Annotated in this window: 50 protein-coding genes and 3 pseudogenes (1 of these 53 only partly in view); 30 read left to right on the forward strand and 23 right to left on the reverse strand. The window is 69.4% G+C overall.

Going from position 1 to position 56,346, the window contains the following annotated elements; genetic code table 11:
- Both ABVB68_RS03130 and ABVB68_RS03135 read left to right on the forward strand, forming a co-directional pair.
- On the forward strand, window positions 1-915 hold the 3' portion of the coding sequence (locus ABVB68_RS03130; protein WP_353599287.1) for a transglycosylase domain-containing protein. 1,782 nt of this gene lie to the left of the window's left edge; only the last 915 of its 2,697 coding nucleotides appear in the window; its start codon lies off the left edge, out of view; the stop codon is at window positions 913-915.
- A 418-nt stretch (window positions 916-1,333) separates the two neighbouring features.
- Window positions 1,334-2,875 carry a glycosyltransferase family 87 protein gene (locus tag ABVB68_RS03135; protein ID WP_353599288.1) on the forward strand — a complete coding sequence of 514 codons (1,542 nt, stop codon included), beginning with the start codon at window positions 1,334-1,336 and terminating at the stop codon, window positions 2,873-2,875.
- A gap of 101 nt (window positions 2,876-2,976) precedes the next feature.
- Here the strand turns inward: ABVB68_RS03135 and ABVB68_RS03140 are convergent, their stop codons facing one another.
- From ABVB68_RS03140 to ABVB68_RS03150, 3 genes are all read right to left on the reverse strand, one after another.
- Complete coding sequence (locus ABVB68_RS03140; RefSeq protein ID WP_353599289.1) at window positions 2,977-4,008, reverse strand: alanine racemase; 1,032 nt, start codon at window positions 4,006-4,008, stop codon at window positions 2,977-2,979.
- An 83-nt stretch (window positions 4,009-4,091) separates the two neighbouring features.
- On the reverse strand, window positions 4,092-5,213 hold the full coding sequence (locus ABVB68_RS03145) for a lipid II:glycine glycyltransferase FemX (protein ID WP_353599290.1): 1,122 nt from the start codon (window positions 5,211-5,213) through the stop codon (window positions 4,092-4,094).
- 105 nt (window positions 5,214-5,318) lie between these two features.
- The gene (locus ABVB68_RS03150; protein WP_353599291.1) at window positions 5,319-5,636 is read right to left on the reverse strand and encodes a hypothetical protein; all 318 of its coding nucleotides are present in this window, start codon (window positions 5,634-5,636) and stop codon (window positions 5,319-5,321) included.
- A 284-nt stretch (window positions 5,637-5,920) separates the two neighbouring features.
- Between ABVB68_RS03150 and rpsF the strand changes: the two genes are divergently transcribed.
- The 4 genes from rpsF (at window position 5,921) to rplI (ending at window position 7,645) form a co-directional block, all read left to right on the forward strand.
- Window positions 5,921-6,211 (forward strand): 30S ribosomal protein S6, encoded by a 291-nt coding sequence (gene rpsF / locus ABVB68_RS03155; protein ID WP_037650441.1) that lies wholly within the window; start codon window positions 5,921-5,923, stop codon window positions 6,209-6,211.
- A gap of 78 nt (window positions 6,212-6,289) precedes the next feature.
- A complete protein-coding gene (locus ABVB68_RS03160; protein ID WP_353599292.1) occupies window positions 6,290-6,886 on the forward strand; it encodes a single-stranded DNA-binding protein in 597 nt (198 codons plus the stop codon).
- Window positions 6,887-6,943: 57 nt separating this feature from the next.
- On the forward strand, window positions 6,944-7,180 hold the full coding sequence (rpsR, locus tag ABVB68_RS03165) for a 30S ribosomal protein S18 (protein WP_003949403.1): 237 nt from the start codon (window positions 6,944-6,946) through the stop codon (window positions 7,178-7,180).
- An 18-nt stretch (window positions 7,181-7,198) separates the two neighbouring features.
- Complete coding sequence (gene rplI, locus ABVB68_RS03170) at window positions 7,199-7,645, forward strand: 50S ribosomal protein L9 (RefSeq protein WP_353599293.1); 447 nt, start codon at window positions 7,199-7,201, stop codon at window positions 7,643-7,645.
- A gap of 134 nt (window positions 7,646-7,779) precedes the next feature.
- Here the strand turns inward: rplI and ABVB68_RS03175 are convergent, their stop codons facing one another.
- Complete coding sequence (locus ABVB68_RS03175) at window positions 7,780-9,117, reverse strand: MATE family efflux transporter (RefSeq protein WP_353599294.1); 1,338 nt, start codon at window positions 9,115-9,117, stop codon at window positions 7,780-7,782.
- A gap of 480 nt (window positions 9,118-9,597) precedes the next feature.
- Here ABVB68_RS03175 and dnaB point away from each other — a divergent pair, with 480 nt between their 5' ends.
- Both dnaB and ABVB68_RS03185 read left to right on the forward strand, forming a co-directional pair.
- Window positions 9,598-11,076, forward strand: coding sequence for a replicative DNA helicase (dnaB, locus tag ABVB68_RS03180; protein ID WP_353599295.1), 1,479 nt, complete (start codon window positions 9,598-9,600; stop codon window positions 11,074-11,076).
- A gap of 164 nt (window positions 11,077-11,240) precedes the next feature.
- Window positions 11,241-12,629 carry a serine hydrolase domain-containing protein gene (locus ABVB68_RS03185; protein WP_353599296.1) on the forward strand — a complete coding sequence of 463 codons (1,389 nt, stop codon included), beginning with the start codon at window positions 11,241-11,243 and terminating at the stop codon, window positions 12,627-12,629.
- 68 nt (window positions 12,630-12,697) lie between these two features.
- Here the strand turns inward: ABVB68_RS03185 and ABVB68_RS03190 are convergent, their stop codons facing one another.
- Both ABVB68_RS03190 and ABVB68_RS03195 read right to left on the reverse strand, forming a co-directional pair.
- Complete coding sequence (locus tag ABVB68_RS03190) at window positions 12,698-13,150, reverse strand: GNAT family N-acetyltransferase (protein ID WP_353599297.1); 453 nt, start codon at window positions 13,148-13,150, stop codon at window positions 12,698-12,700.
- A gap of 9 nt (window positions 13,151-13,159) precedes the next feature.
- Window positions 13,160-13,618, reverse strand: a complete 459-nt coding sequence (locus ABVB68_RS03195) for a MarR family winged helix-turn-helix transcriptional regulator (RefSeq protein ID WP_353599298.1) — start codon at window positions 13,616-13,618, stop codon at window positions 13,160-13,162.
- 141 nt (window positions 13,619-13,759) lie between these two features.
- On the opposite strand from ABVB68_RS03195, the gene ABVB68_RS03200 reads away from it, so the two are divergent.
- Window positions 13,760-14,968, forward strand: coding sequence for an MFS transporter (locus ABVB68_RS03200; RefSeq protein ID WP_353599299.1), 1,209 nt, complete (start codon window positions 13,760-13,762; stop codon window positions 14,966-14,968).
- Between the two features lie 86 nt (window positions 14,969-15,054).
- Window positions 15,055-15,474 carry a GlcG/HbpS family heme-binding protein gene (locus ABVB68_RS03205; protein WP_353599300.1) on the forward strand — a complete coding sequence of 140 codons (420 nt, stop codon included), beginning with the start codon at window positions 15,055-15,057 and terminating at the stop codon, window positions 15,472-15,474.
- A gap of 73 nt (window positions 15,475-15,547) precedes the next feature.
- Here the strand turns inward: ABVB68_RS03205 and ABVB68_RS03210 are convergent, their stop codons facing one another.
- A complete protein-coding gene (locus ABVB68_RS03210) occupies window positions 15,548-16,414 on the reverse strand; it encodes a GNAT family N-acetyltransferase (RefSeq protein WP_353599301.1) in 867 nt (288 codons plus the stop codon).
- Between the two features lie 151 nt (window positions 16,415-16,565).
- Between ABVB68_RS03210 and ABVB68_RS03215 the strand changes: the two are divergent.
- Window positions 16,566-17,197 (forward strand): annotated as a pseudogene (locus ABVB68_RS03215) (HAD family hydrolase).
- Window positions 17,198-17,415: 218 nt separating this feature from the next.
- Window positions 17,416-18,702 (forward strand): globin domain-containing protein, encoded by a 1,287-nt coding sequence (locus ABVB68_RS03220; protein WP_353599302.1) that lies wholly within the window; start codon window positions 17,416-17,418, stop codon window positions 18,700-18,702.
- Window positions 18,703-18,707: 5 nt separating this feature from the next.
- Here the strand turns inward: ABVB68_RS03220 and ABVB68_RS03225 are convergent, their stop codons facing one another.
- The 5 genes from ABVB68_RS03225 to ABVB68_RS03245 form a co-directional block, all read right to left on the reverse strand.
- Window positions 18,708-19,190, reverse strand: coding sequence for an NUDIX domain-containing protein (locus ABVB68_RS03225; RefSeq protein ID WP_353599303.1), 483 nt, complete (start codon window positions 19,188-19,190; stop codon window positions 18,708-18,710).
- Between the two features lie 87 nt (window positions 19,191-19,277).
- On the reverse strand, window positions 19,278-20,183 hold the full coding sequence (locus ABVB68_RS03230) for a LysR family transcriptional regulator (RefSeq protein ID WP_353599304.1): 906 nt from the start codon (window positions 20,181-20,183) through the stop codon (window positions 19,278-19,280).
- 219 nt (window positions 20,184-20,402) lie between these two features.
- Window positions 20,403-21,551, reverse strand: a complete 1,149-nt coding sequence (locus tag ABVB68_RS03235) for a cystathionine gamma-lyase (RefSeq protein WP_353599305.1) — start codon at window positions 21,549-21,551, stop codon at window positions 20,403-20,405.
- On the reverse strand, window positions 21,548-22,039 hold the full coding sequence (locus tag ABVB68_RS03240; protein WP_353599306.1) for a low molecular weight protein-tyrosine-phosphatase: 492 nt from the start codon (window positions 22,037-22,039) through the stop codon (window positions 21,548-21,550). Before ABVB68_RS03240 ends, ABVB68_RS03235 begins: the two co-directional genes overlap by 4 nt.
- 7 nt (window positions 22,040-22,046) lie before the next feature.
- Window positions 22,047-22,424: a phage holin family protein gene (locus tag ABVB68_RS03245; protein ID WP_353599307.1), complete on the reverse strand. Its 378-nt coding sequence runs from the start codon at window positions 22,422-22,424 to the stop codon at window positions 22,047-22,049.
- 59 nt (window positions 22,425-22,483) lie between these two features.
- Here ABVB68_RS03245 and ABVB68_RS03250 point away from each other — a divergent pair, with 59 nt between their 5' ends.
- From ABVB68_RS03250 to ABVB68_RS03265, 4 genes are all read left to right on the forward strand, one after another.
- Window positions 22,484-22,801 carry a cupin domain-containing protein gene (locus ABVB68_RS03250; RefSeq protein WP_353599308.1) on the forward strand — a complete coding sequence of 106 codons (318 nt, stop codon included), beginning with the start codon at window positions 22,484-22,486 and terminating at the stop codon, window positions 22,799-22,801.
- 135 nt (window positions 22,802-22,936) lie between these two features.
- Window positions 22,937-23,149 carry a DUF5326 family protein gene (locus tag ABVB68_RS03255; protein ID WP_353599309.1) on the forward strand — a complete coding sequence of 71 codons (213 nt, stop codon included), beginning with the start codon at window positions 22,937-22,939 and terminating at the stop codon, window positions 23,147-23,149.
- Window positions 23,150-23,342: 193 nt separating this feature from the next.
- Window positions 23,343-24,275, forward strand: a complete 933-nt coding sequence (locus ABVB68_RS03260; protein ID WP_503006009.1) for an IclR family transcriptional regulator — start codon at window positions 23,343-23,345, stop codon at window positions 24,273-24,275.
- A gap of 100 nt (window positions 24,276-24,375) precedes the next feature.
- The gene (locus ABVB68_RS03265; RefSeq protein ID WP_353599310.1) at window positions 24,376-24,813 is read left to right on the forward strand and encodes an SsgA family sporulation/cell division regulator; all 438 of its coding nucleotides are present in this window, start codon (window positions 24,376-24,378) and stop codon (window positions 24,811-24,813) included.
- A 184-nt stretch (window positions 24,814-24,997) separates the two neighbouring features.
- On the opposite strand, the gene ABVB68_RS03270 is transcribed toward ABVB68_RS03265, so the two are convergent.
- Window positions 24,998-26,602, reverse strand: a complete 1,605-nt coding sequence (locus ABVB68_RS03270; RefSeq protein WP_353599465.1) for a YibE/F family protein — start codon at window positions 26,600-26,602, stop codon at window positions 24,998-25,000.
- 249 nt (window positions 26,603-26,851) lie between these two features.
- Between ABVB68_RS03270 and thiC the strand changes: the two genes are divergently transcribed.
- Window positions 26,852-28,636, forward strand: coding sequence for a phosphomethylpyrimidine synthase ThiC (thiC, locus tag ABVB68_RS03275; RefSeq protein ID WP_353599311.1), 1,785 nt, complete (start codon window positions 26,852-26,854; stop codon window positions 28,634-28,636).
- A gap of 147 nt (window positions 28,637-28,783) precedes the next feature.
- On the opposite strand, the gene ABVB68_RS03280 is transcribed toward thiC, so the two are convergent.
- The 3 genes from ABVB68_RS03280 to ABVB68_RS03290 all read right to left on the reverse strand — a co-directional run bounded on the left by ABVB68_RS03280 (window position 28,784) and on the right by ABVB68_RS03290 (window position 32,330).
- Window positions 28,784-29,656 carry an ABC transporter permease gene (locus ABVB68_RS03280; RefSeq protein WP_353599312.1) on the reverse strand — a complete coding sequence of 291 codons (873 nt, stop codon included), beginning with the start codon at window positions 29,654-29,656 and terminating at the stop codon, window positions 28,784-28,786.
- Between the two features lie 183 nt (window positions 29,657-29,839).
- Window positions 29,840-30,919 (reverse strand): metallophosphoesterase, encoded by a 1,080-nt coding sequence (locus tag ABVB68_RS03285; RefSeq protein ID WP_353599313.1) that lies wholly within the window; start codon window positions 30,917-30,919, stop codon window positions 29,840-29,842.
- Between the two features lie 298 nt (window positions 30,920-31,217).
- Window positions 31,218-32,330 carry a LacI family DNA-binding transcriptional regulator gene (locus ABVB68_RS03290; RefSeq protein ID WP_353599314.1) on the reverse strand — a complete coding sequence of 371 codons (1,113 nt, stop codon included), beginning with the start codon at window positions 32,328-32,330 and terminating at the stop codon, window positions 31,218-31,220.
- A gap of 429 nt (window positions 32,331-32,759) precedes the next feature.
- Here ABVB68_RS03290 and hisC point away from each other — a divergent pair, with 429 nt between their 5' ends.
- The gene (hisC, locus tag ABVB68_RS03295; protein ID WP_353599315.1) at window positions 32,760-33,839 is read left to right on the forward strand and encodes a histidinol-phosphate transaminase; all 1,080 of its coding nucleotides are present in this window, start codon (window positions 32,760-32,762) and stop codon (window positions 33,837-33,839) included.
- A 15-nt stretch (window positions 33,840-33,854) separates the two neighbouring features.
- Here hisC and ABVB68_RS03300 read toward each other — a convergent pair.
- Window positions 33,855-34,258, reverse strand: a pseudogene (locus ABVB68_RS03300) (cyclophilin-like fold protein).
- A 209-nt stretch (window positions 34,259-34,467) separates the two neighbouring features.
- On the opposite strand from ABVB68_RS03300, the gene ABVB68_RS03305 reads away from it, so the two are divergent.
- The 3 genes from ABVB68_RS03305 to cydD are packed head-to-tail and all read left to right on the forward strand — an operon-like array spanning window position 34,468 to window position 40,940.
- On the forward strand, window positions 34,468-35,976 hold the full coding sequence (locus tag ABVB68_RS03305) for a cytochrome ubiquinol oxidase subunit I (RefSeq protein WP_353599316.1): 1,509 nt from the start codon (window positions 34,468-34,470) through the stop codon (window positions 35,974-35,976).
- A 15-nt stretch (window positions 35,977-35,991) separates the two neighbouring features.
- Window positions 35,992-37,011 (forward strand): cytochrome d ubiquinol oxidase subunit II, encoded by a 1,020-nt coding sequence (gene cydB, locus ABVB68_RS03310; RefSeq protein WP_353599317.1) that lies wholly within the window; start codon window positions 35,992-35,994, stop codon window positions 37,009-37,011.
- Between the two features lie 59 nt (window positions 37,012-37,070).
- Window positions 37,071-40,940, forward strand: coding sequence for a thiol reductant ABC exporter subunit CydD (gene cydD, locus ABVB68_RS03315; RefSeq protein ID WP_353599318.1), 3,870 nt, complete (start codon window positions 37,071-37,073; stop codon window positions 40,938-40,940).
- 293 nt (window positions 40,941-41,233) lie between these two features.
- Here cydD and ABVB68_RS03320 read toward each other — a convergent pair whose 3' ends face one another.
- Complete coding sequence (locus ABVB68_RS03320) at window positions 41,234-42,124, reverse strand: Cof-type HAD-IIB family hydrolase (RefSeq protein ID WP_353599466.1); 891 nt, start codon at window positions 42,122-42,124, stop codon at window positions 41,234-41,236.
- 528 nt (window positions 42,125-42,652) lie between these two features.
- On the opposite strand from ABVB68_RS03320, the gene ABVB68_RS03325 reads away from it, so the two are divergent.
- Complete coding sequence (locus tag ABVB68_RS03325; protein ID WP_353599319.1) at window positions 42,653-43,258, forward strand: helix-turn-helix transcriptional regulator; 606 nt, start codon at window positions 42,653-42,655, stop codon at window positions 43,256-43,258.
- 24 nt (window positions 43,259-43,282) lie between these two features.
- On the opposite strand, the gene ABVB68_RS03330 is transcribed toward ABVB68_RS03325, so the two are convergent.
- Window positions 43,283-44,149: a UbiA family prenyltransferase gene (locus ABVB68_RS03330; protein ID WP_353599320.1), complete on the reverse strand. Its 867-nt coding sequence runs from the start codon at window positions 44,147-44,149 to the stop codon at window positions 43,283-43,285.
- 241 nt (window positions 44,150-44,390) lie between these two features.
- Window positions 44,391-45,434 carry a tryptophan--tRNA ligase gene (trpS, locus tag ABVB68_RS03335; protein ID WP_353599467.1) on the reverse strand — a complete coding sequence of 348 codons (1,044 nt, stop codon included), beginning with the start codon at window positions 45,432-45,434 and terminating at the stop codon, window positions 44,391-44,393.
- Window positions 45,435-45,825: 391 nt separating this feature from the next.
- On the opposite strand from trpS, the gene ABVB68_RS03340 reads away from it, so the two are divergent.
- The 8 genes from ABVB68_RS03340 (at window position 45,826) to ABVB68_RS03375 (ending at window position 53,970) form a co-directional block, all read left to right on the forward strand.
- The gene (locus ABVB68_RS03340; RefSeq protein WP_353599321.1) at window positions 45,826-46,467 is read left to right on the forward strand and encodes an MPN domain-containing protein; all 642 of its coding nucleotides are present in this window, start codon (window positions 45,826-45,828) and stop codon (window positions 46,465-46,467) included.
- A 45-nt stretch (window positions 46,468-46,512) separates the two neighbouring features.
- A complete protein-coding gene (locus ABVB68_RS03345) occupies window positions 46,513-46,860 on the forward strand; it encodes a ubiquitin-like small modifier protein 1 (protein WP_353599322.1) in 348 nt (115 codons plus the stop codon).
- Window positions 46,860-48,074: a cytochrome P450 family protein gene (locus ABVB68_RS03350; RefSeq protein WP_353599323.1), complete on the forward strand. Its 1,215-nt coding sequence runs from the start codon at window positions 46,860-46,862 to the stop codon at window positions 48,072-48,074. Before ABVB68_RS03345 ends, ABVB68_RS03350 begins: the two co-directional genes overlap by 1 nt.
- Entirely contained in the window at window positions 48,071-49,027 is a 957-nt protein-coding gene (locus ABVB68_RS03355; RefSeq protein ID WP_353599324.1) for a 2-dehydropantoate 2-reductase, read from the forward strand. The genes ABVB68_RS03350 and ABVB68_RS03355 overlap by 4 nt, the downstream gene beginning before the upstream one ends.
- Window positions 49,028-49,067: 40 nt before the next feature.
- The gene (locus ABVB68_RS03360) at window positions 49,068-50,156 is read left to right on the forward strand and encodes a histidinol-phosphate transaminase (protein ID WP_353599325.1); all 1,089 of its coding nucleotides are present in this window, start codon (window positions 49,068-49,070) and stop codon (window positions 50,154-50,156) included.
- A gap of 138 nt (window positions 50,157-50,294) precedes the next feature.
- Entirely contained in the window at window positions 50,295-52,166 is a 1,872-nt protein-coding gene (locus ABVB68_RS03365; RefSeq protein WP_353599326.1) for a RiPP maturation radical SAM C-methyltransferase, read from the forward strand.
- Window positions 52,160-52,900 carry a DUF5825 family protein gene (locus tag ABVB68_RS03370; RefSeq protein WP_353599327.1) on the forward strand — a complete coding sequence of 247 codons (741 nt, stop codon included), beginning with the start codon at window positions 52,160-52,162 and terminating at the stop codon, window positions 52,898-52,900. The genes ABVB68_RS03365 and ABVB68_RS03370 overlap by 7 nt, the downstream gene beginning before the upstream one ends.
- 167 nt (window positions 52,901-53,067) lie before the next feature.
- Window positions 53,068-53,970, forward strand: coding sequence for an LLM class flavin-dependent oxidoreductase (locus ABVB68_RS03375; protein WP_353599328.1), 903 nt, complete (start codon window positions 53,068-53,070; stop codon window positions 53,968-53,970).
- Window positions 53,971-54,168: 198 nt separating this feature from the next.
- On the opposite strand, the pseudogene ABVB68_RS03380 reads toward ABVB68_RS03375, so the two are convergent.
- The 3 genes and pseudogenes from ABVB68_RS03380 to ABVB68_RS03390 all read right to left on the reverse strand — a co-directional run.
- Window positions 54,169-54,392: pseudogene (locus ABVB68_RS03380) on the reverse strand (LLM class flavin-dependent oxidoreductase); the annotation flags it as partial.
- Window positions 54,393-54,604: 212 nt separating this feature from the next.
- Complete coding sequence (locus ABVB68_RS03385; protein ID WP_353599329.1) at window positions 54,605-55,153, reverse strand: RNA 2'-phosphotransferase; 549 nt, start codon at window positions 55,151-55,153, stop codon at window positions 54,605-54,607.
- 121 nt (window positions 55,154-55,274) lie between these two features.
- A complete protein-coding gene (locus tag ABVB68_RS03390) occupies window positions 55,275-56,222 on the reverse strand; it encodes a MerR family transcriptional regulator (protein ID WP_353599330.1) in 948 nt (315 codons plus the stop codon).
- Window positions 56,223-56,346 lie beyond the last annotated feature (124 nt).

Consider the following 56,346-nt stretch of genomic DNA (forward strand, 5'->3'; position numbering starts at 1 on the left):
CTGGACAAGGTCAAGGAGAGCGCCATGGACGCGGGCATCCTCAAGGGGAGCCTGGCCAGCGCCGACTATCCGTCCTTCTCGATCGGCACCTCCGACCCGAGCGCGATCCGCATGGCCGGCGCGTACGGCACGTTCGCGGCCAGCGGCCGGCAGAACGACCCGTTCTCCGTGAGCGAGGTCAAGGGCAGGGACGGCACGATCTACACCCACAAGTCGGATGCCAAGGAGGTCTTCACGCCGGAGGTGGCCGACAACGTCACCGACGTCCTGAAGACCGTGGTGGACAAGGGCACGGGCACCGCCGCCCAGCTGCCGGGACGTGAGGTGGCCGGCAAGACCGGTACGACCGACGGCAACAAGTCGGCCTGGTTCGTCGGGTACACCCCGCAGCTGTCCACCGCGATCAGCATGTTCCGGATGGACGACAACGCGAGCAACAAGAACCGCAAGTTCCTGGAGATGTACGGGACGGGTGGTCAGGAGAAGATCCACGGCGCCTCGTTCCCGGCCGAGATCTGGCACGACTACATGGCGCAGGCGCTGCAGGGCACGCCCGCGGTGCCGTTCCCGCCCGCGGTGCCCATCGGCAAGGTCCTGAACGCCGAGCCGAGCCCGTCGCCCACCCCGTCGGTCACGCCGAGCGAGACCACGAGTCCCTCGCCGAGTCCTTCGCCGAGCGTGTCCGACATCACCCCGTCGCCTTCGGCCAGCAACACCTGTGGCTTCTTCGGGTGCGACAACGGCGGCAACGGGAACGGCGGCAACGGGAACGGCGGCAACGGGAACGGCGGCAACGGGAACGGCGGCACGGACGGAGGTCCTTCCCCGTCCCCGTCCCTCTCGGACCCGACCGGGCCCGGTTCCACGCGCGGAAACGGCAACGGCGGCGGCTTCTTCGGCGGCCAGACCGGATAGCGCCCTGACCGCGGCAGTACGGGTACGGCACCAAGGACGGGCCCCGGATCGATCCGGGGCCCGTCCTTCTTCCGTGCGCTGCGGACACGGCTGCCGACGCCGGCGAACGGCTGAGGACGGCCCAGGGCGGCCGAGGACCGCGCAGGGACGGCTGCCGACTGCCCGGGGACGGCCGAGGACCGCCCAGGAAGGGCTGCCGACTGCCCGGGAACGGCCGCCGGGCCCCCAGAGCGCTGCCGACTGCCCGGGAACGACCGCGGCCACCGAGGGACGGCTGCCGCGCAGCACCGGGCCCCCCGCGCAGCACCGGGACCCGTCGCGGGCACCGGGGGCCGTCGCGGGCCTTTCGCGTCCGGCGATATCCGGCATCGAGGAGTGCGGGCGGCGGTGCTCGGGCGCGTACGGCAGGATGTGCGCCATGTCCAGTGCAGAGACGACGCCCGCGCGCGTAGACGAGCCGGACCCGGTGCAGCCGACCAGGGAGGACGAGATCGCCGCGGCCGGCAGTGAGCTGATCGGCGGTCCCCTCGGCCGGCGCGCCCTGCCCACGGCCTCCTGGTGGACCCCCGTGCGGGTCGTCGCACTCGTGGCGATCGGCATGTTCGCGCTCGGGCTGGTCCAGAAGGCGCCCTGCTACGACGGCGCCTGGTTCTTCGGCGCGAGCAGCCAGTACACGCACGCCTGCTATTCGGACATCCCGCACCTCTACCAGGGCCGCGGGTTCGCCGACCATCTCGTGCCGTACTTCGACAAGCTCCCCAACGACCTCTCCGGCGGCATGGGCTACCTGGAATACCCGGTCCTGACCGGCGTGTTCATGGAGGTCGCCTCCTGGCTGACCCCGCACAGCGGCAGCATCCAGCACCAGGAGCAGTGGTACTGGTTCGTCAACGCCGGAATGCTGATGGTGTGCGCTGCCGTCATCGCCGTCTGCGTGGCCCGCACCCACCGCCGGCGGCCCTGGGACGGCCTGCTGGTCGCCCTCGCGCCCGCCTTCGCGCTGACGGCCACCATCAACTGGGACCTCTTCGCGGTCGCTCTCACGGCCGCAGCGATGCTGATGTGGTCACGGGGCCGGGCGCTCGCCTTCGGCATCCTGCTGGGGCTGGCCACGGCCGCCAAGCTCTACCCGGCCCTGCTGCTCGGTCCGCTGCTCCTGCTGTGCTGGCGGGCGGGCAAGTGGCGCGCGTTCTTCCAGGCCGCGGCCGGCGCGGTGGTCGCCTGGCTCGTGGTGAACCTGCCGGTGATGATCGCGCATGACGCGACGGGCTTCCACATCCGCGAGGGCTGGGCGAAGTTCTACACCTTCAGCAAGGAGCGCGGCGTCGACTTCGGCTCCTTCTGGCTGATCTGGGCGCAGAACTCCGGCAATCCGCCCTCCATCGACTTCGTGAACACCGCGGCCTCGGTGCTGGTGGTGCTGTGCTTCCTCGGCATCGGCGCGCTGACGTTCACCGCCCCACGCCGGCCGCGCTTCGCCCAGCTGGCCTTCCTGATGGTGGCGGCCTTCGTCCTCACGAACAAGGTCTACTCCCCGCAGTACGTCCTGTGGCTGGTGCCGCTGGCGGTCCTCGCCCGGCCCAAGTGGCGGGACTTCCTGATCTGGCAGGCCTGCGAGGTGGGCTACTTCCTGGGCATCTGGCTGTACCTCGCCTACACGACCAGCGGAGACGCCCACAAGGGCCTGCCGACGCACGGCTACCAGTGGGCGATCGTGCTGCACCTGGCGGGCACGCTGTACCTGTGCGCCGTCGTCGTACGGGACATCCTCATGCCGGAGCGCGACGTGGTGCGCCGGTCGGGCGACGACGACCCCTCGGGCGGGGTGCTCGACGGCGCGGAGGACGCCTTCGTGCTCGGCGCCGCGGCCCATCCGCCACGGCACGCCGCCCAGTTCGACGGGCCTCAGGTGGACTGGGGCAAGCCCGCTCAGCTGCCCCTCGAGGGCCGTTCGCTCTGAGCGAACAGTCCCGGGACGGACCGGCGGGCAAGGAAGAAGGCCGTACACGAGCGATGCGTGTACGGCCTTTTCATCGTCCCGGCGGTGTGCTCCGGGCCGGTCTAGCGGTCCATGATCCGGTCGAACTGCGTGGTGGTGTGCCGCAGATGGGCGACCAGCTCGTCACCGACCTTCGGCTCCGGGGCGTCCGACGGCACGAACAGGATCGACACCTGCATGTGCGGCGGCTCGGCGAACCAGCGCTGCTTGCCGCCCCAGACGAACGGAGAAAGGTTCCGGTTGACCGTGGCGAGGCCGGCCCGTGCGACGCCCTTGGCGCGCGGCATGACGCCGTGCAGGGCCTTCGGAGCCTCCAGGCCCACCCCGTGCGACGTGCCGCCCGCCACGACCACCAGGTAGCCGTCCGAGGCGGCCTTCTGCTGGCGGTAGCCGAAGCGGTCGCCCTTGGTCACGCGTGTCACGTCCAGGACGGCGCCGCGGTACTCGGTCGCGTCGTGGTCCCCCAGCCACAGCCGCGTGCCGATGCGGGCGCGGAACCGGGTCTGCGGGAACTGCTGCTGGAGCCGGACGAGTTCGTCGGCCTTCAGGTGGCTGACGAACATGGTGTGCAGCGGCAGCCGGGCCGCGCGCAGGCGGTCCATCCAGCCGATGACCTCCTCGACGGCGTCCGAGCCGTCGGTGCGGTCCAGCGGCAGATGGATCGCGAAGCCCTCCAGGCGGACGTTCTCGATGGCCTGGTGCAGCTGTGGCAGGTCCTGCTCGCTGATGCCGTGCCGCTTCATCGAGGACATCACCTCGATGACGACGCGGGCGCCGACGAGGCCGTACACGCCGTCGATCGACGACACGGAGCGGACCACCCGGTCGGGCAGCGGCACGGGCTCCTCCCCACGCCGGTACGGCGTCAGCACCAGCAGGTCACCGCCGAAGAAGTCCTTGATGCGCGCGGCCTCGTACGTGGTGCCGACGGCGAGCAGCTCCGCACCGAGCCGGGTGGCCTCCTCGGCCAGCCGCTCGTGTCCGAAGCCGTAGCCGTTGCCCTTGCAGACCGGGACGAGGCCCGGGAACTGCTCCTGCACGTGCTTGTGGTGCGCACGCCAGCGCGCGGTGTCGACGTAGAGCGTGAGCGCCATGGCCGGACCTGGGACCTTTCTCGTGGCTGCGGTGTATCGGAGCTGTGGAAGCTGTGAACGCTATGGAATCAAACGCCCGCGGCTCAGCGGCGCGACATGTAGATGTCGAGCGCCTTGTGGAGCAGCTTGTTCAGCGGGAAGTCCCACTCACCGAGGTACTCGGCGGCCTGCCCGCCGGTGCCGACCTTGAACTGGATCAGGCCGAACAGGTGGTCCGTCTCGTCCAGCGAGTCGGAGATGCCGCGCAGGTCGTAGACGGTCGCGCCGAGCGCGTAGGCGTCGCACAGCATCCGCCACTGCATCGCGTTCGAGGGGCGGACCTCACGGCCGATGTTGTCGGAGGCGCCGTAGGAGTACCAGACGTGCCCGCCGACGATCAGCATCGTCGCCGCGGAGAGGTTCACCCCGTTGTGGCGGGCGAAGTACAGCCGCATGCGGTTGGGGTCCTCGCTGTTGAGGGCCGTCCACATGCGCTGGAAGTACGACAGCGGGCGCGGCCGGAAGTGGTCGCGCACGGCCGTGATCTCGTACAGCCGCTGCCACTCGGCGAGGTCCTGGTAGCCGCCCTGGACGACCTCGACGCCGGCCTTCTCGGCCTTCTTGATGTTGCGGCGCCACAGCTGGTTGAAGTTCTTGTGGACCTCTTCCAGGGAGCGGTTGGCGAGCGGCACCTGGTAGACGTAGCGGGGCTGGACGTCACCGAAGCCGGCGCCGCCGTCCTCCCCCTGCTGCCAGCCCATACGGCGCAGCTTGTCGGCCACCTCGAAGGCACGCGGCTCGATGAAGTCGGCCTCCAGGTCGCGCAGGCGCTTGACGTCCGGGTCCTGGATGCCCTTCTTGATGGTCTCGGCGTTCCAGCGCCGGATGATCACCGGCGGGCCCATCTTCACGGAGAAGGCGCCCTGCTGCTTGAGGTGGGCCAGCATCGGCTGGATCCAGTCGTCCAGGTTCGGCGCGTACCAGTTGATGACCGGGCCCTCGGGCAGATAGGCGAGGTACCGCTTGATCTTGGGCAGCTGCCGGTAGAGGACCATGCCCGCGCCGACCATCTGGCCGGTGCGGTCGTCGAACCAGCCGAGGTTCTCCGAGCGCCACTCCGCCTTCACATCGGCCCATGCCGGGACCTGCATGTGGCTGGCCGAGGGCAGGCTCTGGATGTAGGCCAGATGTTGCTCGCGGCTGATGGTCCTCAGGGTCAGGCTCATGTCGGGGCGCTCCTCGGGCTGGTGTGTCCCCATGGGTACAGGGGCTCCGGCTCTCGCGCCGAAGCCTACTGCGCCCTGCGGGCGCCCCGACTGGGCGTACGGCTCTTAGCTGCCGATGAGACCGCCGAAGAGCCCGCCGTGTGCCATGCCGATCAGGAAACCCACCCCCGCGGCACCGAGTCCCAGGATGAGACCGAAGCGCTCTCGCGTGGTCACCGAGATCCACTGTCCGTAGATGCCGACGACGAGGGCCACGAGACCGGCCCAGGACGTCAGCAGGTGAAGGCCGTGGAAGAACGAGGTGATGAAGGCCAGCAGGCCCAGCACGAGCGTCACGGCCATGAGGCCGTCCTCGAGCGGATGGGGCTTGCCGTCCGTGGCGAAGAGAGATCCGGCGGAATTGGGCTGCAATGCCTGTGCCATAGGGCACCTCCTGCGGAAGGCGGCGCATCGTAGCGCCGTACACACCCGACGTGTACAGACTGACGGCCCTCGGGGCAGGATTTCAACCGGAAGCGGGTGTGCGGGTAGTCTGTACCGTCTGCACCGGTGTCTGCCCAGGCCCCCCAGCTCGCTCGGGGGCCATGCTGCCGGGATCCCCACGGGAACCCCGGTTGTCAGTGGCGGCCGATACCGTTGCGTACGCATCACGACCCTCCTGCCACGGAACGACCGTGGCCGCTGAGTCCAAAGGAGGTGGGTTCCACATGCGTCACTACGAAGTGATGGTCATCCTCGACCCCGATCTCGAGGAGCGCGCTGTCTCCCCGCTGATCGAGAACTTCATGTCTGTCGTCCGCGACGGCGGCGGCAAGGTTGAGAAGGTCGACACCTGGGGCCGTCGTCGTCTCGCCTACGAGATCAAGAAGAAGCCCGAGGGCATCTACTCGGTCATCGACCTGCAGGCCGAGCCTGCGGTCGTCAAGGAGCTCGACCGCCAGATGAACCTGAACGAGTCGGTCCTCCGGACCAAGGTCCTCCGCCCCGAGATGCACTGAGCTCTTCCGCTCAGCTGATCTCGGGATCCGAGTAGCAGCACCAAGCAGCCAGCAGCAAACCCGCCGAGAGGTTCCCCCATGGCAGGCGAGACCGTCATCACGGTCATCGGCAATCTTGTCGACGACCCCGAGCTGCGCTTCACCCCGTCCGGTGCGGCGGTCGCGAAGTTCCGCGTCGCGTCCACTCCCCGCACTTTCGACCGCCAGACGAACGAGTGGAAGGACGGCGAAAGCCTCTTCCTGACCTGCTCGGTCTGGCGACAGGCGGCGGAGAACGTCGCCGAGTCGCTCCAGCGAGGCATGCGCGTCATCGTGCAGGGCCGGCTGAAGCAGCGGTCCTACGAGGACCGTGAGGGCGTCAAGCGCACGGTCTACGAACTGGACGTCGACGAAGTCGGCCCCAGCCTGCGCAACGCCACGGCCAAGGTCACCAAGACCGCCGGTGGCGCTCGCGGTGGCCAGGGCGGTTACGGCGGCGGTGGCGGCCAGGGCGGCAGCCAGGGTGGCGGCGGCTGGGGCGGTGGCTCCGGTGGCGGCCAGCAGGGCGGCGGCGCGCCGGCCGACGACCCCTGGGCGACCGGCGGTGCTCCCGCCGGCGGCAACCAGGGTGGCGGCGGCTGGGGCGGCAGCTCCGGCGGCGGTGGCGGCGGCTACTCGGACGAGCCCCCCTTCTAGGCCTCAGGGCCGAGGGCGGGTCGTACCCACACTTCTTGATCACACAGGAGATACACCATGGCGAAGCCGCCTGTGCGCAAGCCGAAGAAGAAGGTCTGCGCATTCTGCAAGGACAAGGTCACGTACGTGGACTACAAGGACACGAACATGCTGCGGAAGTTCATTTCCGACCGCGGCAAGATCCGTGCCCGCCGCGTGACCGGCAACTGCACGCAGCACCAGCGTGACGTCGCCACGGCCGTGAAGAACAGCCGTGAGATGGCGCTGCTGCCCTACACGTCCACCGCGCGATAAGGGAAGGGTGACCGAAACATGAAGATCATCCTCACCCACGAGGTCTCCGGCCTCGGTGCCGCGGGCGACGTCATCGACGTCAAGGACGGTTACGCTCGCAACTACCTGATCCCGCGGAAGTTCGCTATCCGCTGGACCAAGGGTGGCGAGAAGGACGTCGAGCAGATCCGTCGTGCTCGCAAGATCCACGAGATCCAGACCATCGAGCAGGCCAACGCTGTGAAGGCCCAGCTCGAGGGCGTCAAGGTGCGCCTGGCCGTTCGCTCCGGCGAGGCCGGCCGTCTCTTCGGTTCCGTCACCCCGGCCGACGTCGCTTCGGCGATCAAGGCTTCCGGTGGCCCCGAGGTCGACAAGCGCCGCATCGAGCTGTCCGCTCCGATCAAGACCCTGGGCGCCCACGAGACGTCCGTGCGTCTGCACCCCGAGGTTGCCGCCAAGGTCAACGTCGAGGTCGTCGCAGCCTGATCGCTGCGCTCGCTTGAGCAACTGAAAGGGGCCGCACCCTGTGGGTGCGGCCCCTTTTGGTACCGCCGGACACTGCCGTGGTGATCCTGTTGCGCACTGCCGGGGGCGATCCCGCGGCTGTTTCACGTGAAACGTCAGCGGGCCGCGCCCGTTACGATCCAGCGGCCGGAGCGGGCGCGCAGCCACAGTGTCAGCATGCGCACCGTCATCATCAGCATCATCGCCGCCCAGACCGCGGTGAGGCCCCCGCCGAACGTGGGGATGAGCAGCGCCACCGGGGCGAACACCGCCAGAGTGACGACCATGGCCCAGGCCAGGTACGGTCCGTCGCCCGCGCCCATCAGAACGCCGTCCAGGACGAAGACGATCCCGCAGATGGGCTGCGACAGCGCCACCATCAGCAGTGCGGGCAGTGCCGCGCTCTTGACCACCGAGTCGCTGGTGAACAGAGGCAGGAAGAGCGGCCGGGCGGCGACCACGAGCAGGCCGAGCACCACGCCGGTCGCGATGCCCCACTGGACCATGCGGCGGCAGGCGTCACGGGCGCCCTGCGCATCGTCGGCGCCGAGATAGCGGCCGATGATGGCCTGCCCCGCGATCGCGATGGCGTCGAGAGCGAAGGCCAGGAGGCTCCACAGGGAGAGGATGATCTGGTGGGCGGCGATGTCGGCGTCCCCAAGGCGTGCGGCGACCGCGGTGGCGATCATGAGGACCGCTCGCAGGGACAGCGTGCGGACCAGGAGGGGCACTCCTGCCTGTGCGGAGGCCCGGATACCGGCGGAGTCCGGGCGGAGTGAAGCGCCGTACCGGCGAGCGCCGCGTACGACGACGACCAGGTAGACGGCAGCCATGCCGCACTGTGCGATGACCGTGCCCCAGGCGGAACCCGCGATGCCCAGACCGGCGCCGTAGACGAGGACGCCGTTGAGAACGCCGTTGGCGAAGAATCCCGCGATGGCGACGTAGAGCGGAGTCCGGGTGTCCTGCAGCCCCCGCAGTACCCCTGTCGCGGCCAGGACGATGAGCATGGCCGGGATGCCCAGTGAGGAGATGCGCAGATAGGTCGTGGCGTAGGGGGCCGCGGTGCTGGAGGCACCGAAGAGGTCCACGATGCCCGGAGCCAGCGGAAGGGCGACGGCGATGACGGCGATCCCGAGCAGCAGCGCGAGCCAGATGCCGTCCATACCCTGCCGGATGGCCGCCGGGAGATCACCGGCGCCGACGCGGCGGGCCACGGCGGCTGTGGTGGCGTAGGCGAGGAAGACGAACACACTCACGGCGGTGGTGAGAAGGGCCGAGGCGATGCCGAGGCCGGCCAGTTGAGCGGTTCCCAGATGGCCGACGATGGCACTGTCGGCCATCACGAACAGGGGCTCGGCGATGAGCGCACCGAAGGCAGGGACCGCCAGCGCGACGATTTCTCGGTCGTGCCGTCGGGTGGCGGCCTTCGGTGTCGCGGGAGCCTGTGTCATGAGCACCAATCTAATCGTCCACAGGTAAGCGATGCAAGACAGATGTGACCCTTACCTCCCGTCGAGGGTCGTGTCCTTTCGCGCACCGTTCGAAGCGATCTTGGGCCGACTGGGGAAGTTTTTCTTCTGCACAACCCGTGGACGGTGAAGGTGCAGGTCACAGCCCTCTCTTGATCGAGAGGGAGGGCTTGTTCACAGGGCTGTCCACCGGCTCGTGCACAGGTTTCGGGGAGTTCTCCACAGCATCGGGGCGGTCGTCCACATGGCCTGTGGATAACCAGATTGGCTGACGGTGCCGACGGGCCTACCGTGGTCCGGCGCCCACTCCTTTCCCAGGCCCTGGCAGCCTCTTTCCCGTGACCTCGGAACCGTCACAAATCCGACGCAGGAGAACCGGAGTTGGGCCTCTTACTTGTCAGTGCCGTGCCGTACAAAGAGGACACGGCGAGGTCCGCTGTGCGGACGGGAGGAGGTGGCTCGGTGAGCATTTCCGAGCCCTTGGACGATCCGTGGGCCGACAGCGGGCCCAGCGATCGTCTGCCCGCCTCCCGTCGACGAAGCGACGGTGGCCGGGGCCGTGACGAACAGCACGACCGGGGCCGGGAGAACGGCGGCTGGGACGGCGCGGGTTCGTCCTTCGAGCGGGTTCCGCCGCAGGACCTGGACGCCGAGCAGTCGGTGCTGGGCGGCATGCTGCTGTCCAAGGACGCCATCGCCGATGTCGTCGAGGTCCTCAAGGGACACGACTTCTACAAGCCCGCCCACGAGACGATCTACCAGGCGATCCTCGACGTCTATGCCAAGGGTGAGCCGGCCGACCCCATCACCATCGCGGCGGAACTCACCAAGCGCGGCGAGATCAACAAGGTCGGCGGTGCGTCGTACCTCCACACCCTGGTGCAGACGGTGCCGACGGCGGCGAACGCCGAGTACTACGCGGAGATCGTCCACGAGCGCGCGGTCCTGCGTCGCCTGGTCGAGGCCGGCACCCGGATCACCCAGATGGGATACGCGGCCGACGACGACGTCGACGAGATCGTCAACCGCGCCCAGGCCGAGATCTACGCCGTCACCGAGCAGCGCACCAGCGAGGACTATCTGCCGCTGGGCGACATCATGGAAGGCGCCCTCGACGAGATCGAGGCGATCGGTTCGCGCAGCGGCGAGATGACGGGCGTGCCCACCGGCTTCACCGACTTCGACTCGCTGACGAACGGCCTGCACCCAGGACAGATGATCGTCATCGCGGCCCGGCCCGCCATGGGTAAGTCGACCCTCGCGCTGGACTTCGCGCGGGCCGCCTCGATCAAGAACAACCTTCCGAGCGTCATCTTCTCGCTCGAAATGGGCCGCAACGAGATCGCCATGCGTCTGCTGTCCGCCGAGGCGCGGGTCGCCCTGCACCACATGCGGTCCGGCACGATGACGGACGAGGACTGGACCCGGCTCGCCCGCCGCATGCCCGACGTCTCGGCCGCGCCGCTCTACATCGACGACTCCCCGAACCTGTCGATGATGGAGATCCGCGCCAAGTGCCGGCGGCTGAAGCAGCGCAACGACCTGAAACTGGTCGTCATCGACTACCTCCAGCTGATGCAGTCCGGCGGCTCCAAGCGCGCCGAGAGCCGCCAGCAGGAGGTTTCGGACATGTCCCGTAATCTCAAGCTGCTCGCGAAGGAGCTGGAGCTCCCGGTCATCGCGCTCTCACAGCTGAACCGTGGTCCCGAGCAGCGCACGGACAAGAAGCCGATGGTCTCCGACCTGCGTGAGTCCGGTTCGATCGAGCAGGACGCCGACATGGTCATCCTGCTGCATCGTGAGGACGCCTATGAAAAGGAGTCCCCGCGCGCGGGTGAGGCCGACCTGATCGTGGCCAAGCACCGAAACGGCCCGACGGCCACGATCACGGTCGCCTTCCAGGGCCACTACTCCCGCTTCGTGGACATGGCCCAGATCTGAGCCCCCTGGCTGATCACTTCGCCCGGGCGGGACGGACCGCGTCCGGCTCTCTGTGGGGCTTCTCCCCGTGCCGGCGGGGGTCGGGCGGGTAGGTCGGGGCGCGAAAGGGCGGTGTCACGGGTAATGGATTCGACGCTCGCCGCGGAAGCCGGTGGACTGGGTGCATGACGACATCGCAGGACGTACTGCTCCCCGCCACCCGGCGTGCCTTGCTGCACCGGATCGCCGTCGCGCAGGCCGAAGGGCGGGCGCCCTCGCTGGTCGCCGCCGTCGTGCGGGGCGGGCAGGCCGTGTGGCACGGGGCGCGTACCTCCGTAGAGGGGCACGGGCCGGACGAGGATGTGCAGTACAGGATCGGGTCCATCACCAAGACCTTCACCGCCGTACTGGTGATGCGGCTGCGTGACGAAGGGCTGCTCGATCTCGGGGATCCGCTGGAGAAACATCTGCCGGGCACGGGCGCCGGAGAGGCCACGGTCGCCGAACTGCTCGCCCACACCGCCGGACTCGCGGCTGAGTCACCCGCGCCGTGGTGGGAACGGACCCCCGGCTCCTTGCGACCCGAACTGAGCGATGTGCTTGGTGAGCAGCCCCTCCTCCATCCCGTCGGCCGGCGGCATCACTACTCCAACCCCGGCTACACGCTCCTCGGTGCCCTGGTCGAGGAACTCCGCGGCGCCCCCTGGGAAGAGGTGCTGCGCAGCGAGATTCTCCAACCGCTAGGCCTGCACCGCACCAGCTCACAGCCTCGGTCGCCGCATGCGGGCGGCTGGGCCGTGCATCCCTGGGCCGACGCGCTGCTTCCCGAACCGCTGGAGGATCTCGGCCGGATGGCACCGGCCGGGCAGCTGTGGTCGACCACGGGCGACCTGGCGCGGTTCGCCGCGTTCCTGGCCCGGGGAGACGATCGGGTACTGGGCGCGGAGTCGGTACGGGAGATGCGTACTCCGTCGGCACCCGCCGAGGCCGCGGACGTGCTGGACGGGGCCACCTACGGGCTGGGGATGCAGATCCAGCGGCGCCACGGCAGGCTGCTCGTCGGACACTCCGGTTCGCTGCCCGGCTTCCTGGCCAACCTCACCATGAGCGTGGAGGACGACGCCGCCGCAGTGGTGCTCGCCAACTGCACCAGTGGGCCGCTGTTGGGTGCCGTGGGCGCCGACCTCGTGCGGATCGTCGCCGAGGCGGAACCCCGCATCCCCGAGCCCTGGCGGCCACTGCGCGAGGTCGATCCGGCTGTCCTGGAGCTGGCGGGACAGTGGTACTGGGGAACTCAGGCCTTCGGGCTGAGGGTGACTGCCGACGGGCTCATCGCCCTGGCGCCGCTGACGGGCGGTGGACGGCGCGCCCGCTTCCGCTCGAACGGTGACGGCACCTGGACGGGCCTGGAGGGCTATTACGCCGGGGAGTTGCTTCGGCTCGTGCGGCGCCCGGACGGGGCCGTGAGCCACCTCGACCTCGGTTCGTTCGTTTTCACACGGCAGCCGTACGACTCAGAGGGTGCCGTGCCCGGTGGAGTGGACCCGGAAGGGTGGCGGGGGATCGGCCAGTAGGAGGCCCGGAGGTGGTGTGTTTCACGTGAAACACACCACCTTGTCCTGTCGCCGCTCCTGAGGTGCCGTCACAGCTTCAGCTTGAAGCCCTCATGTGAGGCGGTGAAGCCCAGCCGTTCGTAGAAACGATGAGCGTCGATGCGCGACTTGTCGGAGGTCAGCTGGACCATCTGGCAGTCGAGCCGACGGGAGGTGTCGATCGCCCACTCGATGAGCCGGCTGCCGAGCCCGCTGCCCCGCTCGTCGGCGTGGATGCGCACGGCCTCGATGAGGGCGCGGGTCGCCCCTCGATGGGAGAGGCCGGGGATGATCGTGAGCTGGAGCGTGCCGATCACGCGGCCTTCGCGCACGGCGACGACGAGATGCTGGTTCGCATCGGCGCTGAGGCGTTCCAGCGCGGTCCGGTACGGGGTCAGGTCATGAGGCGACTCGCGGTGGGCACCCAGCGGGTCGTCGGCGAGCATCGCGACGATCTCCGGCAGGTCATCGGCCGTGACGTGCCGTATTTCAAGATCTTCCATGGCCGCACCCTATGCGGGGACGTGCAGTGACTCCACGACCCTGACCAGCGGGGCCAGCTCGGGGCTCCGGGAGGCCTCGTCCAGGGCCTCGCGCAGGGCGGCGTCGTTGGTCGGCCGCGCCTCCTCCAAGAGCCGCAGGCCCGCCTCGGTGACGTTGGTGTAGATGCCGCGGCGGTCGGTGGGGCACAGGTAGCGCGCCAGCAGGCCGCGGTCCTCCAGGCGCGTCACCAGTCGCGTGGTGGCGCTCTGGCTGAGGACGACCGCGTCGGCTACTTGCTTCATCTGCAGATGACCGCCTTCACCGTCGTGCTGCCGGCTCAGCACGTCGAGCAGGGAGTACTCGCGCACGCTCAGATCGTGCCCCGCCTGCAGGGCGCGTTCGATATGCGTCTCGATCCTTCCGTGCAGCGCAGAAAGGGCGCACCAGCCCTGGGCAAGAGCGGTGAGCGCGGGGTCCGTCGCTGTCATGGCGTTCTCCTCCGTCCCGGAGCGGCTGACTCAAGAGTAGAGCACCTCTGCAATAGTCAGCTTTTGCGCATAGCCCGCGTGTGCAACTATTGTTGAAGCAAGCAAAGCGCTCATGCAACCGTTTGGGAAGGTGTACCCCCCATGCCTCTCGCGCTTCTGGCCCTCGCGATCGGGGCCTTCGGCATCGGAACGACCGAGTTCGTGATCATGGGCTTGCTGCCCGAGGTCGCGGGTGATTTCGGGGTGTCCATCCCCACGGCAGGCCTGCTGGTCACCGGCTACGCGCTCGGCGTGGTCATCGGGGCCCCGCTGATGACCGTGCTCGGCACCAAGGTCCCGCGCAAGCGGATGCTGATGCTGCTGATGGCCTTCTTCGTCGCCGGAAACCTGCTCTCCGCGGTGGCTCCCGTCTTCGCGATCATGCTGATCGGACGGGTGATCGCCTCACTCGCCCACGGAGCCTTCTTCGGCATCGGCTCGGTCGTCGCCGCCGAGCTGGTGGCTCCCCACAAGAAGGCCGGGGCCATCGCCATGATGTTCACCGGCCTGACCGTCGCCAATGTCGTCGGCGTCCCGCTGGGCACGCTCATCGGGCAGAACGTCGGCTGGCGCGTCACCTTCGGCGTCGTCGCCGCCCTCGGTCTCGTCGGCCTCGCCGGTATCGCCAAGCTGGTGCCCGACCTGCCCCGGCCGGAAGGCGTGCACCTGCGGCACGAACTGGCCGCCTTCAAGAACGCCCAGGTCCTGCTTGCCATGGCGATGACCGTACTCGGCTTCGGCGGCGTCTTCGCGGCCATCACCTACATCGCGCCGATGATGACCCACATCGCCGGCTTCGCCGACGGCTCGGTCACCTGGCTGCTGGTCCTGTTCGGCCTCGGCATGGTCGGCGGCAACCTCATCGGCGGCAAGTTCGCCGACCGCGCCCTGATGCCGATGCTGTACGTCTCCCTGGGCGCCCTGGCCGTCGTCCTGGCGCTCTTCACGCTGACCGCCCACAACAAGATCGCGGCCGCCGTGACCATCACCCTGATCGGCGCCCTCGGCTTCGCCACCGTCCCGCCGCTGCAGAAGCGGGTCCTCGACCAGGCACACGGCGCCCCGACGCTCGCCTCGGCCGTGAACATCGGCGCCTTCAACCTGGGCAACGCCCTCTCCGCCTGGCTCGGCGGCATCGTGATCGCGGCCGGCTTCGGCTACACCGCCCCCAACTGGGTCGGGGCCGCCCTCGCCGCTGCGGCCCTGGTGCTCGCCGTTCTCTCGGCGGCACTGGAACGCCGCCAGGGCGCGGACAACGCCGTGCTCGCCTCCGGCACGCCCGCCGGGCCGCGCACACCCGTCCACCACTGAGCCCTCCCCCGGCTCGCCGTACCGACAGACGCCCGAGCCGGGGCATGCGAAAGCACTCACCGCAGCAACACCAAGGAGACCGTTCCATGAGCACCACCGTCGTAGCCCCGCTCACCATCGCGGACGCCGAGCTGCTGGTCACCACCGCCCGCCGTGCGGCCGAGGACGCCGGAGTCACCGTCAGCGTCACCGTCCTGGACGCCGGAGGCCACCTCCTTGCGTTCCGCCGGGACGACCGGGCCGTGCTGATCTCCGGTGAGACCAGCACGCGCAAGGCCTACACGGCGCTCCAGCTGAACACCCCGACCGCCGACCTGGTGGACGCCGTGCAGCCCGGCGGCCTCTTCCACACGCTTCCCACGGCCCTCGACCGGCCCCTGCTGTTCATCGCGGGCGGTGTCCCCGTCCACCGGGACGGCCGGCTGATCGGCGCGATCGGCGTCGGCGGCGGCGCGCCCGAGCAGGACCACGGCTTCGCCACCGCAGCCGTGCAGGCGCTCGCCTGATCACCCGGTCCCGGATCGAAGACGCCGGCCCCATCGCGCGAAGCGAGGGGGCCGGCGTCGTCCGTACGGAGACTCAGCCCGCGGCCACCGTCAGCGGAGCGAACCGGCGCGTCCAGTCCCCCGGGAGTTCCGTGATGCCGTAGGTCATCACGGCGTTGAAAGCCACGGAAGCCAGGCCCCGGGCCTTCGCCCATGCCAGCAACTCCTCATGGCGTACGTCGATGTCGGTCCGCAGCCGGCGGTCCGTACCGGCCGCCAGTGCGGCGATGAGGGCCTTGGCGGTCTCCGTGTCCCGGGCGATCAGCGGTCCGACGACATGGGTGTCCACGTTGGGCCATGCGGCCGCGTAACCGATGATCAGGCCGTCCTCCTCGGCCACCCGCAACTGATCGGCGAAGGCGGGCAGCCGGGTGATCAGAGGCGTCCGGTCGGCGCCGAACACCTCCTCGTCGAGTCGCAGGATGGCGGGCAGATCCTCCGCGGTCGCGGCCCGCGTCCGCACCCCGTACGCCGTGCCCTCGGGAAGGAAGGTGCCGGTCAGCATCTCCGCCCGGCCCGTCACCTTGAAGCCCAGCTCCTCGTAGAGCGGGCGGCCGTAGGGGGTGGCGTGCAGTGTCAGCGGGGTGGTCCCCATGAGCGAGACGACGTGCCGCATCAGACGGCGTCCGACGCCCTGCCGGGCATGGCGCCCGGCCACCAGAACCATGCCGATGGCGCCGAGTTCCAGCCGCTCCCATGAGCCGTATTCGGTGACGACGCACGCGGCGACGAGGCCACCCTCGGGGTCGTCGATACCGAAGCCCTTTCCGGCCGTGAGGAGCAGACCCCACTTGTGATCTTCGCGCGGCCACCCCCGGTCTTCGGACAAGTCGGCGCAAGCATGAAGATCACGAAGCGTCAGTCGACGAATGGGCAGAGCGGCGAGGGAAGGAGTCGGCACGCAGGTCAGGCTGTCCGACGGGTGCCCCTCGCGTCCACCCGTTTCAGGGCGGATGTACAAGCTTTTGGCCATGTAGTAGCTCTGTGCTCAGCTCGTGGACAGCCGTGTGTGTTTCACGTGAAACATAGGCGGCCGATTAGCCTCAACGGCCATGGCGAGACTTCATCTCTTCGACCTCGATGGCACGTTGTTGCACCGCACCACCGCACCAGTGGAGATATCCCGTCAACTGGGCCTGGAAAGGGAGACGGTGGCGCTCGACCTGGCGATCGCGCAGGGACGGATCGGGCCACCGGAGTACGCGGCGCGGGTATACGAACTGTGGGCGGCCCTGACCGAGGCGCATGTGGACGCCGCCTTCGCGGCGGCTCCCTGGCTGGCCCGCATCCGCGAAGTCTGGGCGGAGATCAGAAGTGCCGGTGAATACTGCGCGGTCGTGTCCCTCTCGCCCTCCTTCTTCGTGGAACGGCTGCTCGACTGGGGCGCGCACGCCACCCACGGCTCCCGTTTCCCGGCCGTGCCGTTCGCCGAACCCGTCGACCCCTCCGGAGCGCTCAACGCCGCGGCCAAGGTGACCATCGCGGACGGCTCTGCGCCGAGTTCGGCGTCGCGCGAGCGGACTGCGTGGCCTACGGGGACTCGTCTTCTGACAAGGAGCTGTTTGCCGTCGTACCGACTTCCGTGGCGGTGAATGCGGACGCTCATCTCGCCGGACTCGCGACCCATACCTACACGGGGCGGGATCTGTGGGAAGCCTATGAATTGGTCAGCCGCACCGGCTGATCGACGGGCTCCCCGAGTCGCCCCCTGGTCGATCCTCCAGAGACGGTACAGGCGGAACTCGTGTGGAGGGCGACGGCCGGTAGGGTCGATGACGATTCACGTCCGGGACGGGGGCGCGCGCTTCCACGTCCCGGACGAGAGCTGGACGGGGAACGCAGGCACCTTCCGAGGAGAAGGTGCGCAGACCGACCGAATGACGTTCGAGGTGAGGGCACACCATGGACGCACCGACCGCCGCGTCGGGGGAGCACGGCATGCCGGGCGGGGACGGCTGGTTCGCGCCACGCGACACACCGTCGGCTCCGCCGCCGGACGCTCCCGTCCCGCACTCGGATTCCCCGGTGCCGCAGCGCCTGAGCGCACACAGGCCCCTGCCGGTTGCCGGGGAAGGCTCCCCGGACGCCGTCCTCATACGTCGCACGATGGCCGAGATAGGCCCTGTCGCCGACAAGGTGACGTCCTATTTCTACGCGCTCCTGTTCGTCCGTCATCCTGAGCTGCGGTCGCTGTTCCCGGCCGCGATGGACACCCAGCGGGAGCGCCTGCTGAAGGCCCTGCTCACGGCGGCCCAGCACTTCGACGACACCCTCGCGCTCGTCGAGTACCTGCAGCACCTGGGCCGCGGGCACCGTAAGTCCGGCACGCGCGCCGAGCACTATCCGGCCGTGGGGGAATGCCTGATCGGAGCGCTGAGCAGGTACGCCACCGCCTGCTGGAGCCCGGATACCGAGGCGGCCTGGGTACGGGCGTACACGACGATCTCCCAGGTCATGATCGATGCTGCGGCAGCGGACGAACTGCAGGCGCCGGCCTGGTGGCACGCCGAGGTCGTCGCGCACGACCTCAGGACTCCCGACGTCGCGGTTCTCACCGTCCGCCCCGACCAGCCGTACCCCTTCCTCGCCGGTCAGTACACGAGCGTGGAGACGCCGTGGTGGCCTCGGGTGTGGCGGCACTACTCCTTTGCCTCCGCACCGCGCTCGGACGGTCTGCTGACGTTCCACGTGAAGGCCGTGCCGGCCGGCTGGGTCTCCTCCGCGCTGGTGCGTCATGCCCGCCCCGGAGACGTCATACGACTCGGTCCTCCGGCCGGCTCGATGACCGTCGACCACACCACCGCCAGCGGTCTGCTCTGCCTGGGCGGCGGCACCGGGATAGCACCGATCAAGGCCTTGGTCGAGGACGTCGCAGAACACGGCACACGCCGCCCGGTCGAGGTGTTCTACGGCGCGCGTACCGGCCACGACCTGTACGACATCGACACCATGCTCGGGCTCCAGCGGAGCCACCCCTGGCTGTCGGTCCGGGCGGTCGTGGACGAGCAGGCCCGTCTCGGGCTCCCCGACGCCGTTCGCGGATACGGGCCCTGGGACGAGTACGACGCCTATCTCTCGGGGCCGCCCGGAATGATCCGCAGCGGTGTCGATGCCCTCCGGCGCGTCGGCATTCCGTCGAGCCGCATACGGCACGACGCGGTGGAGGACCTGCTCTTCGTCGCGGACTGACCGCGCTATCCGAGGTCGGGAGCGTGCATCGCGCGTACCCCCTCGATATTGCCGTCCAGGTAATGGCGCAGCGACAGCGGGACCAAGTGGACGGAGGCGATGCCGACGCGGGTGAAGGGTATGCGGACGATCTCGTACTCACCGAGTGGTTCGTCCACTTCGGGGCCGTGGCGCAGGGAAGGATCCATGGACTCCAGCCGGCAGACGAAGAAGTGCTGCACCTTCACCCCGCTGGTGCCGCCATCCTGGCCGATGTGTTCCACGGTGTCGACGAAGCACGGCACCACATCGGTGATCTTGGCGCCGAGTTCCTCGTACACCTCTCGGTGCAGGGCATGCACCACGGTCGGGTCCTCGGGCTCGACCCCGCCACCGGGTGTGACCCAGTAGGGATCGACGCCGGGTTTGGTGCGCTTGATCAGGATCAGGTCGTCACCGTCCAGCAGAACGGCGCGGGCGGTGCGCTTGACCACGGGTCGGACGGTCATGGGAGAAATGTGGCCCGGCTGGTTCCACGTGAAACATCGCAAAGCGCCATCACGCGACCACAGCGGGTGTGTTCCTGAAGAAAGCGGTCAGCGCCAGGCCGCCGCCGCCCGCAGGAGCCACTCGTGGGCCCGGGCGATGTGCGGCATACCAAGACTGCCGGTGCGGGCCACCAGGAAGTACGTACGCAGCGGCGGCACCACCGGCTCGTGGAGGCTGACGACCGCGCCCCGGTCCAGGGCCGTGGCGCACAGATAGCGGGGCAGCACCGCCACCCCGGCACCCGCGATCACACAGGCGAGCACAGCCCGCAGATCCGGGACGATGACCGTGCCGGAGGTGGCCGGGCGGGAGTCGAAGACGGAGGCCCAGTAGCGCGAGACGAAGGGCAGCGACTCGTGGACTTCTAGGACCGGCAGGTTCTCCAGGGCGGACGTGCCCTTCAGCCGGAGCGCGTCCGAACCGATCCGCTCCGCCCAGCGCGGGCCGGCGACCAGGACATGTTCCTCGTCGCAGAGCGGAGTGGCCGTGAACAGGGCTCCACGGGGCCGGGCCGTGCCGATGGCCAGATCATGGTGGCCGGCAGCGAGTCCTTCCAGCGCTTCCTCCGCGGTGCCGAAGGAGGCGCGCAGCGCGAAGCCGCGGCCGTCGTCGCCGATCAGCCGGGTGAGTGCGGGCAAGGCGCGTTCGGTGGTGAATTCCGGCGGACCGGCGAGATGCAGGGTGCCCGACGACGACTCGTCGTCCAGGCCGCCCTCGGCTATCTCCACCAGGGCGTCGAGATGCGGCGCGGCCTTGTGCGCCAGTTCGTCCCCGATGGTCGTCGGGGTCACACCGCGGGCCTGCCGAAGGAAGAGTGGTCTGCCCAGCTGGCGTTCCAGCGTCCGTATCTGCGAGGTGACGGCGGGCTGGGAGAGCCCGAGCAGCGCGGCGGCGCGCGTGAAGGAACCGGCCCGGTGCACGGTGACGAAGGTCCGCAGCAAGGCCAGATCCATCAACATGCCCTCCCGTTGTTCCTGCCGTCCTCCGGCCCCCGGGCAGACACCAACTATAAATAAGTCGATAGGCCTCTGTCGCTAGCGTGATTGGACTCTGACACAGAGTCAACTAGCCTTGGTCACGCGGTTCTTCACGTGCGGAACCGAGGGCGGTCCGAGCCACGAGGGGGGAGGCTCGGACCGCCCTGAGACCGGGGCCGGCGGACTCGTCCCGGTTCACCCGGCCGACTCGTCCAGGGCACGCAGCAGGTCGGCCACCAGGTCCTCGGGGTCCTCGGCGCCGACGGACATCCGGATGAAGCCCTCCGGGACCGCGTCCCCGCCCCAGCGGCGACGGCGTTCGGCCGTGGAACGGACCCCGCCGAAACTCGTCGCGTCCTCCACCAGGCGCAGGGCCTCCAGGAAACGCTCGGCACGCGCGCGCGTGGGCAGTGTGAAGGAGACGACACAGCCGTAGCGGCTCATCTGCTGCGAGGCGATCTTGTGCGAGGGGTCGCCGGGCAGGCCGGGGTAGCGCAGGTCGGACACCTCCGGCCGCTGCCGCAGCGCCTCGGCGACCTGCAGGGCGGTGGCGTCCTGCCGGTCGACGCGCAGCTGGAGCGTGGCGATGGACCGGTGCGCGAGCCAGGCCTCCATGGGCCCCGAGATCGCTCCGGCGATCTTGCGCCAGCGGCGTACGGCGGCCATCGCCTCGGGGTCCCGGCCGGCGACGTATCCCAGCAGCACGTCTCCGTGGCCGGTGAGCTGCTTGGTCCCGCTGGCCACGGAGAAGTCGGCGCCCAGCTCCAGCGGGCGCTGTCCGAGCGGGGTGGCGAGGGTGTTGTCGACGGCCACCAGTGTCCCTCCCGCGTGTGCCGCCGCCGCCAGCCGCCGGATGTCGCACACGTCGAGCCCCGGGTTCGACGGGGACTCGATCCACAGCAGCCGGGCACCGTCGAGGGCCTCCAGCTGGGCGTCACCGCCGGTGGGCGCGGTGCGCACCTCGACGCCGTACGCCTCCAGCTGGGCGCGGACCAGCGGCAGCACCTGGTAACCGTCGGAGGGCAGCACGACCGCGTCCCCGGCGCGCAACTGGGAGAAGAGCACCGCGGAGATCGCCGCCATGCCGGAGGCGAACACCAGCGTCTCGACGTCCTCCCGGGCGGGTGCCTCCAGTTCGCCGATGGCGCGCTCCAGCAGCGTCCACGTCGGGTTGTCGTCACGGCCGTACGTGTACGGTCCCGTCACCTCGCCGGGCAGATGGAAGTGGGCCGCGAACACCGGGCCCGGCAGCGTCGGCTCGTGCTTGACCGGCTCGGGCAGTCCGGCCCGCACCGCGCGCGTGCCGTCGCCGGTGCGCCCCTCGTCCTTGGCGGTGTCGCTCATGCGGCCCGTCCCTCCAGTCGTTCGCGTACGGCGGCGAGCAGACCGCCGCTCGCCGCCTCCACCATCTCAAGGCACTCCTCGAAGCCGTCGCGGCCCCCGTAGTACGGGTCCGGTACCTCGAGGTCGTCACCGGAGCCGGGGTCGTAGGAGCGCAGCAGGTGGATCTTGCGGGCGTCCTCCTCGGTGGGGGCGAGGCGGCGCAGGGCCTTGAGGTGGCCGGTGTCGAGGGCGATCACGAGGTCGAGCCGGGCGAACCAGGACGGCTGGAAGCGCCGCGCCACATGCCCGGCGTCGTAACCGTGCTCCTCGAGGACCGAGACGGTGCGCGGGTCGGCGGCCTCGCCCTCGTGCCAGCCTCCGGTACCGGCGCTGTCTGTTTCGACCAGGTGGTCGAGTCCGGCCTCCGCCACGCGCGCGCGGAACACGGATTCGGCCATCGGCGAGCGGCAGATGTTGCCGGTGCACACGAAGCAGACGCGGTAGGTCATGGTGCGCTCAGTCCTCGTCGGGCAGGACGACGTGCAGTGCCCAGGAGACCACCGAGACGATCAGACCGCCCAGGACGGCCGTCCAGAAGCCCTCCACGTGGAAGCTCAGGTCGAGCTTGCCGCAGACCCACGACGTCAACAGCAGCATCAGCGCGTTCACGATCAGGGTGATCAGGCCCAGGGTCAGGATGAACAGCGGGAAGGTGAGCACCTTCACGATCGGCTTGACCAGCCAGTTCACCAGGCCGAAGATCAGCGCCACGACGATCAGCGTGCCGGCCTTCTTGGCCGTGTTGTCACCGGTCAGGGTGATCTTGTCGAGCAGCCACACGGCGACCGCGAGGGCGCCGGCGTTGGCGATGGTCTTGACTAGGAAATTCTTCATGTGTCTGATCGTGGCAGACCGGATCGGAAGTGGGCAGTGAGGCGAGGGCGGCAGCGGCGATGAAGGCATTCCGGCTGGACGAACTGGAGGTGGAGCGCGCCGCCAACGCGGGCGCGTACCTGCAGTTCCTGCGGGAGCGAAACATGTCGGTCGGGCTGTACGCCCTCGACGCGGGCGAGCAGGACCCCCAGAAGCCGCACAACCAGGACGAGGTCTACTTCGTCGTCAGCGGCCGGGCGTCGATCACGGTCGGCCTGGAGACGACCGAGGTGGCGCGGGGCAGCGTCGTGTTCGTGCCCGCCGGGGTCGCGCACAAGTTCCATCGCATCAGCGAGGATCTGAGGGTGCTCGTCATCTTCTCTCCGCCCGAGGCGTGAGCCCCGGACCCCGGATTCCCTAGGGGACGGGTCAGGGGAGGACAAGGGACACCCGGCCCCACGGGAGCCTCGGACAGCCCTAGCATCGAGTGCAGAACACCGACGATGCACGAGAACGCAAAGGAACGAGGACGAATGCGACAGATCTTCGCGGGGCTGCCGTGGTGGGTGAAGTGGGTCGCGGTGCCGATCATCGCCCTGGTCGTCTTCGGCGGCCTGCTGATGACCGTGGTCGGATTCGTGATCAACCTGCTGTTTAAGGCGCTGGTCTTCGTCGCCCTGGTCGGCGGTCTTATTTACATCGTGCGCAAGTTCATGGCGAACTCCTCGTCGCGCAGCGACTGGTGAGAGGCGGGGACCGGTAACCCGTGACGGGAACCGGTTCCCTCGGGCGAGGGAAGTTTCCCGGCGAGACCGTCAGCACGCGGTGGCCGACGGTTAAAGTCCGGAATCCGCCACGGGATCCGGCCCGTGGTGGCGCGGACCTCCATCCGTGCTCCAGCTCCGCACGGGCTGCCCCCTCGCGCTTCGGAAGTGACCCTTGGCCACGGTTGACACCGCACCGGCAGAACCCCGCACAACCCCCGCCGCAACGCGCCCCCGCCCAGCCCCCCTCCAGCGGCCACCGACCCCGCTCGTCCCCGGGCAACCTCATGCCGTGGACCATCAGGCGTCCCCTCCGCCGGCGGGCCGAGCGGCCTCCACGAGCTCTCCTGGACCGCCGGCCGCCGCGACCCTCATCGGGTCCGTGCAGCGGGCGATGCGGCTGCTGGAGACCGTGGCCGGGCATCCCTGCGGCGCCCCCGCCAAGCAACTCGCCCGTGAGACCGGCCTCGCCCTGCCCACGACGTACCACCTGCTGCGCACCCTGGTGCACGAGGGGTATCTGCGCCGGGACAAGGGCCTGTTCTTCCTCGGTGCCGCGGTGGAGCGGCTGAGCAGCACCGGAGCGCAGCAGAAACGTCGCAGCACGGTGGCGGACGCACTCGCGCACTGGCGGGATTCCATCGGCGTGCCGGTGTACTGCGCGATGTACCGCGAGGGCGAGATCGACGTCCTGTGCGTCTCCGAATCCCCGGAGGCACCCGCGGTCGAGGAATGGGCCGACTTCCGTGAGACCGCCCACGCGCATGCGATCGGGCAGTGCCTGCTCTCTCAGTTGGACGAGGACGCACGGCGCGACCACCTCGCCCGCTACCCCGTGCGGGCCCTCACGCCGTACAGCGTGCGTGACACCGATGCCCTGCTGCGGCGGCTGGCCCGGATGCCGCGGACGGAGGCGGTGGTGGAGCGGCAGGAGTACGCGCTCGGCACCGTCTGTGCGGCGCTCCCGATCACGGTCGGCGCCACCGCGGCCGCCATGGCCATCTCCATGCCGGCACGCCGAGCCGACCACCTGCTGCCCGCGGTACGTCGCCTGCAGTCGGAGATCGGGCGTCACCTGGGCGCCCTCACCCTCTCTATCAGTATCTGAAAACTCACTCCTTGTGATCTGACATATACGTTGAGCAATATTTGACCCACGGCCGGAGGGATTCATACCGGCCGGTCCATGTCATACGACGGGGTAGGCGATGCGCGAGTCCGTACAGGCAGAAGTCATGATGAGCTTTCTCGTGTCGGAGGAGCTCTCCTTCCGCATTCCGGTGGAGTTGCGCTACGAGACCAGGGATCCCTACGCGGTACGACTCACCTTTCACCTGCCCGGTGATGCCCCGGTGACCTGGGCCTTCGGGCGTGAGCTGCTGATCGACGGGGTCGGGCGTCCGTGCGGCGAGGGAGACGTGCGCATCTCGCCCGCCGATGCGGAGGTGCTCGGCGAGGTGCTGATCCGGCTTCAGGTCGGCGGCGATCAGGCTCTGTTCCGCTCGTCGGCTCCGCCGCTCGTGGCCTTTCTCGACCGGACGGACAAGCTCGTGCCGCTCGGTCAGGAGGGTGCGCTGGCCGATTTCGACGCCCATCTCGACGACGCTCTGGACCGCATCCTGGCGGAGGAACAGAGCGCCGGCTGAAGCGTTACGGCATGAGGCTCGCGGGCTTCTGTCATGCCGCACGGGACTGTGCAGGAACGCTTCTGCACGGGGGGAGTCCCAGGTCCTGCGTCGCCGTGGTGGTGGGGCGTGGGTGTGGCGGTGGGCGTGCGGGTGGTGGCGGGCGTGTGCGAGGTGGCCGGCGTGCCGGTGCGGATCGGCCGGCTCACCGTTTGCGGCGGCGGCCCCGGCCGGAGCGGGCCGCCGGAACGGGCTGTCCCCCCGGCGATACCGGGGCGCCCGGTTCGGGGCGGTCGGCTGAGACGACGAGGGCGGCGAGTGCGGTGGTGACGGGGACGGCGGCGACGAGGCCGATCGATCCCACCAGGGTGCGCACGATCTCTTCGGCGACGAGTTCGCTGTTGGCGACGGTGGTGACGCTGCTCTGTGCGATGGAGAACAGGAGCAGCAGGGGGAGTGCGGCGCCGGCGTAGGCGAGGACGAGGGTGTTGACGACGGAGGCGATGTGGTCGCGGCCGATGCGGATGCCCGCTCGGTAGAGGCCGCGCCAGCCCATGGAGGGGTTGGCTTCGTGCAGTTCCCAGACGGCGGAGGTCTGGGTCACCGTGACGTCGTCGAGGACGCCGAGGGAGCCGATGATGACGCCGGCCAGGAGGAGGCCGCTCATGTCGATGGAGGGGTAGAGGCCGTGGATGAGGCCGGTGCTGTCGTCGGTGTTGCCGGTGAGGGCGGCCCAGTCGATGAACTCCGAGCCGAGGACGCCGATCAGGAGGAGGGAGGCGAGGGTGCCGAGTACGGCGACGGAGGTGCGGGCGGACAGGCCGTGGCACATGTAGAGCGCGATGAGCATGATGGCGCTCGATCCGACGACGGCGACCAGGAGGGGATTGGCTCCCTGGAGGATCGCGGGCAGGATGAACAGGGTGAGTACGAGGAAGCTCACGGCGAGCGCGATCAGCGCCATCAGTCCGCGCAGCCGGCCGACCACGACGACCGCGATCGCGAAGATGCCGGCGAGCAGGGCCATGGGGAACTTGCGGTCGGCGTCGGTCACCGAGTACTGCAGGTCCCGCGGTGCGGAGGGTTCGTAGGCGACCACGACCTTCTCGCCCTGGTGCAACTGGCGTGACTGGTCCGGCTGCACGATCTCGGTGAACGTGCGCCCCTTGTCCTTGCCGGTGTCGACCCGGACGGTCGCCTTCTTGCAGGTGCCGCCCGCTCCCTGCGCGGCCGGGCTGCTGCCCCCGAGGCTGGAGGAGTCGCCGGCGGGCGCCCCGCCGGACGCGTTCACCGACTGGCAGCTCACCTCCACGACCCTTGCGACCGTGGCGTCCTGCGTCTGCCGGTCGAAGCCGACGCCGGTGCGCTTGTGCGACGGGGCTCCCCCGGGCCACAGCACGACCAGACCGACCAGGACCGCGGCGGTGAACGGGATCAGGATCGCCGCGATGACCTTGCGCAGGTGCTTGGAGACCGGCGCGGCAGGCCCATGGCTGTGACTGTGGCCGTGCGCATGACCGTGACCGGAGTCGCTGTCCCCGCCGGCGCCTCCCTCCTGCCCGTGCCCGCCGTCCTCGCGGGAGCCGTGCCCGTGCCCGTGCCCCAGCCCCCCGGAGCTCCTCCCATGCCCGTGCCCGGCGGAACTCCCCCTGTGCCCGTGCCCAGGGTTCCCGTCGGATTCCTCCCCCCGGGGGCCCGGCCCGGACCCAGGCGCACGGCCGTCGTGGTCGTGTCCGACGCCCTGGCCGCCGGCCGGCCCTGATGCGTCTCCACGGCGCGGGTCGGGCGGCTGGTACGGGTACTGCTCCATCCTGGTCACCGCCCGATCATCGCAAGAACGGCTGGGGCCCACTGTTCACCGCCCCACAAATGACGCTAGCGTGGAGGCACCTTTGCACACGCGGGAGCTCGGAGCACCGGGCTGAGAGGGCGCTGACCTCCGTATACGCGATGTTTCACGTGGAACGAGCCATGTTCCGCAGAAACGTCGGCAGACGGAAGCCGCTGCGTCGACCGCCGAACCTGTTACCGGGTAATGCCGGCGTAGGGAGTAGGTCTCATGACCAACAAGGACGTACGCACGCCTGCCTCCGTTGAGGACGACACGCTCCAGGAGGCCGGGAAGTCCATCGGCTGGCACAAGGCATACGTCGAGGGTTCGCGCCCCGACCTGCGCGTGCCGGTCCGTCAGGTGCATCTCACCAACGGGCAGTCGGTCACGCTGTACGACACGTCGGGCCCGTACACCGATCCGCTCGTGGACACCGATGTCCGCAGGGGACTCCCACCGCTACGGGAGAACTGGATCATCACTCGCGGCGACACCGAGGAGTACGCGGGCCGTCCTGTCCGCCCCGAGGACGACGGGGTCAGGCACACCGCACCGCGCGGTGGACTGCGGAACCTCGACGCGGTCTTCCCCGGGCGCCCGCGCCAGCCGCGGCGGGGCCGCAGCGGCGAGGCGGTGACGCAACTCGCCTACGCGCGCAGGGGCGACATCACGCCGGAGATGGAGTACGTGGCCATCCGGGAGAACGTGTCCCCGGAAGTCGTGCGCGAGGAGATCGCGGCTGGCCGGGCGGTGCTGCCGGCCAACGTCAACCACCCGGAGATCGAGCCGATGATCATCGGCAAGCGGTTCCTGGTGAAGGTGAACGCCAACATCGGCAACTCGGCCGTGACCTCTTCCATCGAGGAGGAGGTCGACAAGATGACCTGGGCGACCCGCTGGGGTGCCGACACGGTCATGGATCTCTCCACCGGCCGCAACATCCACACCACCCGGGAGTGGGTGCTGCGCAACTCCCCCGTGCCCATCGGCACCGTGCCGCTCTACCAGGCCCTGGAGAAGGTCGACGGCAGGGCCGAAGAACTGACCTGGGAGATCTACAAGGACACCGTCATCGAACAGGCGGAGCAGGGCGTGGACTACATGACCGTCCACGCCGGCGTGCGCCTGGCCCACGTACCCCTGACGGCCAATCGCAAGACCGGCATCGTCTCGCGCGGTGGCTCGATCATGGCCGCGTGGTGCCTGGCGCACCACAAGGAATCGTTCCTGTACGAGAACTTCGCGGAGCTGTGCGAGATCCTCGCCGCCTATGACGTCACGTACTCACTGGGCGACGGCCTCAGGCCGGGCTCGATCGCGGACGCCAACGACGAAGCGCAGTTCGCCGAGTTGCGGACGCTCGGGGAACTCAACCGGATCGCCAGGCGTTTCAACGTACAGACCATGATCGAGGGCCCGGGCCACGTCCCGATGCACAAGATCAAGGAGAACATCGACCTTCAGCAGGAGATCTGCGATGAAGCTCCGTTCTATACGCTCGGCCCGCTGACGACGGACGTCGCGCCTGCGTACGACCACATCACCTCCGGCATCGGTGCGGCGATGATCGCCTGGTGGGGTACGGCGATGCTCTGCTACGTCACGCCCAAGGAGCATCTGGGTCTGCCCAACCGGGACGACGTCAAGACCGGCGTCATCACCTACAAGATCGCCGCACACGCGGCCGATCTCGCCAAGGGCCACCCGGGCGCCCAGGAGTGGGACGACGCGCTGTCCGACGCCCGCTTCGAGTTCCGGTGGGAGGACCAGTTCAACCTCGCCCTGGACCCGGACACGGCACGGGAGTTCCACGACGAGACCCTCCCGGCGGAGCCGGCCAAGACGGCGCACTTCTGCTCCATGTGCGGACCCAAGTTCTGCAGCATGAAGATCTCGCAGGACATCCGCCGCGAGCACGGCACCACGCAGAACGAGATCGAGCAGGGCATGGCCCAGAAGGCGCAGGAGTTCGCCGCGGCGGGCAACCGGGTGTATCTGCCTCTCGCGGACTGACACCTTCGGCCGGCGCGTTCGGTTCGACGAGGGCGAAGCCGGCCGGAAGGACGCCGGGGAGCGCGGCTGACCGGGGTGGGGACGTCACACCGGTTGGCCGCTCGGCCCGCTCGGATCGGATCGCGCCGGGCGAGGCGCCGGTCCGGGTTACTCGGGTCGGTGCTCCGGGCCGCCGAAGTCCGGGCTCGTGTAGTCGGGGCTGGTGAAGCTCGGGCGGCCGGAGGCGCTGCCGTCGTCGGGGCTGCTGAAGCCGGGGCGGCCGTAGCCCAGGCGCGGCATGCGGCCGGCCGGGCCGGCCGGGGGCGTGCGGTGCAGTGCCGGCGAACCGGGCTCGGCGAGGGCCTCCCGGAGAAAGGGCAGGATGCCTCGCTCCAGAAGGGCGTCGCGCCAGGCCTCTCTGGCCCGGGCCACCTCCTCGTGCGCCGCGTCCCGCGCGCGGGCCTCCGCCGAGCCGCCGTTGCGCAGAGCGGTCAGCAGCAGTCCCACGGCGGCGACGAGGATCGCGGCGGCGGTCACGGCGCCGAACACCCAGCCGACGGTGAGCATGGTCCGGGCGAGGGGCTGCCCGGGGTTCAGCGCCTTCCATATGTAGCCCACGAGCAGGAAGATCACCGCCGCGGTTCCGGACAGGACGGGAGCCAGCACGGCGATGACCGCGACGGCACCCGCGCCGGTGGCCTCGGCGGCCTCGCCGAGGGTGGCGGCCAGGCCCGCCGTGGCCGCGGCGGTGTCCGTGGGAACGTCCGTGGCAGCGGTGTCGCCGCTGGAGGGGGCGGAGAGCACCGGGTGGCGCAGCTCCTCGCGGATCTGCACGTAGTGCTGGTACTCGGCCGCCGCCGACGCGGTGATCAGGGCGGCTGCGTTGAGTGCCATGGTGCGCAGTTGTTCGGAATTGAGCCGCTGTCCGACGGCGGCCAGTTCCGGTCGCTGTGGTGCGGAGCGCAGCGCCTCATCGAGGACCCGCTCGAATTCCTGGCGGTCCTCGCTCTGCAGATGCTGCGGAACGCTGTTCATGTGCATCCCCCGATGCTCCGTAGGGCTTGGGGCTCGCACGCCGGCGAGCCGTCGGGCAGAAACGGAGGGGAGCCTGCTACGGATAAGCCGATGGTAGAGCCGTGGTGGTACACGGTGACAGGGGGTTGCCGGAAATTGCCTTCCGGCCCGGGTCCGCTCCGCCAGGGGTCACACGTGCCCGCGGAACGGTCAGCCGCCCAGGGGCAGTTGCTGGACCAGCAGCTTTCCGGCCATGGTCACTCCGCCGTCCATGGCGATGGCGAGTCCGTCGGCGTAGACGTGTGGTCCCTCGACGGCCGGGCCGCCGTCCTCCTCGCCGTCCTCGGAGCCGACCTCGCCCAGGAGGTAGGGAATGGGGCTGTGGCCGTGAACGACCCGGGTGCCCCCGTACGTATCGAGGAGGGAGCGGACGGCGTCGGCGCCGCCCTCGTCGCGGAAGGAGAAGCGTTTGGTGAACTTGCGGAACAGGTCCCAGCACTCGTCCGCGTCGTTACGGGTGAGGGTCTCGCGGACGGTGTCGTTGACCGCCTCGATCGAGTCGCCGTAGTCGAGGTAGGCAGTGGTGTCGGAGTGGACGAGCAGATAGCCGTCGACCTCCTCGACGGCGTCGAGGCGTGCCATCCACTGCAGGTGGTGGTCCTGGAGGCGGTCCATGTCGGTCTTCTGGCCGCCGTTGAGCAGCCAGGCGGCCTGGAAGGTGGCGGTACCCGCGCCGGAGTTGACGGGGGTGTCGCCGAACCGCTTGGCGCCGAGGAGCAGCAACTCGTGGTTGCCCATGAGCGCCTTGCAGTAGCCGCCGGCCGCGGCCGCCTCGGCGGACAGCCGCATCACCAGGTCGATGACGCCGATGCCGTCCGGGCCGCGGTCGGTGAAGTCACCGAGGAACCACAGCCGGGCGGTGCCGGCGCACCACTGGCCCGCGGCGTCGACCAGTCCCTGCTCGTGCAGGGCGGCCATCAGTTCGTCGAGGTAACCGTGGACGTCGCCGACGACGTACAGCGGTCCGGGGCCGGTCCCCGGTTCGGGGGGCGCGGGGGCGGGCGCGGGTTCGGCGGCGACCTGGAGGGTGTCGCCGCGGTTGACGACCGGCAGGTCGCGCTGGGTGGGTGTGTAGCCCTCGGGGTACACCTCTTCGACCGGTGGGACGGTGTCGCCCGGGTGGACGTCACCGACGTACGGAGCGGTCTCATGGACGTACGCGGGTACCCGGAAGTCGCGCAGCGTCGCCGTCCGCTCCACCTCGGGTCCCTGACCGGCCCCCTGAGTCATCAGACCCCTCCACCATCGCGCCGCATCTGCACCGCTTCGGACTGCCTGGTCGCAGCGGTCCGCGGTGTCGTGGGCCCATCATAGGAATGCGCGTCGCGCCGTGTGATGACCCAGGGGTGCTGAATCGGAACAAGACTCCAGTTCACCGCGGCTTTCGCCCCGTTTGGGCAGGTGTTCGGTCGCTGTCGGCCGCCCGCGGGGCGCCCGGCACGTCCGGCGAGGGCCGAGGGCCGTGTACCGGGGGCCGCCGCCCCCACGGAGCGCGCCCCCTGCCGGACACGGCCATGATCCCCGGGCGCTACTTGTCGTCCGGCGTCCGCGGTGGGCTGACGGTCGTGCGCGGGGGCCGCCGCTGAGAGGAGGTGCGCACGATCAGTTCGGTCGGTATCACCTGCTCGACCGGCTGGTCGGAGTCGACGCCCTCGATGGCGTCGATGAGCAGCTGGACGACGGCGGTGCCGATGCGGCGCGGCTTCAGCGAGAGCGTGGTGATCGGCGGCTCGGTGCTGGCATAGACCGTGGACTCGCTGCAGCACACCAGCAGCAGGTCCTCGGGGACGCGGAGGCCGTAGCGGCGGGCGGCGGCGAGCAGGTCGGTGCCGTTGGGGTCGAACAGGCCGTAGACGGCGTCGGGCCGGTCGGGGCGGGCGAGCAGCCGGTCGGCGGCGACGGCGCCCGCGCACGGGTCGTGCGCGGGATAGGCCTCGTAGACGGGGTCCTGGCCGACGCGCTCGCACCAGCGCAGGTAGGCGGTGGTCGACAGGTGTGTGTAGGTGTCCGTCGACGTGCCGGTGAGCAGTCCGATACGGCGGGCGCCGGCGGCGGCGAGGTGGTCGAGGATGCCGAGTACGGCGGCCTCGTGATCGTTGTCGACCCAGGCGGTGACCGGGAGCGAGCCGGCCGGGCGGCCGTCGGAGACGACCGGCAGCCCCTGCCGGACGAGCTCGCTGACGACGGGGTCCTGGTCGGAGGGGTCGATCACGACCGTGCCGTCCAGGGCGACGTTGGACCACACGTCGTGCCGGGAGGTGGCGGGCAGGATGACGAGGGCGTAGCCGCGGGCCAGCGCGGCCGAGGTGGCGGCCCGGGCCATCTCGGCGAAGTACGCGAACTCCGTGAAGGTGAAAGGTTCATCCCCGTACGTCGTCACGGTCAGGCCGATCAGTCCCGACTTGCCGGTACGGAGGGTGCGGGCGGCGGCCGAGGGGCGGTACCCCAGCCGGTCGGCGACCTCACGGACGTGGCGACGGGTGGCATCCGGGAGCCTGCCCTTGCCGTTGAGGGCGTCGGAGACGGTCGTGATGGAGACCCCGGCGGCGGCGGCCACGTCTCTGATGCCCGCCCGGCCCGGACGGCTGCCTCGCCGTGAGGTTTCCGCGCGGCTCACCTGGTGCTTCCCTGCTGCTGTCATGGCGAGCCGATAGTAGGGCTCATGCGGTGGGGTAGTGCGGACGCATATGCACCCGTTGACAGGCACGTTTCTGCATGGTCGGAGAACCCAAACTGCCTTAGAAACCAAGGCAGTTGAGCGCTCTCATGCCAAGACGTGACTTGTCGACGCGTATGGACCTGCCAAGGGCCCCATGTCTCGAAGAGGTCTCAACTCACCTTCACGAGGGATGCGCGCCACGGCGCGAGCTACCGGCGCATAGATATATGTACGGCGCGCCCCCCGAAACGTACGCCTTCGTACGGTCATGCCCCTGATGCCCCCGGATTCCATGAGCTTCTTCGCTCGCTCTCGCGCACCTGTACGCAGCGGCGCCGAATCCTCATAAGGTGAGGAGTATTGGAAGCCGGCGGCGTCGACGGTCCGCCGGAGGTCGCGAGGAGGACTGCGGTGAGCGAGACGAGCCCCAAGCTGCGCGCCGAGCTGGAGGGTATCCCCACCTACAAGCCGGGCAAGCGTGCCGCGGCCGGCGGCCCGGTCGCCTACAAGCTGTCCTCGAACGAGAACCCGTATCCGCCGCTGCCCGGTGTGATGGAGCGCGTGACCGCGGCGGCCTGCGGTTTCAACCGCTACCCGGACATGGCCTGCAGTGGGCTGATGGAGGAGCTGTCGGAGCGCTTCGGCGTTCCGGTCTCCCACCTGGCCACGGGCACCGGATCGGTAGGCGTCGCCCAGCAGCTGATCCAGGCCACCAGCGGCCCCGGTGACGAGGTGATCTACGCCTGGCGCTCCTTCGAGGCGTACCCGATCATCACGCAGATCAGCGGAGCCCGGGCGGTGCAGGTCCCGCTCACCCCGGGTGACGTGCACGACCTGGACGCCATGGCGGAGGCGATCACCGACCGCACACGCCTGATCTTCGTCTGCAACCCCAACAACCCGACCGGCACGGTGGTGCGGCGGACCGAGCTTGAGCGGTTCCTGGACCGGGTGCCCAGCGATGTGCTGGTCGTGCTGGACGAGGCCTACCACGAGTTCATCCGGGACCCCGAGGTGCCCGACGGTGTCGAGCTGTACCGCACCCGCCCCAACGTCTGTGTCCTGCGGACCTTCTCCAAGGCCTACGGGCTCGCGGGACTCCGCATCGGCTTCGCAATCGCACACGAGCCGGTGGCGGCAGCGCTGCGCAAGACCGCGGTGCCGTTCGGAGTGAGCCAGCTCGCACAGGATGCGGCGGTCGCCTCACTGCAGGCGGAGGACGCGCTGCTGGGCCGCGTCGGCACGCTGGTGTGCGAGCGGGTGCGTGTGGTCGACGCGCTGCGCGCCCAGGGCTGGACGGTGCCGGAGACGCAGGCCAACTTCGTGTGGCTGCGCCTGGGGGAGCGGACGCTGCCGTTCGCGCAGGCCTGTGAGATGCACGGCGTGGTGGTCCGGCCGTTCCCGGGCGAGGGTGTGCGGGTGACGGTCGGGGAAACCGAGGCGAACGACATCTTCCTGAAGGTGGCGGAGGCGTTCCGGAAGGACCTCTAGCCCCCGGAGGTGGGTCTAGTCGTCGATCAGTTCGACTCGGACGGGGTCGCCGTCTCGTACGGTCGCCAGGACGCCGGCGTCCCCGTCCAGACTCCCGAGGATGTTGCACGGGCTCGCGAAGCGGCTTCTCCCCCGAACTCCGTTCGGGGCAGACCCCACCCTTGCGAGATCGGCGTGGGGCCGTAGGGCAGGGCGAGCGCGTCGCCATCCGTCCAGAAGGCCACCGTGCCCGGCGCCACGACCTGCCGGGCGTCCGTTTCACGTGAAACAGCGACTCCTGCCTCGAAATACACCTCCTCACCCCACGTGTGAGCGGTAGAGGTGAGAGGCAGTGCCTTGACGAAGGCCTGCGAGGACGGAGTGTCCCTGTCGAGGGTCGCGGTGATGTGTCCCGCGGGCCAGGAAATACCCATCTGCATGGCTGGCAATTCAACAATATGTTGAAGTCGCTGCCGAGGGCTTGACGCGGAGGCGAAGGGGGGACCCCCCTTTCGCGGTCGAAAATCAGTGCGTCATAATGGCTTGTGAATGTGAACGCGTTCACAAGCGCGTCCCGATTGCTCCTGTATGTGCACTGCAAAGGGGGCAAACCGCCGCTGTACCACGGCGTAGTAAGGAGAGTGACGACGTGGACCTGGCTCTGGCGCCGGAGACACTGGCGCGCTGGCAGTTCGGCATCACCACCGTCTACCACTTCCTGTTCGTCCCGCTGACGATCTCCCTGGCCGCTCTCACGGCCGGGCTGCAGACGGCCTGGGTGCGCACGGAGAAGGAGAAGTACCTCAGGGCGACGAAGTTCTGGGGCAAGCTCTTCCTGATCAACATCGCGATGGGCGTGGTGACCGGCATCGTCCAGGAGTTCCAGTTCGGCATGAACTGGTCCGACTACTCGCGCTTCGTCGGGGACATCTTCGGTGCCCCGCTCGCCTTCGAGGCCCTGATCGCCTTCTTCTTCGAGTCCACGTTCATCGGCCTGTGGATCTTCGGCTGGGACAAGCTCCCCAAGAGGATCCACCTGGCCTGCATCTGGATGGTTTCGATCGGCACGATCCTGTCGGCCTACTTCATCCTCGCGGCCAACTCCTGGATGCAGCACCCGGTCGGTTACAAGATCGACAAGGTGAAGGGGCGCGCTGAGCTGACCGACTTCTGGGCGGTGCTGACCCAGAACACGGCGCTGAGCCAGGCCTTCCACACCCTGTCGGCCGCCTTCCTGACCGGCGGTGCCTTCATGGTGGGCATCTCCGCCTACCACCTGGCTCGCAAGAAGCACATACGCGACATGAAGACCTCGCTGCGGCTCGGCCTCATCACCGTGGTCATCGCCGGAATGCTCACCGCCATCAGCGGTGACACCCTCGGCAAGGTCATGTTCAAGCAGCAGCCGATGAAGATGGCGGCCGCCGAAGCGCTGTGGGACGGCCAGAAGCCGGCACCGTTCTCGATCTTCGCCTACGGCGACGTGGAGAAGGGCCACAACACCGTGGCCATCGAGATCCCGGGCCTGCTGTCCTTCCTGGCCGACGACAACTTCAGCTCGTACGTTCCGGGCATCAACGACGTCAACAAGGCCGAACAGCAGAAGTTCGGCCCGGGTGACTACCGGCCCAACATCCCCGTCGCCTTCTGGGGCTTCCGCTGGATGATCGGCTTCGGTATGGCCTCCTTCGCCATCGGCCTGGCCGGACTGTGGCTGACCCGCAAGAAGTTCATGCTGCCGCAGCACCTGAGGGTCGCCGACGACGAGGTGCCGCACCTGGTGCTGTTCAGGAACAAAGCGCTCAGTCCGAACCTCAGCCCCTGGTTCTGGCGCATCGCGACCTGGACCATGGCGTTCCCCTTGATCGCCAACTCCTGGGGCTGGATCTTCACCGAGATGGGCCGCCAGCCGTGGGTCGTCTACGGCGTCCTGCAGACCCGGGACGCGGTCTCCCCCGGTGTCACCCAGGGCGAGGTCCTCACCTCGATGGTCGTCTTCACCACGCTGTACGCCATCCTCGCCGTGGTGGAGGTCAAGCTGCTCGCCAAGTACGTCAAGGCAGGGCCGCCGGAGCTGACGGAAGCCGATCTCAACCCGCCCACGAAGATCGGCGGCGACACCCGTGACGCCGACAAGCCGATGGCTTTCTCGTACTAGGCCGAGGGAACAGTCATGGAACTTCACGACGTCTGGTTCGTCCTGATCGCCGTCCTGTGGACCGGCTACTTCTTCCTGGAGGGCTTCGACTTCGGGGTCGGCATCCTCACCAAGCTGCTCGCGCGCAACCGGCCCGAGCGCCGGGTGCTGATCAACACCATCGGGCCCGTCTGGGACGGCAACGAGGTGTGGCTGCTCACGGCGGGCGGCGCGACCTTCGCCGCCTTCCCGGAGTGGTACGCCACGCTCTTCTCCGGTTTCTATCTGCCTCTGCTCCTCATCCTGGTCTGTCTGATCGTCCGGGGTGTCGCCTTCGAGTACCGGGCCAAGCGTCCGGAGGAGAACTGGCAGCGCAACTGGGAGACGGCGATCTTCTGGACCTCGCTGCTCCCGGCGTTCCTGTGGGGCGTCGCGTTCGGAAACATCGCGTGGGGCGTGAAGATCGACCGGAACTTCGAGTACGTCGGCGGTGTCTGGGAGCTGCTGAACCCCTACGCCCTGCTGGGTGGCCTGGTGACGCTCTCCCTGTTCACCTTCCACGGGGCGGTGTTCACCGCGCTCAAGACCGTCGGTGACATCCGGGTCAGGGCGCGGAGGCTGGCGCTGTGGGTGGGCCTCATCGCGGCCGTCGCGGCGCTCGCCTTCCTGCTGTGGACACAGGCCCACAGCGGTGACGGCAAGAGCCTGGTGGCCCTCGTCGTGGCCGTCGCCGCCCTGGTGGCCGCGCTCGTGGCCAATCAGCTCGGACGCGAAGGCTGGTCGTTCGCGCTGTCGGGGGTCACCATCGTGGCCACCGTGGCGATGCTCTTCCTGTCGCTCTTCCCGAACGTCATGCCGTCCACGCTCAACGGGGACTGGAGCCTGACGGTCACCAACGCCTCGTCGAGTCCTTACACGCTGAGGATCATGACCTGGTGTGCGGCGATCGCCACGCCGATCGTCCTGCTCTACCAGGGCTGGACCTACTGGGTGTTCCGCAAGCGGATCGGCACGCAGCACATCGCTCCTGACGCTGCTGCCGGCACTGCGCACTGAGTCCGCCGAGGGTGTGTTTCACGTGAAACACACCCTTTGGGCCGAAGGGCATGTTTCACGTGAAACCGATCGATCCACGTCTGCTGCGGTACGCCCGGGCCACCCGTCTCTTCCTTGTGGCCGTCGTCGGTCTGGGAGCGGTCGGTGCCGGGCTCGTCATTGTCCAGGCGATGCTCATCGCCGAGGTCGTCGTCGGGGCGTTCCAGCACGAGCGATCCGTTGCCGAACTGGGCACTCCCCTGGCGTTGTTGGCCGGTGTGGCCGTGGGCCGAGCGATGGTCGCGTGGCTCACCGAACTCGCCGCGCACCGGGCGAGCGCGGCGGTGAAGTCGGAGCTGCGGGGGCGGCTCCTCGACCGTGCGGGCGCGCTGGGTCCCGGGTGGCTGAGCGGGCAGCGGACCGGGTCCCTGGTGACCCTGGCCACGCGTGGCGTGGACGCTCTGGACGACTACTTCTCGCGTTATCTCCCGCAACTGGGACTCGCGGTCGTCGTCCCGGTGGCGGTGCTGGCGCGGATCGTCACCGAGGACTGGGTGTCGGCGGCGATCATCGTCGGTACCCTGCCGCTCATCCCCCTCTTCATGATGCTCATCGGCTGGGCCACCCAGTCCCAGATGGATCGTCAGTGGCGGCTGTTGTCCCGGCTGTCGGGGCACTTCCTGGATGTCGTCGCGGGCCTGCCCACCCTGAAGGTGTTCGGCCGTGCCAAGGCACAGGCCGAGTCGATCCGCCGGATCACCGGGGAGTACCGCCAGGCCACCCTGCGGACCCTGCGCATCGCCTTCCTCTCCTCGTTCGCCCTGGAATTGCTGGCCACGCTGTCGGTCGCGCTGGTTGCCGTGACGATCGGCATGCGACTGGTCCGCGGCGACATGGACCTCTACACCGGCCTGGTGATCCTGGTCCTGGCGCCCGAGGCCTATCTGCCGCTGCGGCAGGTGGGGGCGCAGTATCACGCGGCGGCCGAGGGGCTCGCCGCCGCGGAGGAGATCTTCAGCGTGCTGGAAGCGCCGGTCCCGGTGTCCGGCACCGGCGCGGTGTCCGAGGGTGCGGTCGCCTTCGAAGGGGTCACCGTCCGTTATCCCGGCCGTTCGGCGGACGCGGTGACGGAGGTGTCCTTCACCGTGGAACCCGGTGAGACCGTGGCGTTGGTCGGGCCGAGCGGTGTGGGCAAGTCGACGCTGCTGAACGTGTTGCTCGGGTTCGTACGGCCTGTCGCGGGCCGGGTGCGGATCGGAGGGGCCGATCTCACCGGGCTCGACCTCGAGGACTGGCGCTCGCGGATCGCGTGGGTGCCGCAGCGGCCGCACCTGTATGCCGGGACCATCGCGGAGAACGTGCGGCTGGCCCGTCCCGGGGCGGACGACACCGCCGTACGTCGGGCGCTCGGGGACGCGGGGGCGCTGGAGTTCGTGGACGCGCTGCCCGAGGGCGCCGAGACGGTGCTCGGGGAGGACGGGGCCGGTCTGTCGGCGGGGCAGCGGCAGCGTCTCGCGCTCGCCCGCGCCTTTCTCGCGGACCGGCCTGTGCTGTTGCTCGATGAGCCGACGGCTGCGCTGGACGGGGAGACGGAGGGCGAGGTCGTCGCGGCGGTTCGGCGGCTTGCGGTGGGGCGCACGGTGTTGCTGGTGGTGCATCGGCCGGCACTGCTGGAGGTAGCGGACCGAGTGGTACGGCTGGACGGCGCGGAGCCGTCGGGGCACCGGGGGGAGGCGCGTCCTCCCAGGGGGCTCCGCCCCCTGGACCCCCGGCCTCGCCCACCCGCCACCCGACTCACTCGGCTGGAAGGCGAGGCAGAAAACGCCCGGCTCGGCCGACTGGAGGCTGGGGCGGAGGCGGCTCGGCTCGGTGGGCCGGAGGGCGAGGCAGAGAACGCCTGGCTCGGTCAGATGGAAGGCGAGGCGGGACGTGTTCCGCTCGGCCGGCTGGAGGCTGGGGCGGAGGCGGCTCGGCTCGGTGGGCCGGAGGGCGAGGCGGCTCGGCTCGGTCGGCTGGAAGGCGAGGCAGAAAACGCCCGGCTTGGTCAGCTGGAAGGCGGGGCGGAAAGTGTTCCGTTCGGTCAGCTGGAAGGTGGGGCGGAAACCGCTCCGCCTGGTGGCCCCGCTGACGTTCGGGGTGGTCGGGCCGGAGGTGTTCGGCTTGGTCGGGGCGACGGGGTTCGTGGTGGCCGGGACGAAGCCGCACGGGTGTCGGGGTGGATTCGGGGGCTTGTCGGGGCGTTGTGGGGGCGGCTTCTTCTCGCCCTGTTGCTCGGTGGGCTGGCGGTCGGCAGTGCCGTCGGGCTGATGGCCACCTCCGGCTGGCTCATCTCGCGCGCTTCGCAGCAGCCGCCGGTGCTCTATCTGATGGTGGCCGTGACGGCGACGCGGGCCTTCGGGATCGGGCGGGCCGTGTTCCGGTACGCCGAACGGCTGGTGTCGCACGACGCCGTGCTGCGCATGCTGGCCGACACCAGGGTCGCGGTCTACCGCCGCCTGGAACGCCTCGCCCCCGCCGGACTGCGTACCGCCCGCCGCGGGGACCTGCTCACGCGGTTGGTCGCGGACGTGGACGCGCTGCAGGACTACTGGCTGCGCTGGCTGCTGCCCGCCGGTGTCGCCGTGGCCGTCTCCGCCGCGTCCGTCGGCTTCACGGCCTGGCTGCTGCCCGAGGCCGGTGCCGCCCTGGCGGCCGGTCTTCTCGTGGCCGGCGTCGGTGTCCCACTGGTGACGGCGACGGTGGCCCGGCAGGCCGAGCGGCGGCTCGCACCCGCCCGGGGAGAACTCGCGACCCGCGTGACCGACCTGCTGACCGGCACCGCCGAACTGACCGTCGCCGGGGCGCTGCCCGCCCGCACGGACGCGGCCCGGCGGGCCGACGGCGCCCTCACCCGCATCGCCTCGCGCGCCGCAGCCGTCACCGCGCTCGGCGACGGGCTCACGGCGCTGATCTCCGGCCTGACCGTCACGGCCGCTGCGCTGCTCGGCGCCCAGGCGGTGGCGGCCGGCCGGCTCGACGGCGTGGCGGTGGCCGTGGTCGTCCTCACCCCACTGGCCGCCTTCGAGGCCGTACTGGGCCTGCCGCTCGCCGTGCGGTACCGGCAGCGGGTGCGGCGCAGCGCGGAGCGCGTGTACGAGGTACTGGACGCCCCGGAGCCGGTGCACGAGCCCGAGCGGCCGCAGCCGGCACCGGTCTCGCCGTTCCCGTTGGTGCTCAGGCAGCTGACCGCCCGGTACCCGGGGCAGCGGCGGGAGGCGCTGGCCGGCTTCGATCTCACGCTGGAGCAGGGGCGCAGGATCGCCGTGGTCGGGCCGTCCGGTTCCGGCAAGACCACCCTCGCCCAGGTGCTGCTGCGCTTCCTCGACCCGCAGGCGGGCTCGTACACGCTGGCCGGTGTGGACGGGCGTGCGCTGGCCGGTGACGACGTGCGGCGACTCGTCGGGCTGTGTGCGCAGGACGCGCACCTCTTCGACAGCTCGGTGCGCGAGAACCTGCTGCTGGCCAGGAAGGGCGCCACCGAGGACGAACTGCGCGGGGTGCTGGCCCGGGCCCGGTTGCTGGACTGGGTGGAGGGACTGCCCGACGGTCTGGACACGCTGGTGGGCGAGCACGGTGCCCGGTTGTCCGGCGGCCAGCGGCAGCGGCTGGCGCTGGCCCGGGTGCTGCTGGCCGACTTCCCGGTCCTGGTGCTCGACGAACCCGCCGAGCATCTGGACCTGGCGACGGCCGACGCGCTGACCGCCGACCTGCTGGCCGCGACGCGGGGGCGTACGACGCTGCTCATCACCCATCGGCTGGCCGGTCTCGACGCGGTCGACGAGGTGATCGTGCTCGATGCGGGCCGCGTGGCACAGCGCGGACCGTACGCCGAGCTGGTCGCGCTGGACGGGCCGCTGCGGGAGATGGCGCGGCGGGAGGCGGAGGCTCAGTCGCTCGTCGGAGCGCGCTGACGCGGCCCCGGTGGCGGACGTGACGCCTGCGGAAACGACGCCGCAGGGGGGCCAGGGGCGACGCCACAGGGGTGCCAGAGGCCGACGGCCACAGGGGTGCCAGAGACCGACAGCCACAGGGGCCCCGACGGCCACAGGGGTGAGACCGACAGCCACAGGGGTGCCAGAGGCCGACGGCCTCAGAGGTGCCAGAGGCGACGCTTCAAGGGGCGGCCAGAGGCGACGCTTCAAGGGGCGTGCCAGGGCTGACGCCGCAGGGGTGCCCCACAGAGGCGGTGTTCAGGAGCGGTCCTCTAGGGACGGCGTTCCGCGAGCAGTTGCTCGATCACGACCGCCACACCGTCGTCGTTGTTGGCGACCGTGCGGCCCGACGCGGCGGCGACGACGTCCGGGTGGGCGTTGCCCATCGCGTACGAGCGGCCCGCCCAGGTCAGCATCTCCACGTCGTTGGGCATGTCCCCGAACGCCACGACCTCCTCGTGCGAGATACCGCGCTCGGCGCAGCACAGGGCCAGGGTGCTGGCCTTGGAGACGTCGGGGCCGCTGAGCTCCAGCAGGGCGCTGGGGCTGGAGCGGGTGACGTTGGCGTGGTCGCCGATCGCGAGGCGGGCGAGCGTGAGGAAGGCGTCGGGGTCGAGCTCGGGATGGTAGGCGAGGATCTTGAGCACGGGCTGGTCGGCGTCCGGGCCCTCGGGGGCGAGGAGCTTCTCGGCGGGCAGGAGATGGTCGGGGGTCTCCATGTGCAGCTTGGGATAGGCCGGCTCCTGGTGGAAGCCGTAGGTCTGCTCGACCGCGAACACCGTGCCGGGCGCCGCGTCACGCAGCAGCCGTACGGCGTCCAGGGCGTTCTCGCGGGTCAGTTCGCGCACCTTCACGAAGCGGTGGGCGCCGGGGCCGCCGTGCAGGTCGACCACGGCGGCGCCGTTGCCGCAGATCGCCAGGCCGTGGCCGTGGACGTGCTCGCTGACGACGTCCATCCAGCGGGCCGGCCGGCCGGTGACGAAGAAGACCTCGATGCCCGCTTCCTCGGCGGCGGCCAGCGCGGCGACCGTCCGGGGGGAGACCGACTTGTCGTCGCGCAGCAGAGTGCCGTCGAGGTCGGTGGCGATGAGCCGCGCCGGTGTGGCGGCGGCGGGGGTCCCGGGCTGTCTGGTCGCTGAGGTCACCGGGTCATTCTCGCGCATATGCCAGCACGGCCGTGCGGGACTGTGCACAGATGAGACACAGATGACGCTCCGTGCGGGTCGGCCCAGTTGGGCGAGGGCCTCCATGGCGATCTGCTCGAAGACCTTGTGGTCCGCGGCGAAGTCGGAGTCCGGGATGGGCCAGTGGATCACGATCTCGGTGAAGCCGAGCTCCCGGTGCCGGCCCGCGAAGTCGACGAAGGCGTCCACGGACCGCAGCGGCCGGTCACGGTCCGGTGTGAAGCCGGTGAGCAGGATCTTGTCCAGGTCCGTGACGTCGCGCATTCAAAATCAGGCACAAGGCTACTGGCTCCGGGAGCGGCGCGGATACCCTGCTGGCGGTCGCGATGTCCTGGCCATCGCCGCGCTGAGGTGCGGCGGTGATCTGTACATCCGGCTCGTTCGACAAGGTTGTAGCAAGGGGGGCTCGTGCGTTATCCGGCAGCGGCGCAGTTCCTGCGCACGGCGATTCCAAACGTCATCCGCTCCTATGAGACGGCACTGAGAACAGTCCGCAGTCCCTTGGTGATGCGAACGGATGCGTGGCCGAAGTGCCGCGACCAGGCGCAGGCGATCGTCGAGGACTGCGTTGCGACGCTGAACGGGGACCAGCCGCCGGAGCCGGCCGACGTATGGCGGTACTCGCACCTCGTGGGCACCCATCGCGCCCACCAGGGAATCGCGGTGGCCGAGTCGGTCCGCGCGGTGGAGATCCTGTGGAACGCCATGCAGCCGACCATCCGCTCCGCCGTGCAGCACGAGGCACCCGCGCGACGGACACCCGCGCTGCTGATGATCAATGCCGCGTTCCGCTCCAGCTCCGGAAGCCGGCTCTACGCCGGCGCCGTCGGCTACGGCGGGGCCACCGCCCGGGCGTCCGACACCCTGCCGAACGACGACGCCGCAGCGGGCGCCTCGGAGGATGCGCCGGCGCACTCCGCGGCCTGTGCGGCGTTGTCCCCGCGTGAGAAGGAGGTGCTCGAGCGGGTCGCGAAGGCGATGACCAACAGCCAGATAGCCCGCCAGCTCGGCATAACGACGGCGACCGTGAAGCGACATCTCAACAACATCTACGGAAAGCTGGACGCCGTCTCCCGTATCGACGCCGTCAACAAGGCCTTCAGCCGCCACTGACGCGCACCGGCACAAGGGCGGCCGTCACACAGACCCGCGCAACAGCAGCGTGAGCAGCATGGCGATGTTCGCCGCGTACTGGGTGCGCATGAACACGCGGTACGCGCTGCGGCGGGTCCTTCTGTCCCTGTCGGCGGCCCTGGCGGTACGGACGATCTGCGCCACCACGCATACGGCTCCGATCGTCAGGGGAACCGTCCCGGCCAGGGTCAGCGGGGCCCAGGCCAGTGCCGCCAGCACCGCGCCCGTGCAGACGAGGAGCGAACCCGCCGCCGCGACCGCGCGGGCCCGGCTCGCGCCATACCGCACGGCCACGGTGCGGCGCCCGCCGACGGCGTCCCCTTCGACGTCGCCGAGGTCCTTGACGACCGCGCCCACCAGGGCCATCCAGGCGCTCATCACTGCGGCGAAGACCAGTCCGGCCGGGCCCAGTTCGCCTCCCGCGGCGGCGGCACCCGACGCGAACGAGGTCGATCCGAGACCGAACACCACCACCGCGCAGGTGCTGCTCCAGCGCTTCGCGGGAAACGGCGGTGCCGAATAGAGCCAGCCCAGCAGCAGGAACAGCGCCACCCACACGGTGAGTCCGGGGACGAACAGCGACAGCAGAAGGGACCCCGCGGCCGCGACCGCGGTGAGCAACGCGGCCGTCCGCTCCGGCAGATCACCCCGGGCGATCGGACGGGCGGACCCGTTGGCGCGGTCCTCCTTGACGTCCAGTACACCGTTGACGAGGTAGGCGGTCACCACGGCCAGCCACCACGCGAGGACTCCGGCGGTCAGCTGCGGTGCGTCCGCCAGATCCTGTGCGGAGAAGGCGGCGCCCACCGCGAACCGCATGAGGAACACGATCTGGACGACAGGCCGTGCCTCGACCAGGCTCAGACGCACGTAGCGGAGCCCGCGACGAAGCGAGACACGAGGCCGCGATGCACGGGTGAGAACTCTGTCAGAGGTCACTGTCACGGCGTCAGAGTACGAGGATCATGTCGTCCCGGGCCGTGACTGCACCCAAGGGTGCATCCAGGCCCTCGTCCTGATCGCAATCACCTGCCCCGGTGGGCGGCAGGAACCGCGCGGTGAGACACCGCTTCCGCAACAGGAGGACGGCGGTGTCTCACCGGTCGGCACCTCAGTAGGCGCTGTTCATGGCGGCACGCACCTCGGCGAGCGTGGCGTCGGCGACCGCCCGGGCCCGCTTGTTGCCCTCCCGCAGCGTCTGCCGGAGGTAGCCACGGTCCTTTGCGTACTCGGTCCGCAGGGCCCTGATCGGGGCCAGGTACTCGTTGACGGACTCGGTCACCGTCCTCTTCAGCGCGGCGGCCCCGGCGGAGCCGATCTCGGCGGCCACCTCCTCGGGGGTCCGGTTCTGGCAGAGCGCCGCCAGCAGGAGGAGCGACGACACCTCCGGACGGCCGGCCGGGTCGTACGTGATGTGGCGCTCGGAGTCGGTCTTGGCCCCCTTGAGCAGACGGGCTGTCGCGTCGGCGTCGGCGGACAGCAGGATGGCATTGCCGCGGCTCTTGCTCATTTTGGTGCCGTCCGTGCCGAGCAGCAGTGGTGCGCTCGACAGCAGGGCGTCGGGCTGGGGGAAGACGGCGGTGCCGTTGCCGTAGCGATCGTTGAAGCGGCGGGCGATGGTGCGGGTGATCTCCAGGTGAGGCAGCTGGTCCTGGCCGACCGGGACCAGATTGCCCTTGCAGAAGAGGATGTCGGCGGCCTGGTGGACGGGGTAGGTGAACATCAGGCCGCTGACAGCCGATTGGCGTGAGTGGGCGATCTCGTCCTTGACCGTGGGGTTGCGGTTCAGCTCGGAGACGGAGACGAGGCTGAGGAAGGGCAGCATCAGCTGGTTGAGGGCGGGCACGGCGCTGTGCGTGAAGATCGTGCTGCGGGCCGGGTCCACACCGATGGCGAGGTAGTCCAGTACCAGGTCCTCCACGTACTCGGGCAGGTTGTCCGCCACGTCGCGGTCGGTCAGGACCTGGTAGTCCGCGATGATCACGAACATCTCCACGCCGAGGTTCTGCAGACGTACGCGGTTGTGCAGCGTGCCGAAATAGTGGCCCAGGTGCAGGCGACCGGTGGGGCGGTCGCCCGTCAGCACCCGGAACTGTTTGGGGTTCTTGACGATCTGCTCCTCCAGCACCGCGTTGCGGGCCTGTACGGCGGACATGCCGAGCGTGTCGCCGGGGACGCCGGAGGGGGTGGCGTCGGGGGAGATGGTCTGGGATGCGGTGTTCACAAGATCTCCTGGGGGGTCGATGCCGCTGTGAGGATGGCGGGATCCCTGGTCCAGGGGAGGCGGAAGGGCCGTCCATCCATCCGAACGGCCCTGTCATGCATCAGAGGCGGCCGCTCCTATGAGGAGCGCCACCAGCACAGAGATGACGAGAGATGCATGGGCACACCATAACGGCGGGGCGGCCCCCGGTCAGCCGGATTGCGTGCTCGGTACATCCTTGGTTGTAGTTTGGCCTGCTCCCGTACTCCTGGTTGGCATCGTGTGATCGACCGAGGAAATCGGAGAGGAGTCACCAGTGACAGGCATTGAGGGTGCTCGACGTGTGACTGCCGATCTGCCGAGGGCCGCCCGCTTCGAAAGCGAACCCCTCAGGTGTTTCATCGACAATGCCGTCCAGGAGTATCAGAAGTGTCTGGACAGCCGTGACGCGTACGGGGTTCCCACTCATCTCCCGCGTGCTTCGGGACTGTTGTTCGGACGGTCGGACAGCTCCGATATAAAGATCAGCGACATCGAATTCGTGCAGAACGTCCGCGACCGCGACGAGAGTGTGATGGCCGAATTCGAGGCGAACATCGTCCCGCAGTTCGGCGAGGTGTACCGGAATCCGGGGCGAGGATTCTGGAGCGACGACAAGAGTGTGCTCCAGGCGATCCAGCGGCAGTCCGAGAAGGGCCTGGACCTGCTGGGATCCGTGCACTCGCACCCGAACTGGCACGAGATCGGCCCGCCGCACGAGAGGTTTCAGGAGCTCAGCGAGAATCCGACACGGATGGATGAGTACCTTTTCCGTCAGTCGTCCTGGCCGGTCAATGTGATCTGGTACATCCGTGCGATCGACGGATTTCTCGAGCACCGGGTGGCGGGCTGGCGGCCCGGTGCTGAGCGGTGCGAAAGGCTTGACATCCACATTCCGTCGGCCATCCGCGATGAATTCTGTATCGCAGGTCCGTCGAACAGGTAAACGGCCCACCCGAGGAACAACGGCTTATCCATGGAGTGATGGCACATGTCTGACGTCGTCTCGCAAACCGTCGGCCAGAGTCTCCCGACGCCGGTCGTCACCCTGAAGCTTCCCGCGGCATTCCACGCGTTGACCGGCGGTCGGCGGCAGCTGCCCGTCGAGGGCGCCACCGTCCGGGAGGTGCTCGCCTCTCTCGAACGAACATGCCCTGGTGCCCAAGAGCGGCTCATGGACCAGGACGGGTCGGTGAAACGTTATGTCAACGTCTATCGCAACGACAGCGACATTCGATGTCTCGACGGCCTCGAAACGAAAGTGACGGACGACGACATCATCTGGATAGTGCCGGCGGTGGCGGGCGGCAGCGGAACCGAACGAGTCCAGGAGGCCTGATGTCCGACGTTCTCCCCTCGGAATTCTTCACCCATCCCGGACCGAATCCGCATGCGGTCACCGCGGAACTCAGGGCCAAGTGCCCGGTCCATCGCATCGACGTTCCCCCCGGCGCCGAGGCGTACGCGGTGCTCGGGAACAAGGTCGTCGAGGAGGCGCTCGGTGACTCGCGCCTGTCCAAGCAGGTCGAGAATCTGCCGGCCCCGTACCGGGACAAGGCCGTGGCCAACAGCCTCCTCGTGGTCGGCAATCTGGGATTCGCCGACCCTCCCAAGCACACCCGCCTCAAGAAGCCGATCAGCCGGGCCTTCCTGCCCAGCGCGGTCGCCCGGCTTCGCCCCCGCATCCAGGACATCGTCGACGAACTCATCGACAGCTTCCCACAGTCCGGTGACATCGACCTGCTGACCGCGTTCGCCCTGCCGCTTCCGCTCACCGTCATCTGCGAGTACCTCGGGATACCTGTCGAGGACAGGCCGCTGTTCCTCCACTGGAGTTACATCCTCAGCCAGGATCCACTGCAGCACGCGGAGGCGGAACTCAAGGCAGCGAGCCAGGAGTTCACGGACTACTTCACCCGACTGGTGGCCGAGCGACGCGGCGATCTGCGAGACGACCTGCTGAGCGAACTCATCAGGGCCCGGGACGCCGACGTGTACAGCGAGCAGGAGCTGCTGTCGTCGCTCCTTCTACTCATCATCGCCGGCCACAAGACGGTGGCCAACATGGTCGCGAACGGAACACTGCTGCTGCTCCGCCACCGCGAGCAACTGGACATGCTCCGCGCGGACCCCGAGCTGATACCCACGGCGATCGAGGAGATCCTGCGCTACGAGGGATCGGCCGCCTGGGCCTCGCTGCGGGTCGCGGCGCAGGACATGCAGCTCGGAGGAGTGGACATACCCAAGGGAGGTTTCGTCCACCTGTCACTGTCCAGCGCGGGCCACGACCCCGAGGCGTACGACGACCCGGAACGCTTCGACATCACCCGCTCCCCGAACCGCCACCTCTCCTTCGGGCACGGTGCGCACTTCTGCATCGGCGCCCCCCTGGCACGGCTCCAGGGCGAGATCGCCTTCTCCACGTTGCTGCGCCGACTGCCGCGGTTCGAACTCGCGGTGCCGGACGAGGAGGTCGTCTGGCTCGCCGACAGCTCGCTCAGCCGGGGCCTGGAGTCCCTCCCCATCCGCGTGCGGGAGCGGTTGCCCCGATGACGACGACACGAGAACCGAGTGGCCCGAGCATCGCCGTGCTGGGCGCCGGCGGAGTAGGCGGGTACCTCGGCGGGCGGCTCGCCGCCGGGTGCGATGTGCGGTTCCTGGCCCGTGGTGAGACACTCACCGCGCTCAGGCGAGGTGGGTTGCGCGTCACCGGCGGCGAGCACGACTGGTCCGTGCCCCAGGTGCGGGCGTCGGACGACCCGAAGGACATCGGCAAGGTCGATTTCGTACTGCTCTGCGTCAAGACGCCGCAGATGTCGGCGGCCGTCGACGCACTGTCCCCGATGCTCGGCGAAGACACCGCCGTGGTCACGGTGCAGAACGGGGTGGAGGCCCCTGAGCAGGTCGCCGCCGGCATCGGCCGCGATCGGGTGCTCCCCGGCGTCGTCAGGGTCGTAGCCACGACGGCCGGCCCCGGCGAGATCAGGCACGTGGGTCCCCCCGGTGCCCTCAGCTTCGCAGAGTGGGACGGCAGTGCGTCCCCCCGGGTGAAACGGCTGCGCGAGGCGCTGCGCGACGCCTCGGTGACGGCCCCCGAGCCCAGCGACATCTGGGCCGACCTGTGGGCGAAGTTCCTGCTGGTGGTGCCCATCGGCAGCCTTGGTGCCGCCACCGGCGGGGCGACCGTCGGCGAGCTGCGATCGCGCGCCGGCACCCGGAAGATGCTCATCGCCGGCATGCGGGAGATGTACGAGACCGGCGTCGAGCTGGGCATCGCGCTCCCGGACGATGCCGTGGACACGGCCACCGCCCTCATGGACCGGCAGCCGCCCGACATCACCTCCTCGTTGCAACGGGACATCCTCGCGGGCAGACCGTCGGAACTCGAGGCCTGGACCGGCGCCGCGGTCCGCCTCGCCGGCCGGGCGGGCCGGGCCGCCCCGATCCACAACATGCTGTACGAACTGCTCGCCCTACGCGTGTCGCGAACGGCCAGGACCGTGTGAAGCCGACCGATCGATGCCTCCGCGGAAGGAGGGTTCAGCGGTGAACGTGAGATTCACGGAACGCAGCATGCTGCGGGACATGACGGCCTACCGGAGCACCGAGCCGTCCAGCGCTGGAAAGAACGCGGTCATCGCCTACGACCTGTCCAGCAACGAACTGGCCCTTCCCCCACTGCCCACCGTGCTGCCCGTCATCGAGGAGGGCTTCGCACGGCTCGCCCGCTACCCCGACCCGACCGCACGGGCCCTGACCGGGGAGATCGCCGACCGTGTATGCGTCTGCCCGGACGAGGTGGCTGTCGGCCCGGGGAGCGCGGGCGTGCTCCAGCAGATCCTCCTCGCCCTGTGCGGCGAGGGCGACGAAGTCCTGTACGCATGGCCCGGATTCGACGCCTATCCACTGCTGGTCGCCGTGTGCGGCGCCGCCGGCGTCCGGGTGCCGCTGACTCCGTCCGGCGGCCACGACCTCGACGCGTTCCGCGACCGCGTGAGCGCGCGAACCAGAGTGGTGATCCTGTGCTCCCCGCACAACCCCACCGGAACCGTCATCGATCACGAGCAACTGCACGGTTTCCTGGATGCACTGCCGGATCACGTGGTCGCGGTCCTCGACGAGGCATATGTGGAGTTCGACCAGGGGGGCGACCCGCCCGGCCTGCCGGAGGTGTTGCGCGACCACGGCAACACCGTGGTGCTGCGGACCTTCTCCAAGGCCTACGGGCTGGCCGGACTGCGGGTGGGCTACGCGGTGGGGCCGCGCCAGGTCATGGCCACCGTCCGCAAAGCGGCACTGCCGTTCGGCGTGACGCACATGGCCGAACAAGCAGCCATCCGGTCCCTGCGCAGCGAGGCCGAACTGCGTGGGCGACTGGCCGCGGTGGCCGCGGAACGGGAGGAGCTGACCGCCGGCCTCAGGGCACTGGGGCTGCCCGTCCTGCCCTCCCGGGCCAACTTCGTCTGGCTCCCGCTCACCTCGGCCGCCGAGCCCTTCGTCCGGGCCGCGGCCACGGCAGGGGTCAAGATCCGCGCCTGTCCGGGGTACGGAGTCCGGATCTCAGTGGGCGAGGCCGAGGCACACGAGGTGCTGCTCGCGGCACTCGGCCGGACGGACCGCACGCAGTGGTGCTGAACGGACCGCACGCAGTGGTGCTGAACGGACCGCACGCAGTGGTGCTGAGACGCGCGGTTCGCACACACCCGTCCGCCGCACGGCCACTGCCCGTGCCCGTCCTCCACCACCGACACAGAATTCTGGGGTAGGCAACCTGTGAAACTCCTGTTGATCGCCATGCCGTGGCAAGGGCTCGACACCCCGTCCAGCGCACTCGGCATTCTGGGGCAGTGTGTCCGCAAGAACGCCGCCGACTGGGCCGTCGACGAGATGTACATCAACCTCCGATGGGCCGAACACCTGATGCAGGAGAGCAACGGCTCCATCACGACGGCGGATTACGGCAACGTCGCGGATCAGGTCTTCCACGGCGTGGGCGACTGGGTGTTCACGCCGGCGCTGTACGACGTCGACAGCTATCAGACCGATGAGTACTCCGAGTTCCTCGAGCAGCGGGACATGGACCCGACGCTTCCCGTCGCGATGCAGAAGCACGCGCGGGGGTTCATCCGGGATCTGGCGGCCGAGATCGCCGTCGATCCACCCGACGTGGTCGGGTTCACGAGCACCTTCATGCAGAACGTGCCGTCTCTCGCCATGGCTCGGGAGCTGAAGAAACTCGTGCCGAGCATGCTCACGGTGCTCGGCGGCAGCAACTGCGACGGAGCCCAAGGCCCCGCCCTGCACCGGAATTTCGAGCAACTCGACTTCGTGGTGAGCGGTGAGGGCGAGCGGGCACTGCCCTCGTTGCTGAACTGCATCGCCAAGGGCGAGACCCCTGTCAACGTTCCAGGGCTCAGCTGGAGGGGGGACGACGGGCAGACGGTGGTGAATCCGCCGGCCAAGGCGGCACTGCCGTTCGCCATGGTCCCCGCACCCGATTACGACAGCTACTTCCAGGCACTCGAATCGTCACCCCTCCGGCACCACGTCCGTCCCATGCTGGTGCTGGAGACCTCCCGCGGCTGCTGGTGGGGAGAAGCCCATCAGTGCACGTTCTGCGGCCTGAACGGATCGAACATCGATTTCCGGAGCAAGGCCCCGGAGCGCATCGCGCAGGAGGTCAGGGATCTCGCCCATCGTTACCAGGTTCTCGACCTGGTCATGGTGGACAACATCCTCGACATGAAGTATCTCAATACGGCCATGCCTGAGATAGCTGCCCTCGACTGCGATCTGAGAATCCACTACGAGATCAAGTCGAATATGAACCGGGCGCAGTTGAGTAAGCTGAAAGAGGCGAACGTCCTGTTCGTGCAGCCCGGCATCGAGAGCCTGAGCAGCCATGTGCTGCGCCTCATGGACAAGGGCGTCAGCGCCGCGCACAACGTGCGGATGCTGCGTGACGGGCAGGATCTCGGTCTCAACGTGACATGGAGCATCCTCTACGGTTTCCCCGGCGAGACCGAGGGCGACTACCGCAGACTGCTCGCGAAAATGCCCACCCTCGAGCATCTGGAGCCGCCGAGCGGGGCCTGGCGCATAGCGCTCGAGCGGTTCAGCCCTTACTTCGAGGATCCCACCCAGGGGTTCATGTTCCGCCGCCCATCAGAGATATACGACTTCATCTACCAGGTCCCACGGGATCAGCTGTACGACATGGTCTTCTTCTTCGACACCAGCATCCAGGGCATCTCGGGTCCCATAGAGGACGAGATGAAGCAGGCGTGCGAGGAATGGGCCAAGGCATACCCGCAGAGCGCCCTCTCCTACTGGACCGACGACCGAGGCCGGGTCGTCATCGAAGACCGCCGCGCCAGTTGGCCGGAGGAAGTGATCGAGCTGGACGACCTGCAGAGCAATGTGTACCTCGGCATGTTCCAGGTGGCCAGCCGCGAGGGCATACGCCGACGGCTCGCCGAAGGCGGACACGCCGTCGGGGACGGGGACGTCGAGGAGATGCTCTGCTACTTCGTCGACCGGGGCCTGGCCTTCGAGGACGAGGGACGCTTCGTGAGCGTCGCACTCGAGGTCGACCCGTACCGACGCAAGCTGATCAACGGCAAGGAGGTCGCGGCATCGTGGTGAGCGAGCTGATGGACATCGGTGAACTCAGGGCACGGGCACGGGCCTCCGGCGAGGGCGGCGCCTCGCCCGGTGGCCGGCCCGCGACCGCGACGCTGGCCCTCGGGACCGGCGGGGCCGAACTCCCGGCTTCCTCCGAGCTTGCAGCAATACTGCCCCGGGTGCCCGTCGCCAGGGTGCGGCTGGCGGAGCCCGCGGACTTCTCGGCCCTCCCCGGTCATGCCATCGTGCGGATCGTCGCGCTGATCCGCGAGTGCTCCTCGATCGGCGCCCGGGTCACCTGGTCACTGAACCTGGGCCCGGAACAGCTCGACCTCATCCCGCGGCTCGACCATCTGCCCGCCCCCGACCGGATCACCGTAGGGGAGAAGCGGGCCCTCCCCGTCGGCCGGTGGCGGTCCTCCCGTCAGTTCGGCCTCCTCTACTTCCGCAAGGGTCCGGCATTCCTGTCCGTCGTCGACCAGCGCCCCGAATCCGGCAGCCGGATCGTCGTGGACGATCCCGTCCTGATGGATGTCTTCCGCCGAGGCCTGGAAGGATGCACATGGGCCGGACTGACCCGGAACCCGCAATGCGCCGCCGCCGCGCAGGATCTGGTGGACAGGGGCCTGCTGCTGCGCGTCGGGGAGCACTGCGTGACCCTTCCAGTGCACATGCGCACGTGGCCCCTGGGCACGGCCCTCCTCGGCGGAACCCTGGCCTCCGCCGGGAAGAAGCCGGAGGGCGCCGAGGAGTAGCCGAAGGGTCGGACGGCCGGCGCCTTTGGCTTCGCCCGGGCAGGAGTCAGGTGCCGCCCACCTCGCAGCAGACTGGATCGCCGCACCTGGGAGCCCAGATCGAGGGTGAGGGCGTCACACTCTGGAGCACAGCGAAGCACCACTGAGCCCGACGTAGGCTCGGTGGCATGAGCCTGCGTCTAAGCACCGTGATCCTGCCCGTCGACCGCTGGAACGAGGGCGGCCGCGCCAAGTGGCAGCGCGCCGAGGGACTCGGCTTCCACGCCGCGTACACCTACGACCACCTTTCCTGGCGGACCTTCCGTGACGGCCCTTGGTTCAGCGCCCTACCCACCCTCACCGCCGCCGCCACTGCAACGGACCGTCTGCGGCTGGGCACCCTCGTCACGTCGCCCAACTTCAGACATCCAGTGACGCTCGCCAAGGAGCTGATCTCGCTGGACGACGTCTCCGGGGGGCGAGTGACCCTCGGTATCGGCGCCGGCGGCAACGGCTTCGACGCCACCGCGCTCGGGCAGGATGCGTGGACGCCGAAGGAGCGGGCGGCCCGCTTCGGCGAATTCGTGCCCCTGCTCGACCGGCTGCTCACCGAGGGTGCCGTGACCCAGCGGGGCACGTTCTACTCGGCGGAGGAGGCCCGGAACATCCCCGGCTGCGTGCAGCGGCCCCGGCTGCCGTTCGCGGTGGCGGCGACCGGCCCGCGCGGCCTGAAGCTGGCCGCCCGGTACGGGCAGGCGTGGGTGACGACCGGCGACCCGAAGCTGTACGAGGAGGGGACCCCGGAGCAGTCGGTGACGGCCATCGCCGGCCAAATCGAGAAGCTCGGCAAAGCATGCGCGGAGATCGGCCGGGACGTGGCCGAACTCGACAAGGTCCTTCTGACCGGCTTCACCCCGGACCGGAATCAGCCGCTGGAGTCCGTGGGCGCCTTCGTCGACTTCGCCGGCCGCCATCGCGACCTCGGCTTCACCGAGATCGTGATCCACTGGCCGATCCCCGACTCGGACTTCGCTGCCGACCAAGCCGTCTTCGAGAACATCGCCACCGAGGCCGTCGCCCAGCTCGGCTGAACTCGCATCGGCACGCAGCCGCCTCCAGACCTACCTGCTCCGACCATCCTGAGCTGTCCCCAGTTCGACGCCGGCGTTACCCGGGCAGTGAGTGACTACGGGGGCGCCGTGGACGGGGGCGTTGTCGGCGTCCTGGGCCGTGGCGGCGCGAGCAGACCACGCTGAAGGCACAGGTCAGGCTGCGATATAAGGCTTGCCCGAGGTGGCCGGCGTGCCGAGGCGCAGCCGGTCGGTGAGGCCGCCGCGGCGGTCGGCGTCGGGATCGCGCCGAACCACGGGCCGTCACGGAAGCTGCGCCAGGCCAGGTGGTCGTAGACGTAGGCGGTGTGGAAGCCGAGCTGCTCGGTCCGCTCCCAGGCCGCACGGCCGCCTTCGCTCCAGTGGCGGTACGCCGGGACCACGGTGCTCAGACGCAGACTCATGCGTCCGAGAGTGGGCGGGGCCGCCGACGGCCCGGGAAAACGGTTACCGTACGCCGCTGCCCGGTCACGCGTCGGGCAGGACCGGCCGAGGACCACTGGGGTGGGTTCGGGATCTCCCGGCAATTCAGGACCACTGCCCGGCGACCGCCCGCCCGAGATCCGCCCGTGGCGCGACGAGGCGGTCCGATCTCGGCCGCGGGTCCCTGCCGAGGTCAGCGGGGGCCGGGAAACCGCAGGTAGTGGGGTGGTACCGCCGCCGTCAGCCAGACACCGTTGGCGCTGACGCGGAAGACGTGGCCGGCGCGGTGCATGGCACCGGCGTCGACGGTGAGCACCACGGGGCGGCCGCGGCGGGCTCCGACCCGGGTGGCGGTCTCCCGGTCGGCCGAGAGGTGGACGTCGTGCCGGTCCATGGGCTTGAGGCCCTCCGTCCGGATCGCGTCCAGGTTGCGCGGGACGGTCCCGTGGTACAGGTACGGCGGCGGGGTCGCGGGCGGCAGGCCGAGGTCGACCTCGATGCTGTGGCCCTGGCTGGCGCGGATCCGGGTGCCCTCGATCACGAAGCGCCGCTTGTCGTTGGTGGCCACCACGTGGTCCAGTTCCTCGCGCGTGAACCGGAAGCCGTGGGCGCCGGCCGCCGAGATCAGCGCGGCGATCTCCACCCAGCCACCCGCGTCCGGCGTGAGCCCGATGCGCTCCGGCTGGTGGCGCAGATGTCTGGAGAGGTACTTCGACACCTTGACGGTGCGCCTTTCATCCATGCTTCCAGCGTGCGGCAGAGACGCGGATCACGCAGGTTGTTTTCGCCCGGAGGTTTGATCCACAGCCAAGTCCGGTTATCCACAGGTCCATTGGAGAATCTGTGGACAACGAGCTTCCATATCAGTGCGGTTCGCCAACTCCACGCTCTTCAGGCGGACGTGAGGCAAGGATGTCCAAGGCCCTGGCGCGTACCTCCCGTTCGGCTGCCAGTGCGATGAACCGCGCGGCGTTCTCCCGGCCAACCAGCCCTTCCACGGCCTCGATCGTCTCCGCCGGAAGAGAGACGGCACGGGTCTCGGGACGTGACGGCGCGGCCTTGTCGCCACCCAGGTGCTCCCTCAGCCGGCGGGTGGCGAAGTCGCGCATGGCACGGGCCAGTTCGGCGTCCACGGTCTGCTGGGCGAGCGGACGCAGCCGGCGTACCAGCGCCGCGGCTTCGGCGGCGTTCGCGTCCGTGCGGTGCTCGGGCTCGTCCAGGTAGCGGGCGAAGACGTGCTCGGTGGTGAACTGCAGGAAACGGGCGGCGATGTGCTCCACCTGCACCCGCAACTCCCTGAGGTGGGACGAGATCGCGGTCAGGGGAACGCCGGCGGCATGCAACTCGACCGCCACGGCCAGCTCTTGGGGGCTCGGGACGAGGAAGGTGTCGGGGTCACCGTCGATCCGCTCCAGCACGCCGAGTTCGACCGCCTCGGACACGGCGTCCTCGTCGGGCGATCCGCCGAACCGGTTCTCGAGTTCGGCGCGGCTGACGCGGTCGGGCCGCTCGTCCGTCCAGGGGCCCTCCACCTCGGTGACCAGGCCGAGTACACCGCCGAGGCCGCGCCCGGTGTCCCAGGCCTCCAGGAGTTCCTTGACCGAGGCGAGGGTGTAGCCGCGGTCGAGGAGGTGGGCGATCTGGTGGAGCCGGGTGACGTGGGCCTGTGAGTAGAGGTTGGCCCGGCCCTGGCGCTCGGGCCGGGGCAGAAGGCCGCGGTCCTGGTAGGCGCGGATGGTCCGCACGCTGGTACGGGTCCGGTGGGCGAGGTCCTCGATGCGGTAGGCGTGGTGGACCGCGGGGTCGGTCATGGCCGGCTTCCTCGGGCGGTTGACGGAGCGGTGAGGGCCACCCCGGCCACACAGCCCGGGCTCACCCCGGCCACACAGCCCGGGCTCACCCCGGCCACACAGCCGGGGATCCACCCGTGGAACC

It is taken from the genome of Streptomyces sp. NPDC096012, from assembly GCF_040426375.1.
Classification (GTDB): Bacteria; Actinomycetota; Actinomycetes; order Streptomycetales; family Streptomycetaceae; genus Streptomyces.

Bases quoted from the DNA above. Each gene is read 5' to 3' on its own strand.
- ABVB68_RS03135 (WP_353599288.1), top strand. From the start codon at position 1,334: ATGTCCAGTGCAGAGACGACGCCCGCGCGCGTAGACGAGCCGGACCCG.
- ABVB68_RS03140 (WP_353599289.1), bottom strand. From the start codon at position 4,008: ATGGCGCTCACGCTCTACGTCGACACCGCGCGCTGGCGTGCGCACCAC.
- ABVB68_RS03145 (WP_353599290.1), bottom strand. From the start codon at position 5,213: ATGAGCCTGACCCTGAGGACCATCAGCCGCGAGCAACATCTGGCCTAC.
- ABVB68_RS03150 (WP_353599291.1), bottom strand. From the start codon at position 5,636: ATGGCACAGGCATTGCAGCCCAATTCCGCCGGATCTCTCTTCGCCACG.
- rpsF (WP_037650441.1), top strand. From the start codon at position 5,921: ATGCGTCACTACGAAGTGATGGTCATCCTCGACCCCGATCTCGAGGAG.
- ABVB68_RS03160 (WP_353599292.1), top strand. From the start codon at position 6,290: ATGGCAGGCGAGACCGTCATCACGGTCATCGGCAATCTTGTCGACGAC.
- rpsR (WP_003949403.1), top strand. From the start codon at position 6,944: ATGGCGAAGCCGCCTGTGCGCAAGCCGAAGAAGAAGGTCTGCGCATTC.
- rplI (WP_353599293.1), top strand. From the start codon at position 7,199: ATGAAGATCATCCTCACCCACGAGGTCTCCGGCCTCGGTGCCGCGGGC.
- ABVB68_RS03175 (WP_353599294.1), bottom strand. From the start codon at position 9,117: ATGACACAGGCTCCCGCGACACCGAAGGCCGCCACCCGACGGCACGAC.
- ABVB68_RS03185 (WP_353599296.1), top strand. From the start codon at position 11,241: ATGACGACATCGCAGGACGTACTGCTCCCCGCCACCCGGCGTGCCTTG.
- ABVB68_RS03190 (WP_353599297.1), bottom strand. From the start codon at position 13,150: ATGGAAGATCTTGAAATACGGCACGTCACGGCCGATGACCTGCCGGAG.
- ABVB68_RS03195 (WP_353599298.1), bottom strand. From the start codon at position 13,618: ATGACAGCGACGGACCCCGCGCTCACCGCTCTTGCCCAGGGCTGGTGC.
- ABVB68_RS03200 (WP_353599299.1), top strand. From the start codon at position 13,760: ATGCCTCTCGCGCTTCTGGCCCTCGCGATCGGGGCCTTCGGCATCGGA.
- ABVB68_RS03205 (WP_353599300.1), top strand. From the start codon at position 15,055: ATGAGCACCACCGTCGTAGCCCCGCTCACCATCGCGGACGCCGAGCTG.
- ABVB68_RS03220 (WP_353599302.1), top strand. From the start codon at position 17,416: ATGGACGCACCGACCGCCGCGTCGGGGGAGCACGGCATGCCGGGCGGG.
- ABVB68_RS03225 (WP_353599303.1), bottom strand. From the start codon at position 19,190: ATGACCGTCCGACCCGTGGTCAAGCGCACCGCCCGCGCCGTTCTGCTG.
- ABVB68_RS03230 (WP_353599304.1), bottom strand. From the start codon at position 20,183: ATGGATCTGGCCTTGCTGCGGACCTTCGTCACCGTGCACCGGGCCGGT.
- ABVB68_RS03235 (WP_353599305.1), bottom strand. From the start codon at position 21,551: ATGAGCGACACCGCCAAGGACGAGGGGCGCACCGGCGACGGCACGCGC.
- ABVB68_RS03240 (WP_353599306.1), bottom strand. From the start codon at position 22,039: ATGACCTACCGCGTCTGCTTCGTGTGCACCGGCAACATCTGCCGCTCG.
- ABVB68_RS03245 (WP_353599307.1), bottom strand. From the start codon at position 22,424: ATGAAGAATTTCCTAGTCAAGACCATCGCCAACGCCGGCGCCCTCGCG.
- ABVB68_RS03250 (WP_353599308.1), top strand. From the start codon at position 22,484: ATGAAGGCATTCCGGCTGGACGAACTGGAGGTGGAGCGCGCCGCCAAC.
- ABVB68_RS03255 (WP_353599309.1), top strand. From the start codon at position 22,937: ATGCGACAGATCTTCGCGGGGCTGCCGTGGTGGGTGAAGTGGGTCGCG.
- ABVB68_RS03265 (WP_353599310.1), top strand. From the start codon at position 24,376: ATGCGCGAGTCCGTACAGGCAGAAGTCATGATGAGCTTTCTCGTGTCG.
- ABVB68_RS03270 (WP_353599465.1), bottom strand. From the start codon at position 26,602: ATGGAGCAGTACCCGTACCAGCCGCCCGACCCGCGCCGTGGAGACGCA.
- thiC (WP_353599311.1), top strand. From the start codon at position 26,852: ATGACCAACAAGGACGTACGCACGCCTGCCTCCGTTGAGGACGACACG.
- ABVB68_RS03280 (WP_353599312.1), bottom strand. From the start codon at position 29,656: ATGCACATGAACAGCGTTCCGCAGCATCTGCAGAGCGAGGACCGCCAG.
- ABVB68_RS03285 (WP_353599313.1), bottom strand. From the start codon at position 30,919: ATGACTCAGGGGGCCGGTCAGGGACCCGAGGTGGAGCGGACGGCGACG.
- ABVB68_RS03290 (WP_353599314.1), bottom strand. From the start codon at position 32,330: ATGACAGCAGCAGGGAAGCACCAGGTGAGCCGCGCGGAAACCTCACGG.
- cydB (WP_353599317.1), top strand. From the start codon at position 35,992: ATGGAACTTCACGACGTCTGGTTCGTCCTGATCGCCGTCCTGTGGACC.
- ABVB68_RS03320 (WP_353599466.1), bottom strand. From the start codon at position 42,124: ATGCGCGAGAATGACCCGGTGACCTCAGCGACCAGACAGCCCGGGACC.
- ABVB68_RS03325 (WP_353599319.1), top strand. From the start codon at position 42,653: ATGCGAACGGATGCGTGGCCGAAGTGCCGCGACCAGGCGCAGGCGATC.
- trpS (WP_353599467.1), bottom strand. From the start codon at position 45,434: ATGTCCGCCGTACAGGCCCGCAACGCGGTGCTGGAGGAGCAGATCGTC.
- ABVB68_RS03345 (WP_353599322.1), top strand. From the start codon at position 46,513: ATGTCTGACGTCGTCTCGCAAACCGTCGGCCAGAGTCTCCCGACGCCG.
- ABVB68_RS03350 (WP_353599323.1), top strand. From the start codon at position 46,860: ATGTCCGACGTTCTCCCCTCGGAATTCTTCACCCATCCCGGACCGAAT.
- ABVB68_RS03355 (WP_353599324.1), top strand. From the start codon at position 48,071: ATGACGACGACACGAGAACCGAGTGGCCCGAGCATCGCCGTGCTGGGC.
- ABVB68_RS03375 (WP_353599328.1), top strand. From the start codon at position 53,068: ATGAGCCTGCGTCTAAGCACCGTGATCCTGCCCGTCGACCGCTGGAAC.
- ABVB68_RS03385 (WP_353599329.1), bottom strand. From the start codon at position 55,153: ATGGATGAAAGGCGCACCGTCAAGGTGTCGAAGTACCTCTCCAGACAT.
- ABVB68_RS03390 (WP_353599330.1), bottom strand. From the start codon at position 56,222: ATGACCGACCCCGCGGTCCACCACGCCTACCGCATCGAGGACCTCGCC.